Annotated in this window: 54 protein-coding genes and 1 pseudogene (1 of these 55 cut by a window edge); 35 read left to right on the top strand and 20 right to left on the bottom strand. The window is 74.7% G+C overall.

Annotated features, from left to right (window positions below; all coding sequences use genetic code 11):
- The 3 genes in view from ABTX81_RS34690 to hutU are tightly spaced (at most 17 nt apart) and all read right to left on the bottom strand, a layout consistent with a single transcriptional unit that may run on beyond the window.
- Window positions 1–462, bottom strand: partial view of a formimidoylglutamate deiminase gene (locus tag ABTX81_RS34690; RefSeq protein WP_350553975.1) — the 5' end (the start) only. It extends 915 nt beyond the left edge of the window; only the first 462 of its 1,377 coding nucleotides appear in the window; the start codon lies at window positions 460–462; its stop codon lies off the left edge, out of view.
- Window positions 453–1,655, bottom strand: a complete 1,203-nt coding sequence (locus ABTX81_RS34685; RefSeq protein WP_350553999.1) for an allantoate amidohydrolase — start codon at window positions 1,653–1,655, stop codon at window positions 453–455. Before ABTX81_RS34685 ends, ABTX81_RS34690 begins: the two co-directional genes overlap by 10 nt.
- A gap of 17 nt (window positions 1,656–1,672) precedes the next feature.
- The gene (gene hutU, locus ABTX81_RS34680; protein ID WP_350553997.1) at window positions 1,673–3,328 is read right to left on the bottom strand and encodes a urocanate hydratase; all 1,656 of its coding nucleotides are present in this window, start codon (window positions 3,326–3,328) and stop codon (window positions 1,673–1,675) included.
- Between the two features lie 197 nt (window positions 3,329–3,525).
- On the opposite strand from hutU, the gene ABTX81_RS34675 reads away from it, so the two are divergent.
- Window positions 3,526–5,445 (top strand): ricin-type beta-trefoil lectin domain protein, encoded by a 1,920-nt coding sequence (locus tag ABTX81_RS34675; RefSeq protein ID WP_350553973.1) that lies wholly within the window; start codon window positions 3,526–3,528, stop codon window positions 5,443–5,445.
- 128 nt (window positions 5,446–5,573) lie between these two features.
- On the top strand, window positions 5,574–6,146 hold the full coding sequence (locus ABTX81_RS34670; protein ID WP_350553971.1) for a Uma2 family endonuclease: 573 nt from the start codon (window positions 5,574–5,576) through the stop codon (window positions 6,144–6,146).
- 6 nt (window positions 6,147–6,152) lie between these two features.
- Here ABTX81_RS34670 and ABTX81_RS34665 read toward each other — a convergent pair whose 3' ends face one another.
- The gene (locus tag ABTX81_RS34665; RefSeq protein WP_350553970.1) at window positions 6,153–6,500 is read right to left on the bottom strand and encodes a hypothetical protein; all 348 of its coding nucleotides are present in this window, start codon (window positions 6,498–6,500) and stop codon (window positions 6,153–6,155) included.
- A gap of 108 nt (window positions 6,501–6,608) precedes the next feature.
- Here ABTX81_RS34665 and ABTX81_RS34660 point away from each other — a divergent pair, with 108 nt between their 5' ends.
- A complete protein-coding gene (locus ABTX81_RS34660) occupies window positions 6,609–7,088 on the top strand; it encodes an SRPBCC family protein (RefSeq protein ID WP_350553968.1) in 480 nt (159 codons plus the stop codon).
- A gap of 16 nt (window positions 7,089–7,104) precedes the next feature.
- On the opposite strand, the gene ABTX81_RS34655 is transcribed toward ABTX81_RS34660, so the two are convergent.
- Window positions 7,105–7,974, bottom strand: a complete 870-nt coding sequence (locus ABTX81_RS34655) for a MurR/RpiR family transcriptional regulator (protein WP_350553966.1) — start codon at window positions 7,972–7,974, stop codon at window positions 7,105–7,107.
- Window positions 7,975–8,194: 220 nt separating this feature from the next.
- Between ABTX81_RS34655 and ABTX81_RS34650 the strand changes: the two genes are divergently transcribed.
- The gene (locus tag ABTX81_RS34650; protein WP_350553964.1) at window positions 8,195–8,629 is read left to right on the top strand and encodes a hypothetical protein; all 435 of its coding nucleotides are present in this window, start codon (window positions 8,195–8,197) and stop codon (window positions 8,627–8,629) included.
- A 46-nt stretch (window positions 8,630–8,675) separates the two neighbouring features.
- Here the strand turns inward: ABTX81_RS34650 and hutH are convergent, their stop codons facing one another.
- Window positions 8,676–10,253: a histidine ammonia-lyase gene (gene hutH, locus ABTX81_RS34645; protein ID WP_350553962.1), complete on the bottom strand. Its 1,578-nt coding sequence runs from the start codon at window positions 10,251–10,253 to the stop codon at window positions 8,676–8,678.
- A gap of 179 nt (window positions 10,254–10,432) precedes the next feature.
- Here hutH and fdhD point away from each other — a divergent pair, with 179 nt between their 5' ends.
- Window positions 10,433–11,254: a formate dehydrogenase accessory sulfurtransferase FdhD gene (gene fdhD, locus ABTX81_RS34640; protein ID WP_350553960.1), complete on the top strand. Its 822-nt coding sequence runs from the start codon at window positions 10,433–10,435 to the stop codon at window positions 11,252–11,254.
- A 2-nt stretch (window positions 11,255–11,256) separates the two neighbouring features.
- On the opposite strand, the gene ABTX81_RS34635 is transcribed toward fdhD, so the two are convergent.
- Window positions 11,257–12,459 (bottom strand): macrolide family glycosyltransferase, encoded by a 1,203-nt coding sequence (locus ABTX81_RS34635; RefSeq protein ID WP_350553958.1) that lies wholly within the window; start codon window positions 12,457–12,459, stop codon window positions 11,257–11,259.
- A gap of 129 nt (window positions 12,460–12,588) precedes the next feature.
- On the opposite strand from ABTX81_RS34635, the gene ABTX81_RS34630 reads away from it, so the two are divergent.
- A complete protein-coding gene (locus ABTX81_RS34630) occupies window positions 12,589–13,197 on the top strand; it encodes a TetR/AcrR family transcriptional regulator (protein ID WP_350553956.1) in 609 nt (202 codons plus the stop codon).
- A gap of 14 nt (window positions 13,198–13,211) precedes the next feature.
- Here ABTX81_RS34630 and ABTX81_RS34625 read toward each other — a convergent pair whose 3' ends face one another.
- The 4 genes and pseudogenes from ABTX81_RS34625 to ABTX81_RS34610 all read right to left on the bottom strand — a co-directional run bounded on the left by ABTX81_RS34625 (window position 13,212) and on the right by ABTX81_RS34610 (window position 18,092).
- On the bottom strand, window positions 13,212–13,550 hold the full coding sequence (locus tag ABTX81_RS34625; RefSeq protein WP_350553954.1) for a hypothetical protein: 339 nt from the start codon (window positions 13,548–13,550) through the stop codon (window positions 13,212–13,214).
- 723 nt (window positions 13,551–14,273) lie between these two features.
- Window positions 14,274–15,431: pseudogene (locus ABTX81_RS34620) on the bottom strand (GGDEF domain-containing protein); the annotation flags it as partial.
- Window positions 15,432–15,811: 380 nt separating this feature from the next.
- Entirely contained in the window at window positions 15,812–16,972 is a 1,161-nt protein-coding gene (locus ABTX81_RS34615) for an adenylate/guanylate cyclase domain-containing protein (RefSeq protein WP_350553952.1), read from the bottom strand.
- A 220-nt stretch (window positions 16,973–17,192) separates the two neighbouring features.
- A complete protein-coding gene (locus ABTX81_RS34610) occupies window positions 17,193–18,092 on the bottom strand; it encodes a biotin--[acetyl-CoA-carboxylase] ligase (RefSeq protein WP_350553950.1) in 900 nt (299 codons plus the stop codon).
- 241 nt (window positions 18,093–18,333) lie between these two features.
- Here ABTX81_RS34610 and ABTX81_RS34605 point away from each other — a divergent pair, with 241 nt between their 5' ends.
- The 7 genes from ABTX81_RS34605 (at window position 18,334) to ABTX81_RS34575 (ending at window position 24,036) form a co-directional block, all read left to right on the top strand.
- The gene (locus ABTX81_RS34605) at window positions 18,334–19,923 is read left to right on the top strand and encodes an acyl-CoA carboxylase subunit beta (RefSeq protein WP_350553948.1); all 1,590 of its coding nucleotides are present in this window, start codon (window positions 18,334–18,336) and stop codon (window positions 19,921–19,923) included.
- A 35-nt stretch (window positions 19,924–19,958) separates the two neighbouring features.
- Window positions 19,959–20,180, top strand: coding sequence for an acyl-CoA carboxylase epsilon subunit (locus ABTX81_RS34600; protein ID WP_350553946.1), 222 nt, complete (start codon window positions 19,959–19,961; stop codon window positions 20,178–20,180).
- A gap of 119 nt (window positions 20,181–20,299) precedes the next feature.
- Complete coding sequence (gene mmpB / locus ABTX81_RS34595; RefSeq protein WP_350553944.1) at window positions 20,300–20,425, top strand: morphogenic membrane protein MmpB; 126 nt, start codon at window positions 20,300–20,302, stop codon at window positions 20,423–20,425.
- Between the two features lie 45 nt (window positions 20,426–20,470).
- A complete protein-coding gene (locus tag ABTX81_RS34590) occupies window positions 20,471–21,070 on the top strand; it encodes a nucleoside triphosphate pyrophosphatase (RefSeq protein ID WP_350553942.1) in 600 nt (199 codons plus the stop codon).
- Between the two features lie 173 nt (window positions 21,071–21,243).
- Complete coding sequence (locus ABTX81_RS34585; protein WP_350553940.1) at window positions 21,244–22,020, top strand: hypothetical protein; 777 nt, start codon at window positions 21,244–21,246, stop codon at window positions 22,018–22,020.
- Window positions 22,021–22,045: 25 nt separating this feature from the next.
- Window positions 22,046–22,189 carry a hypothetical protein gene (locus tag ABTX81_RS34580; RefSeq protein WP_350553938.1) on the top strand — a complete coding sequence of 48 codons (144 nt, stop codon included), beginning with the start codon at window positions 22,046–22,048 and terminating at the stop codon, window positions 22,187–22,189.
- A 74-nt stretch (window positions 22,190–22,263) separates the two neighbouring features.
- Window positions 22,264–24,036, top strand: coding sequence for an acetyl/propionyl/methylcrotonyl-CoA carboxylase subunit alpha (locus ABTX81_RS34575; protein ID WP_350553936.1), 1,773 nt, complete (start codon window positions 22,264–22,266; stop codon window positions 24,034–24,036).
- Window positions 24,037–24,183: 147 nt separating this feature from the next.
- Here ABTX81_RS34575 and ABTX81_RS34570 read toward each other — a convergent pair whose 3' ends face one another.
- Together ABTX81_RS34570 and ABTX81_RS34565 are read right to left on the bottom strand one after the other, a co-directional pair.
- Window positions 24,184–25,155, bottom strand: a complete 972-nt coding sequence (locus tag ABTX81_RS34570) for a DeoR/GlpR family DNA-binding transcription regulator (protein ID WP_502892925.1) — start codon at window positions 25,153–25,155, stop codon at window positions 24,184–24,186.
- A gap of 236 nt (window positions 25,156–25,391) precedes the next feature.
- On the bottom strand, window positions 25,392–26,846 hold the full coding sequence (locus ABTX81_RS34565; RefSeq protein WP_350553932.1) for an NAD(P)H-quinone dehydrogenase: 1,455 nt from the start codon (window positions 26,844–26,846) through the stop codon (window positions 25,392–25,394).
- 78 nt (window positions 26,847–26,924) lie between these two features.
- On the opposite strand from ABTX81_RS34565, the gene ABTX81_RS34560 reads away from it, so the two are divergent.
- Window positions 26,925–27,362 (top strand): gamma-glutamylcyclotransferase family protein, encoded by a 438-nt coding sequence (locus ABTX81_RS34560; protein ID WP_344331090.1) that lies wholly within the window; start codon window positions 26,925–26,927, stop codon window positions 27,360–27,362.
- Between the two features lie 3 nt (window positions 27,363–27,365).
- Here the strand turns inward: ABTX81_RS34560 and ABTX81_RS34555 are convergent, their stop codons facing one another.
- Window positions 27,366–28,343 carry a hypothetical protein gene (locus ABTX81_RS34555; RefSeq protein WP_350553930.1) on the bottom strand — a complete coding sequence of 326 codons (978 nt, stop codon included), beginning with the start codon at window positions 28,341–28,343 and terminating at the stop codon, window positions 27,366–27,368.
- Between the two features lie 227 nt (window positions 28,344–28,570).
- Here ABTX81_RS34555 and ABTX81_RS34550 point away from each other — a divergent pair, with 227 nt between their 5' ends.
- From ABTX81_RS34550 to ABTX81_RS34520, 7 genes are all read left to right on the top strand, one after another.
- A complete protein-coding gene (locus ABTX81_RS34550) occupies window positions 28,571–30,979 on the top strand; it encodes a HAMP domain-containing protein (RefSeq protein WP_350553928.1) in 2,409 nt (802 codons plus the stop codon).
- A 9-nt stretch (window positions 30,980–30,988) separates the two neighbouring features.
- Window positions 30,989–32,362, top strand: coding sequence for a poly-gamma-glutamate synthase PgsB (gene pgsB / locus ABTX81_RS34545; RefSeq protein WP_350553926.1), 1,374 nt, complete (start codon window positions 30,989–30,991; stop codon window positions 32,360–32,362).
- Window positions 32,359–32,841, top strand: coding sequence for a poly-gamma-glutamate biosynthesis protein PgsC/CapC (locus ABTX81_RS34540; protein WP_350553924.1), 483 nt, complete (start codon window positions 32,359–32,361; stop codon window positions 32,839–32,841). The genes pgsB and ABTX81_RS34540 overlap by 4 nt, the downstream gene beginning before the upstream one ends.
- A 47-nt stretch (window positions 32,842–32,888) precedes the next feature.
- Window positions 32,889–33,977 (top strand): NlpC/P60 family protein, encoded by a 1,089-nt coding sequence (locus tag ABTX81_RS34535; RefSeq protein WP_350553922.1) that lies wholly within the window; start codon window positions 32,889–32,891, stop codon window positions 33,975–33,977.
- Between the two features lie 111 nt (window positions 33,978–34,088).
- Window positions 34,089–34,910 carry a purine-nucleoside phosphorylase gene (locus tag ABTX81_RS34530; protein ID WP_350553920.1) on the top strand — a complete coding sequence of 274 codons (822 nt, stop codon included), beginning with the start codon at window positions 34,089–34,091 and terminating at the stop codon, window positions 34,908–34,910.
- A 275-nt stretch (window positions 34,911–35,185) separates the two neighbouring features.
- Window positions 35,186–36,910 carry a phospho-sugar mutase gene (locus ABTX81_RS34525; RefSeq protein WP_350553918.1) on the top strand — a complete coding sequence of 575 codons (1,725 nt, stop codon included), beginning with the start codon at window positions 35,186–35,188 and terminating at the stop codon, window positions 36,908–36,910.
- Window positions 36,911–37,022: 112 nt separating this feature from the next.
- Window positions 37,023–37,523 carry a hypothetical protein gene (locus ABTX81_RS34520; RefSeq protein WP_350553917.1) on the top strand — a complete coding sequence of 167 codons (501 nt, stop codon included), beginning with the start codon at window positions 37,023–37,025 and terminating at the stop codon, window positions 37,521–37,523.
- Between the two features lie 35 nt (window positions 37,524–37,558).
- On the opposite strand, the gene ABTX81_RS34515 is transcribed toward ABTX81_RS34520, so the two are convergent.
- The gene (locus tag ABTX81_RS34515) at window positions 37,559–38,245 is read right to left on the bottom strand and encodes a PH domain-containing protein (protein ID WP_350553915.1); all 687 of its coding nucleotides are present in this window, start codon (window positions 38,243–38,245) and stop codon (window positions 37,559–37,561) included.
- Between the two features lie 145 nt (window positions 38,246–38,390).
- Here ABTX81_RS34515 and deoC point away from each other — a divergent pair, with 145 nt between their 5' ends.
- From deoC to ABTX81_RS34490, 5 genes are all read left to right on the top strand, one after another.
- Window positions 38,391–39,377, top strand: a complete 987-nt coding sequence (gene deoC / locus ABTX81_RS34510) for a deoxyribose-phosphate aldolase (protein ID WP_350553913.1) — start codon at window positions 38,391–38,393, stop codon at window positions 39,375–39,377.
- A 5-nt stretch (window positions 39,378–39,382) separates the two neighbouring features.
- Window positions 39,383–40,882, top strand: coding sequence for an aldehyde dehydrogenase family protein (locus tag ABTX81_RS34505; RefSeq protein WP_350553911.1), 1,500 nt, complete (start codon window positions 39,383–39,385; stop codon window positions 40,880–40,882).
- A complete protein-coding gene (locus tag ABTX81_RS34500) occupies window positions 40,875–41,777 on the top strand; it encodes an aldehyde dehydrogenase family protein (protein ID WP_350553909.1) in 903 nt (300 codons plus the stop codon). Before ABTX81_RS34505 ends, ABTX81_RS34500 begins: the two co-directional genes overlap by 8 nt.
- A gap of 248 nt (window positions 41,778–42,025) precedes the next feature.
- Window positions 42,026–42,427 (top strand): hypothetical protein, encoded by a 402-nt coding sequence (locus tag ABTX81_RS34495; protein ID WP_350553907.1) that lies wholly within the window; start codon window positions 42,026–42,028, stop codon window positions 42,425–42,427.
- Window positions 42,428–42,483: 56 nt separating this feature from the next.
- A complete protein-coding gene (locus ABTX81_RS34490; RefSeq protein WP_350553905.1) occupies window positions 42,484–43,122 on the top strand; it encodes an ATP-binding protein in 639 nt (212 codons plus the stop codon).
- 216 nt (window positions 43,123–43,338) lie between these two features.
- Here the strand turns inward: ABTX81_RS34490 and ABTX81_RS34485 are convergent, their stop codons facing one another.
- A complete protein-coding gene (locus tag ABTX81_RS34485) occupies window positions 43,339–44,301 on the bottom strand; it encodes a SigE family RNA polymerase sigma factor (protein WP_350553903.1) in 963 nt (320 codons plus the stop codon).
- 271 nt (window positions 44,302–44,572) lie between these two features.
- Between ABTX81_RS34485 and ABTX81_RS34480 the strand changes: the two genes are divergently transcribed.
- The 4 genes from ABTX81_RS34480 to ABTX81_RS34465 all read left to right on the top strand — a co-directional run bounded on the left by ABTX81_RS34480 (window position 44,573) and on the right by ABTX81_RS34465 (window position 48,020).
- On the top strand, window positions 44,573–45,250 hold the full coding sequence (locus ABTX81_RS34480) for a response regulator (protein WP_350553901.1): 678 nt from the start codon (window positions 44,573–44,575) through the stop codon (window positions 45,248–45,250).
- Window positions 45,251–45,319: 69 nt separating this feature from the next.
- Window positions 45,320–46,834, top strand: coding sequence for an ATP-binding protein (locus ABTX81_RS34475; RefSeq protein ID WP_350553899.1), 1,515 nt, complete (start codon window positions 45,320–45,322; stop codon window positions 46,832–46,834).
- A complete protein-coding gene (locus ABTX81_RS34470; protein ID WP_350553898.1) occupies window positions 46,831–47,247 on the top strand; it encodes a hypothetical protein in 417 nt (138 codons plus the stop codon). The genes ABTX81_RS34475 and ABTX81_RS34470 overlap by 4 nt, the downstream gene beginning before the upstream one ends.
- Before the next feature lie 212 nt (window positions 47,248–47,459).
- A complete protein-coding gene (locus ABTX81_RS34465) occupies window positions 47,460–48,020 on the top strand; it encodes a VanZ family protein (protein ID WP_350553896.1) in 561 nt (186 codons plus the stop codon).
- Window positions 48,021–48,051: 31 nt separating this feature from the next.
- Here the strand turns inward: ABTX81_RS34465 and ABTX81_RS34460 are convergent, their stop codons facing one another.
- The 3 genes from ABTX81_RS34460 to ABTX81_RS34450 all read right to left on the bottom strand — a co-directional run bounded on the left by ABTX81_RS34460 (window position 48,052) and on the right by ABTX81_RS34450 (window position 50,854).
- Window positions 48,052–48,393 (bottom strand): hypothetical protein, encoded by a 342-nt coding sequence (locus ABTX81_RS34460; RefSeq protein WP_350553894.1) that lies wholly within the window; start codon window positions 48,391–48,393, stop codon window positions 48,052–48,054.
- 6 nt (window positions 48,394–48,399) lie between these two features.
- Window positions 48,400–49,044, bottom strand: coding sequence for a PhzF family phenazine biosynthesis protein (locus ABTX81_RS34455; RefSeq protein WP_350553892.1), 645 nt, complete (start codon window positions 49,042–49,044; stop codon window positions 48,400–48,402).
- 157 nt (window positions 49,045–49,201) lie between these two features.
- A complete protein-coding gene (locus ABTX81_RS34450; RefSeq protein ID WP_350553890.1) occupies window positions 49,202–50,854 on the bottom strand; it encodes a hypothetical protein in 1,653 nt (550 codons plus the stop codon).
- 323 nt (window positions 50,855–51,177) lie between these two features.
- Between ABTX81_RS34450 and ABTX81_RS34445 the strand changes: the two genes are divergently transcribed.
- Window positions 51,178–51,612, top strand: coding sequence for a hypothetical protein (locus ABTX81_RS34445; protein WP_350553888.1), 435 nt, complete (start codon window positions 51,178–51,180; stop codon window positions 51,610–51,612).
- A gap of 80 nt (window positions 51,613–51,692) precedes the next feature.
- On the opposite strand, the gene aspS is transcribed toward ABTX81_RS34445, so the two are convergent.
- The gene (aspS, locus tag ABTX81_RS34440) at window positions 51,693–53,000 is read right to left on the bottom strand and encodes an aspartate--tRNA(Asn) ligase (RefSeq protein WP_350553886.1); all 1,308 of its coding nucleotides are present in this window, start codon (window positions 52,998–53,000) and stop codon (window positions 51,693–51,695) included.
- A gap of 328 nt (window positions 53,001–53,328) precedes the next feature.
- Between aspS and ABTX81_RS34435 the strand changes: the two genes are divergently transcribed.
- The 4 genes from ABTX81_RS34435 (at window position 53,329) to ABTX81_RS34420 (ending at window position 55,489) form a co-directional block, all read left to right on the top strand.
- On the top strand, window positions 53,329–54,216 hold the full coding sequence (locus tag ABTX81_RS34435; protein ID WP_350553884.1) for an FAD-dependent oxidoreductase: 888 nt from the start codon (window positions 53,329–53,331) through the stop codon (window positions 54,214–54,216).
- A 95-nt stretch (window positions 54,217–54,311) separates the two neighbouring features.
- Window positions 54,312–54,503 (top strand): DUF6879 family protein, encoded by a 192-nt coding sequence (locus ABTX81_RS34430; RefSeq protein ID WP_350553882.1) that lies wholly within the window; start codon window positions 54,312–54,314, stop codon window positions 54,501–54,503.
- Window positions 54,504–55,046, top strand: a complete 543-nt coding sequence (locus tag ABTX81_RS34425; protein ID WP_350553880.1) for a helix-turn-helix domain-containing protein — start codon at window positions 54,504–54,506, stop codon at window positions 55,044–55,046.
- Window positions 55,025–55,489, top strand: coding sequence for a methyltransferase domain-containing protein (locus ABTX81_RS34420; protein WP_350553878.1), 465 nt, complete (start codon window positions 55,025–55,027; stop codon window positions 55,487–55,489). Before ABTX81_RS34425 ends, ABTX81_RS34420 begins: the two co-directional genes overlap by 22 nt.
- Window positions 55,490–55,591 lie beyond the last annotated feature (102 nt).

Here is a 55,591-nt window from a genome sequence, read left to right as displayed (position 1 = left end):
CAGCGCCTCGCCCATCGCGTTGGGGTCGTCGTAGCGGACGCCGCCGGGCGCGTGGTGCAGGTAGTGGAACTCGCCGACGGCGGTGATCCCGGCGAGCGCCATCTCCGCGTAGACGGCGGTGGCGAGCGCCAGATAGCGGTCCGGGTCGAGCGCGCCGGCGAACCGGTACATGGTGTCGCGCCAGGTCCAGAAGGTGCCGGAACCGACCTGGACGTGCCCGCGCAGCGCCCGGTGGAAGGCGTGCGAGTGCGCGTTGGCCTGGCCCGGCACCAGCAGGCCCTCCAGCCGGACGGCGCCGGGCGGGCAGGGCCCGCTGTCCGGCTGCACCTTGGCGATCTTGCCGCCGGCGCCGGTGTTGATCAGGACGTCCTGCTCGACCACCGGCCCGTTGACGTGCGGCAGCCAGGCGTACTGCGCCCAGAAGGTCGTCGTTTGCGCGCCTGCGGCACGGCCTACTGACACGCCAGGTCCTCCAGTACGTCGGCGAGGGCGGCGACGCCGGCCAGGCAGTCGGCCGTCTCGGCGTGTTCGGCCGGGGAGTGCGAGACGCCGCTCGGGTTCCGTACGAACAGCATGGCGGTCGGCACGGCCGATGCCAGGATTCCGGCGTCGTGTCCCGCGCCGGTGGGCAGCACGGGGGCGCTGCCGAGGCCCCCCTTCGCGCCGATGACCCGCGCGAGGCGGTCGCGCAGCGGGCCGTCGAAGTCCACCACCGGGGTGTAGGACTCGCGGGTCAGCTCGACCCGGACGCCGTCGCGCTCGCCGCGCTCGGCGGCGGTCCGCCCGATCTCCTCGACCAGCGCGGTGAGGGTGGCCTCGTCGGCCGCCCGGGAGTCCAGCCAGCCGCGGACCAGGGAGGCGATCGCGTTGGTGCCGTTGGGCTCGACGGCGACCTTGCCGAAGGTGGCCAGCGCGCCCGCGAGCCGCGCCTTCTTGCGGGCGGCGAGCACGGTGGTGGCGTAGGTCAGCATCGGGTCGCGGCGGTCCTCGATCCGGGTGGTGCCGGCGTGGTTGGCCTCGCCGCGGAAGTCGAACCGCCAGCGGCCGTGCGGCCAGATCGCCGAGGCGACGCCGACCGGCTGGTCCTCGGCGAGGTGGCGGCCCTGTTCGACGTGGAGTTCCACGAAGGCGCCGATCCGGGCCAGCCGCTCGTCGTCGGCGCCGATCGCGGTCGGGTCCTGGCCGGCCCGCTCCATCGCGTCGGGCAGCCGGACGCCGTCGGCGTCGCGCAGCTCGTACGCGGCCTCCCGGCTCAGCACCCCGGCGGTCAGGCGGGAGCCGATGCAGGCCACACCGAACCGGGCGCCCTCCTCGTCGCCGAAGTTGACGATCGCCAGCGGTCGGCCGAACTGTGCGCCGCGGGCGCGCAGTTCGTCCAGGGCCGCGAAGGAGGACACCACCCCGAGCGGGCCGTCGAAGGCGCCGCCGTCGGGGACGGAGTCCAGGTGCGAGCCGGTGACGACGGCGCCGCCCGCGGCCGGATCGCCCAGCCACGCCCACTGGTTGCCGTTGCGGTCCAGCTCGTAGCCGAGGCCCCGGTCGCGGGCCTGCTGCTCGAACCAGGCGCGGCACTCCGCGTCGGCGGCGTTCCAGGCGAACCGGCGGTAGCCGCCGGACGCGGCGGAGCGGCCCACGGGGAGCAGCTCCGCCCACATCTCCTCGAAGGACGACGTCACAGCTCACCCATCGGGACGCGCACGCCGCGCTCGTCCGCCACCTCGACGGCCCGGTCGTAGCCGGCGTCGACGTGCCGGATGACGCCCATGCCGGGGTCGTTGGTGAGCACCCGGCGGATCTTCTCGCCGGCCAGCGCGGTGCCGTCGGCGACGGTGACCTGCCCGGCGTGGATCGAGCGGCCGATGCCGACGCCGCCGCCGTGGTGGATGGAGACCCAGGAGGCGCCGGAGGCGACGTTGACCATGGCGTTCAGCAGCGGCCAGTCGGCGATCGCGTCGGAGCCGTCCAGCATCGCCTCGGTCTCCCGGTAGGGGGAGGCGACCGAGCCGCAGTCCAGGTGGTCGCGGCCGATGACGATCGGCGCGGACAGCTCGCCGGAGGCGACCATGTCGTTGAAGCGCTCGCCGGCCTTGTCGCGCTCGCCGTAGCCGAGCCAGCAGATCCGCGCGGGCAGACCCTGGAAGTGCACCTTCTCCTGGGCCATCCGGATCCAGCGGGCCAGCGACTCGTTCTCCGGGAAGAGGTCGAGCACGGCCTTGTCGGTCTTGTGGATGTCCTGCGGGTCACCGGACAGCGCGGCCCAGCGGAACGGGCCCTTGCCCTCGCAGAACAGCGGGCGGATGTAGGCGGGGACGAAGCCGGGGAACGCGAAGGCGCGGTCGTAGCCGGCCAGTTGGGCCTCGCCGCGGATCGAGTTGCCGTAGTCGAACACCTCGGCGCCGCGGTCCTGGAAGCCGACCATCGCCTCGACGTGCCGGGCCATCGACTCGCGGGCGCGCTGGGTGAACTCGGCGGGCTTCTCGGCGGCGTAGGAGGCCATGTCGTCGAAGGCGACGCCGACCGGGAGGTAGGCCAGCGGGTCGTGGGCGCTGGTCTGGTCGGTGACGATGTCGATCGGCGCGTCCATCGCGAGCAGCTGCGGGACCAGCTCGGCGGCGTTGCCGAGCACGCCGATGGAGAGCGGCTGCCGCTTGTCGCGGGCGGCGGTGGCGAGCTCCAGCGCGTGGGCGAGGTCCTTGGCCTCGACGTCCAGGTAGCGGTGCTCGATCCGGCGGGCGATCCGGGAGGGGTCGCAGTCGATGCAGATCGCCACGCCGCCGTTCATGGTGACGGCCAGCGGCTGGGCGCCGCCCATGCCGCCGAGGCCGGCGGTGAGGGTGATGGTGCCCTCCAGCGTGCCCTCGAACCGCTTGTTGGCGACGGCCGCGAAGGTCTCGTAGGTGCCCTGGAGGATGCCCTGGGTGCCGATGTAGATCCAGGAGCCGGCGGTCATCTGCCCGTACATGGTGAGCCCGAGGCTCTCCAGGCGGCGGAACTCCTCCCAGTTGGCCCAGTCGCCGACCAGGTTGGAGTTGGCGATCAGCACGCGCGGCGCCCACTCGTGGGTCTGCATGACGCCGACCGGCCGACCGGACTGCACCAGCATGGTCTCGTCCTGCTTCAGCCCCTGGAGCGTGCGCACCATGGCGTCGAAGGACCGCCAGTCGCGCGCCGCCTTGCCGGTGCCCCCGTAGACGACCAGCTTCGACGGGTGCTCGGCCACCTCGGGGTCGAGGTTGTTCATCAGCATCCGCAGGGCCGCCTCCTGCTGCCACCCCTGCGTCGTCAGCCCCGTCCCCCGCGCCGCCCGTACCTCTCGCGGCCCGCTCACCTGCTGCACCATGTCCCGGCCTCCTTGCGGATGAATTCATTCAGGCTCGACTCGGCTGAATATATCCAAACATTCACTCCCCGACCAGGGGTCTCCCACCACTGATCGGAAAGTGGTTGACGCCACTGCGGCCGATCGTCAGACTGCACACGAACCAACGGGACCATCCCGTCCGGTCGATCCTTGGGGGGACAGCCATGACCTCGACTCCGCCGCGCCCGGCCGGAGCCCGACGAAACCACTCGATCCGCCGAACGGCCGCCCGCGGCAGCGTCATCGCGCTCGCCGCCGGCCTGCTCGCCGGCGCCCCGCTCGCCCATGCCGCCGACCCCGCCCCGGTGGAGACCCCCACCGGCACCCGCGTCACCCCGGTCGCACCGGGGTTCCTCTACCCCGGGAGCCAGACCGACGGCTGCGGCGTCACCGACTACAGCCTCTGGGGCTGGCTGCCCGGTGGCACCAGCAGCCTCACCGCCACGCTGAACGGCTCCTCCGCCTCGCTCGGCGCCGAGTTCCACGTCCGCGACACCGCGGCGCCGAACACCGACGTGCTCACCGGCCGGGTGGACGGGCTGGCCCCCGGCGCACGGGCCGAGTTCGCCCTCGACCGGACCAAGCTCGTCGAGGGCCACGCCTACACCTGGAACGTGGTCGGCACGGACGCCGACGGCAACCGCTCCGCGGCCACGACCGACTGCCGCTTCCGGGTCGACCACCGGGCCCCCCGGTTCACTCGACTGTCGCTGGACGACGTCCCGCACGCGGCCGGCCCGAACCGCCTCACCTCCGTGGTCACCGACTACGACCCCAAGGAGCGCCTCTACACCTCCGGCCACGCCTGCCTGGAGTACCGCATCGACGAGGCGGGCCCGTGGACCAGCGCGAACTGCGGCGCCCTGGGCGGCCTGACCATGAGCACGGAGATCGCCTTCCCCCGGACCGGACCGACCACCCTCCACGTACGCGATGTGGACCAGGCCGGCAACTACTCCGCCGAAGCCGCCGTCCCGACCTTCGTCTACCCCGGCCCACGCGTCATCGGGGACCTGGCGAACCCCGAACACCACTGGCAGCTCGGCGGCGACGACCTCGGCGCCGACACCGCCGGCACCGCCCCGCTCACGGCCGGCCCCGGCGTCGGCCGGGTTGCCGGCAACGCCACGCTTCCCGCCCCCGGCGGGCAGACCGTCACCGGCCCCGCCGAGGTCGCCGGCCTGAACGGCACCGGCTCGCTCGCCTCCGACCGGCCGCTGATCGACACCCGGGAGAGCTTCACCGTCACCGCCTGGGCCAAGCCCACCGCCGACGGCGGCGTCGTGCTGAGCCAGGAGGGCGCGCGGTCGAGCGCCTTCGTGCTCTGGGCCGACCCGGGCGACGGCCGCTGGCACGCCGCGCTGGGCCGGCAGGACGACGACTCCTGGTCCTACGACCAGGTGACGTCCTACCGGGACGGCCGGGGCGGCTTCACCCCCAGTGCCTGGCAGCAGCTGACCGTGGCCTACGACGCCCGGACCGGGCTGCTCTCGCTGCAGGTCGACAACCAGGTGGCCGCCACCGGCCGGCACGCCGCCGGCGACTCGTTCCAGGCCACCGGCGCCTTCCAGCTGGGGCAGTACCGTTACCAGGGTGCGCCGAACGCACGGTTCAAGGGCGAGCTCAGCGACGTCGCCCTGCTCCACCGAGCGGCCGCCGTCCCCGCGCAGTCGGGCACCATGTACAAGCTCGCGCTCGACGGGTCCACGTGCCTGGCCGCCGGGGGCGGCGTCTACCAGGACGGCGCCTCGCTCCAGGCCGAGCCCTGCGGACAGTCCGCCGGCCAGCGGCTCTCCAGCCACCGCGCCGACGGGACCGTCCGATGGGGCCTCAGCCTGTGCGTCGACGCCTATGGGAACGGCACCGCCAACGGCACCGCCACCACGTTCTGGAGCTGCAACGGCGGCGCCAACCAGATCTGGCTGCCGCAGGCCGACGGTTCGCTGGTCAACCCGCGGTCCGGCCGCTGCCTCGACCTCCCCAACGGCAACACCGCCACCGGCACCCGCTTCGTCCTGTGGGACTGCAACGGCGGCGCCAACCAGCGGTTCGGCTTCGACCCCGACCCGAAGACCCTCGTCTGACCCTCCCCCGCCCGCACCCCCAGGGCCCCGCCGCACCCCGCGGCGGGGCCCCGCCGCGTCCGCCCGCGCTAGGCTGAACCCGGCGGACACCAGCCACTCGGCCCAGGCGCCGACGAACGGAGGACGCGATGACGGCCATCACCGTGCGGCCCGGGAGACTCCGCGACGCCGCCGAGGAGATCGAACGGAGCACCGGCCTCCGAGTACAGATCATCGGAGGAACCCTGGTGATGTCTCCCACTCCCCGCGGCAAGCACGCGGGCACGGTACGGCTGCTCCGCCGACAGCTCGAACCCGCCCTCCCCGACCTCCTCGGTGCGTACGAGGTGTCGTCGATCTACATGCCGGGCAATGAGGAGGACTACGTCACCCCCGACCTGGTCGTTCTCCCCGTCGACTGGGACCGCGACGACGAGTGGCTGGCCGATCCCCGGGAAGTCGCCTTCGCCATGGAAGTGATCTCCAACTCCGAAGGAGTCAGGGCCGTCGCCACCAAGACCGACTGGTACGCGACGGCCGGCGTGGCCGTCCTGCTCGCCGTCGACCCGCGTGAGGGCGTCTGGACGCTCTACACCCATCCGCGCGACAACGCCTACCAGGGCGTGCTGCACGGCAAGTACGGCGAGGCGATCCCGCTCACCGCACCGCTGCCCGCCGAGCTGCAGACCTCCGGTCTTCCGCTGTACGCGCCCAGGCGCTGACGTCCCTCAGGCCGCGGCGTCGTCGTCCCAGTCGATGCCGATCTCGGCGAGCCAGCGGCGGTCGGCGGCGTCGGGGACGGCGGCGGACGGGGTTCCGGGGGACGTGGGGCGGCGGGGCTGACGGGGGATCTCCTGGACGGGGCCGAGGCCGTAGCGTTCGGCGGCCGCGGCGGCACGGGCGTCGGGTTCGATCACGCCGACGTGGACGACGGTCTCGTCGCCCGGGTCGAGGACGGTGAGTTCGGGGTCGGGCAGACGGCGCAGGGTGACGCGGCGTCCGCAGGTCGGGCAGGACCACTCGTCGGCTCCGGAGGCGAGCCGGCCGACGAACTTCATCTCGTGGATCACGCGCATGGCGGCACCCCCTGACTGGAGTGATGCCCGCCCTGGGCGGATCGCCAACCTGCGGGTACGGTCGGCGGGACCGGCGCTACGGGCCGGAGACCGACGGGGAGGAGCGGTATGGACCGCGAGTGGGGTGTCGAGGAGAGCGTCGGCGTGGCGGCGGAGCCCGCGGTGGTCTACCGCGCCGTCAGCGAGGTGCGGCGGATGGGTGAGTGGAGCCCCGAGTGCCGGGCGGTGTGGGCCCGGCGCGGGCCGCTGCGGGCCGGTGAGCGGTTCGTCGGCTTCAACCGCCGCGGGCTCTACGTCTGGTTCACCACCTGCCGGGTGACGACGGCCGAGCCGGGGCGCGAATTCGCCTTCCGGGTCGACTCGTTCGGGCTGCCGATCGCCGAGTGGGGCTACCGCTTCGAGCCGGACGGGGACGGCGGCACGACCCTCACCGAGTACTGGCGGGACCTGCGGACCGGGCGGAGCGCGCCGTTCGCCGAGCTGCTCGGCAAGGTGTTCACCGGGATCCCCCCGCAGCGGCGGGCGGCGGCCAACCGGGCCGGCATGCGGGCGACCCTGGAACGGATCCGGCGCGCGCTCACGGCCTGACCGGCCGGCCGGACCGCTACTCCAGGAACAGGCCGCGGGCCGCCGCCGACTGCTCGATGGCCTCCAACCGCGCCTCGGCCCCCGGGAGTTCGTCGCACATGCGCTGCAGCAGGATCCGGCCGAGCATCATCGGCGCGCAGGCCGTGTCGAAGACCAGGCCGGTGCCGACGGCGGCCGGCAGCATGAGGTCGGAGAGCTTGGCGACCGGCGCGAAGACGCTGTCGGCCACGGTGATGACGGTCAGTCCGCAGTCGCGGGCCACGGCCAGGGCGTCCATCAGCTCGCGCGGGTAGCGCGGCAGGGCGAAGCAGAGCAGCACGCTCGCGCCCGCCGCGGCGGCCTGTTCGAGGCGGTCGGCGAGCATGCTGCCGCCCTCGTCGAGCAGCCGGATGTCCGGGTGCACCTTGGCGGCGAAGTACGCGAATCCGCGCGCCTGCGCGGAGGCGGCGCGCAGGCCGAGGACGGGCAGCGGGCGGGAGGCGGCGAGCAGGCGGGCGGCACGGGTGATGGGCTCGGGGTCGGCGAGCAGTTCGGCGAGGTGGCGCAGGTGCTCGATCTCGGCGAGGACGGCCTGCTGGTGCTCGTTGCGGACGGCGTCGGCCGGGGTCTCGGGGGCGACGGGCTCGCCGGCGCCGAGTTCGCGCAGCTGCTTGCGCAGCGCCGGATAGCCGTCGTAGCCGAGGGCCACCGCGAAGCGGGTCACCGACGGCTGGCTGACGCCGGCGAGTTCGGCCACCTCGACACTGGAGAGGAACGGCGCCTCGGTGGCGTGCCGCACCAGCGAGTGCGCGATCCGCCGCTGGGTGGGGGTGAGCCGGTGGCCCTCGAAGAGCTGGAGCAGCCGGGCGGAGGGACCGACCGTGCCGGCGTCGTCGGTGGCGGTCATGGCGGTACCTCCGGATGCGAGCTGTTCGGATGACTGTGCAGCAGCGGGCGGCCACTGGCAAAGACGTCTCGTACGACGGGACGCCGGGTGAGACGTCCGGTTTGCGGCCCGGAGCGGGCCGCGGGCGGTCTCGGGGGTGACCCTGAAATCCCCCTGAGACCGGCCCGAAACGCGCCGAACGGGTGGACCCGCCCGGCCCGGCGGGAGCAGTCTGGTGTTCATGGACACTCGCCAGGACAGTCTGCGGCGCGATCTCGAGGCCACGGTGCAGGCCCGCAAGGAGCTCGGCAAGGAGTACGAGTCGGAGCTCCTCGACTCCTTCCTCTCCCGGCTCGACGCCCGGCTGGACGCCCGGGTGGAACGCCGGGTCAGCGAGCGGCTCGGGCCGGCCGACGGGTACGGCCACCCGGACGGGGCCGGCCGGCCCTACGGCCGGCCGGGGTACGGGCGCCGGTCGCACCGCTCCGGCATCCGGCTGCCGATCGTCTCCATGGTGCTGGGCATCCCGCTGTCCGCCATCTCCGGCTCCGTCGCCGGGTTCTGGGGCCTGCTGGTCTGCTGGGGCGGCATCGTCGGCGTCAATGTCTCGGCCTCGCTGGCCGAGCGCGTCGAGGAGAAGCGCCGCCCGGCGGAGCCGCGGAGCGACTGGGACTGAGGGCCGGGCCACCGGCCCCACCCGCTCCGCGCGGTCCGTCCGGCCGTCAGGCCAGCGGCCCGGTGACCTGCTCGACCGCCCGCACCAGCTCGCCGGAGGCGACCAGCGCGGCCGCGGCCTCCAGGTCCGGTGACAGGAAGCGGTCGCGACCGGCGCCGCCCACCCCGGCGGCGCGGGCGGCGGCCATCGCCGCGGCGGTGGCCGGGGCCGGCTCGCCGCTGGCGCCGGCCTGCTCGCGGATCTCCAGGGCCCGTGCGGCGGCGGTGAGTTCGACGGCGAGGATGCGGCCGAGGTTCTCCACCACCTGGCGCAGCTTGCGGGCGGCGGACCAGCCCATCGAGACGTGGTCCTCCTGCATGGCCGAGGAGGGGATCGAGTCGACCGAGGCCGGCACGGCGAGCCGCTTGTTCTCGCTGACCAGCGCCGCCTGGGTGTACTGGGCGATCATCAGACCGGAGTCCACGCCCGGGTCGTCGGCCAGGAAGGCCGGCAGGCCGTGCGAGCGGGCCTTGTCCAGCAGCCGGTCGGTGCGGCGCTCGGCGATCGAGCCGAGGTCGGCGGCGGCGATGGCGAGGAAGTCCAGCACGTAGGCGACCGGGGCGCCGTGGAAGTTGCCGTTGGACTCGACCCGGCCGTCCGGCAGCACCACCGGGTTGTCGACCGAGGCCGCCAGCTCGCGGGAGGCGACCAGCTGGGCGTGCGCGAGGGTGTCGCGGCCGGCGCCGGCCACCTGCGGGGCGCAGCGGATCGAGTAGGCGTCCTGGACGCGCGGGGCGTCGTCCTGGTGGTGGCCGGTCAGGCCGGAGCCCTTGAGCACGGCCAGCATGTTGGCGGCGGAGAGCGCCTGCCCGGGGTGCGGGCGGATCGGGGCGTGCAGCTCGGGGGCGAGCACCTTGTCGGTGCCGAGCAGCGCCTCCAGGGTCATCGCGGCGGTGATGTCGGCGGTGGTGAACAGGCGCCGCAGGTCGGCGATGGCCATCACGAGCATGCCGAGCATGCCGTCGGTGCCGTTGATGAGGGCGAGGCCCTCCTTCTCCAGCAGTTCGACGGGCTCGATGCCGGCGGCGGCGAGCAGGTCGCCGGCGGGCTTCTCGACGCCGTCGGGGCCGGTCGCCACGCCCTCGCCCATGAGGACGAGCGCGCAGTGCGAGAGCGGCGCGAGGTCGCCGGAGCAGCCGAGCGAGCCGAACTCGCGGACCACCGGGGTGATGCCGGCGTTGAGGATCGCGGCCATGGTCTCGGCGACCAGCGGGCGCACGCCGGTGCGGCCGCTGGCGAGGGTCTTCATCCGCAGGAACATCAGCGCGCGGACCACCTCGCGCTCGACCGCGGGGCCCATCCCGGCGGCGTGCGAGCGCACCAGCGAACGCTGCAGCTGGGCGCGCAGCTCGGGGCTGATGTGCCGGACGGCGAGGGCGCCGAAGCCGGTGGAGACGCCGTAGACGGGGCGCGGCTCGGCCGCCAGGGCGTCGATCCGGGCGCGCGAGGCCGCCATCTCGGCGAGCGCGTCGGGTCCGATCTCGACCCGGGCGTTCCCCCGGGCGACGGCCAGCACGTCCTCGGCGCTGACATCGGCCTTGCCGACCTGGACGAGCGGCGCGTGGGGGGCCGCAGCACTGTGCATATCCATATGCATCATCTCAGCAGGTGAATGAAGATATGACAACCACCCTGGCGTGGTTGAACGCCGACCACCGCACCGGCCGGTCACCTGGATTTTCGAATACCCGGCCCGGTGGCGCACGCTGTGGGGAGGCGGACGGCGGGGCGCCGGGCGCGGTGGACGGAGAGGCGGACAGGGCGATGACGCGGGCGACGGCACGACGGCGGGTGCTCCGGCTGCGCGGGGACGGGCGCAGTACCCGGCCGGACGCGCTGGCCGCCGAGGAGCCGCTGGAGATCCGGCTCGGCGGCGAACCGCTCACCGTCACCATGCGCACCCCCGGCCAGGACTTCGACCTGGTGGCCGGCTTCCTGGTCGGCGAGGGCATCGTCCACACCGCCGAGGACCTCGCGGCACTGCGCTACTGCGCCGGCACCGACGAGTCCGGCGCCAACACCTACAACGTGGTCGACGCGACGCCGCGCGGCGTCCGGCCGCTGCCGCTCTCCGCGCACCGCACCCTGCTCACCACCAGCGCCTGCGGCCTGTGCGGGCGGGACACCGTGGACGCCGTGCGCACCCACGTGCGCCACCCGGTCGGCGAGGACCCGCTGACCGTCCCGCCCGCGCTGCTGTACGGGCTGCCGGACCGGCTGCGCGCCGCCCAGCGGACCTTCGACTCCACCGGCGGCCTGCACGCCGCCGGCCTGTTCGACGGCCGCAGCGGCGAACTGCTCTGCGCCCGCGAGGACGTCGGGCGGCACAACGCGGTGGACAAGGTGGTCGGCTGGGCGCTGCGCGAGGGCCGGCTGCCGTTGACCGGGCATGTGCTGCTGGTCAGCGGCCGGGCCTCGTTCGAGCTGACCCAGAAGGCGGCGCTGGCCGGCGTGCCGCTGCTGGCCGCCGTCTCGGCGCCGTCCTCGCTCGCCGTGGACCTCGCCGAGGAACTGGGCCTGACCCTGGTCGGCTTCCTGCGCGGCGAGGGCGCCAACGTCTACACCCGCCCCGACCGGATCGCCTGAGCTCACCCCAGCTCCGCCTCGACGAGGTCCGCCGCGCGCGCCGTGCCGCCCTCGGCCCGGGCCTCGGCGCGCAGCCCGGCGAGGCGGGCGGCCACCGCCGGGTCGCCGGTCAGCTCCAGCAGCGCGGCCCGCAACGCGGCGGCCGTCGCGTCCTCGGTGTCCAGGCGCCGGGCCACCCCGAGCCCGACCAGCGAGTCCGCGTTGGCGAACTGGTCGACGGCCTGCGGCACCGCGATCATCGGCACGCCGTGGAACAGGCCCTCGCTCGCACCGCCGGTGCCGGCGTGGGTGACGAAGGCGTCGGCCTGCGCCAGCACGTCGAACTGCGGCACCCAGCGGTGCACCTCGACGTTGGCCGGCACCTCGCCCAGCGCGGCGAGGTCGGTGTGCCGGCCGATCTGCAGCACGACGTGCCAGCCGGGCAGGCCGCCGAAGGCCTCCAGGCACTGCCGGTAGAAGGCGGGCCGGTCGGTGAAGGCCGAGCCGAGCGAGACCAGCAGCACCTTCCCGGCATCGGCGGGCCGCTGCCAGTGCCCCTGGTGCGAGCGGTCGCCGAAGCACTGGCCGACGAAGGTGATCCGCTCGGGGTCGACCCGGTCAGCGTTGGGCTGCAGGGCCCGCGGGATCAGCGCGAGCGCGCGGTCGGGGCGGTTCTTGAACCGCTCGACGTCCTGCTCGACGTCCCGGACGACGGCGCCGGTCGCGGCCAGCCAGTCGCCGAACCGCCGGTAGTGCTCGGGGCCGCCGGGGCCGGTGCGCAGCGTCTCGAAGAACCCGGCCATGTCCTGCTCGATGCCCTCCCAGCCGACCATGGTGGGCGAGAGCTGGAGCACCGGCACGCCGTGGCCCTCGGCCACCGCCCGCGCGGCGTAGGCGCCGATGTCGTAGAGCACGAGGTCGGGCCGGTCCTCGGCGAACAGCTTGCCGAGCACCGGGGTCATCGCGAGCGCGTCGTCGAGGAAGAGGTCCTGGACGGCGACCGGATCCTCCGGCCAGTCCGCGGGGGCGTCGCCGAGCGGCAGCGCCGTCGGGTACGGGACGAGCGCGGCACCCGTGGCGGCGACGGTCGCGGCGAAGGACGGGTCGTTGACGTAGCTGACCCGGTGGCCCCGGGCGACGAGCTCGGCGATCAGGGCGAGGCTCGGGTTGACGTGGCCGTGGGCGGGGATCGAGGCCATGACGATGTGGGCGGAGCGGCGGGTCATCCGGATGGTCCCTTCTGCGGCAGGAGCGAGACGAGACGGTTCGTCTCGCTGATGCCCCCAAGGATGCACCGTCCAGGGCGCACCGTCAAGACGATACGGATCGTCTCGTCAGCTCGTAGGATGGTGCCCATGGCCAGAGCGCAGAACGCCCCCGACCCCAGCCGCCGCAGCGAGCAGAGCCGCACCGCGATCCTCACCGCCGCCGGCGAACTCGTCGCCGAGATCGGCTTCGGCAAGCTCACCATCGAGAAGATCGCCGCCCGCGCCGGCGTCGGCAAGCAGACCATCTACCGCTGGTGGCCCTCGAAGGGCGCCGTCGTCTTCGACGCCTTCCTCGCCGCCAACGAGAGCCCCTCCGGCAGCCTCGCCCTCCCCGACACCGGTGACCTCGGCGAGGACCTGCGGACCGTCCTGCGGCTGACCGCCCTCGAACTCGCCGACCCCGCCTTCGACCGGACCGGACGCGCCCTGACCGCCGAGGTCCTCACCGACCCCGACCTGCTGCGCGAGTACCGCGAACGGCTGCTGGACCCGCTGCTGGAGGTCACCCGCGACCGCCTGCGGGCCGCCCGGGAGGCCGGGCGGCTGCGGGCGGACGCGGATCTCGACCTCGCCGTCGAACTGCTCTACGGCCCGCTGTACTACCGCTGGCTGCACGGGCTCGGCCCGCTCGACGCCGGCTACGCGGACCGGGTGGTGGCGGCGCTGCTCGGCGCGCTCGGCACCAGCGGCGGCTGAGCCCGCGCCCCGGCTCAGGACCGGTTGCGGCGGCGCAGCACCAGCACCACGGCGATGACCACGGCGATCACCAGCAGCACCACGACGGCGCCGATGATCAGGCCGATGAACTTGGCGAGGCCCTTCTTCTTCTTTTTCTTCTTCTTGTCCTTGTCCTTGGCCAGCTGCGTGGTGCCGTGCCGGTCCGCCGCCGCACTCGCCACACCCTCCGTGCCCGCCGCCGCCCGCGACGCGGCCCCGGCCACCGGAGCCACCGAGGCCGCTGACGCCACCGGGGCCGCCGAAGCCGCCGGGGCGGCGGCCAGCGCGGTGCCGCCGAACGCGAGCACCGCGGAGAGAACCAGACCCGTCAACCGAGCACGCACAGGAATCAACCCCCGGAATCCGATCCGGCGGCACCCCGACGGCCCGCCGACCGCCGGCACCCTCCCACGCGCGCCCCTCCGCGCCCAGCCCCGCGACCGGACCGCGACCGGCTCGGAACAGACCGGTCACACTCCGGTGGCCCGTCAGCCCTCCGGCGGCGAGGCGGAACCGGCCAGGGCCACCGCGACCAGGGCGCGCAGCGCGGAGGCCACCTGGCCGAGCGGCAGGGTGGCGTCGTCGGCGAAGAGCTCCAGCAGCCAGCCGCCCGCCGCGTTCTGGCCGCCGGCCGCGACCATGCCCCGGTAGCCGGAGACCACCAGCATCGCCTCCTCGGCCGGATCGTTGCCCGCCGCGCCCGCGCGCAGCGCGAAGGCGCCGCCGCGCACCGCCCGCCGCGTCATCGGGTAGTGGCGCAGGTCGAAGACGGCGTCCGGGGCCTCGATCTGGGCCCGCTGGGTCTCCGCCCGGGTGCTGCTCGGCCCGCTGGTCATCCGGTAGACGGCGTGCCGGGCGGTGCGCATCAGCTGCGAGCCGGGCGGCACGTAGGAGATCCACCAGCCGACCGCGTCCAGCAGCCGGGCGGAGGTCTCGGCCACGATCGCGAGCTTGCCCATGGTGTCGGCCGGGTGCACCGCCCGCACCGCGCCCTGCTGGTCCAGCGCGGCGAGCACCGCCGTGAGCAGCTGCCCCGGGTCGGCGCTGTGCGCGGCGCCGCGGAACCGCCGCCGGTCCCCCGCCCCGGCCCGGCCGCCGGGGCGGAACCGGCCGTCGCCGCGGTGCGGCGGGTCGGCGGCGTCGGCGAGCAGCACCGTCGGGTCCGGGGAGAAGCCGGGCCCGTGGCTGCGGCCGGCCACCACCGGATGGGCGGCCCGGGCGGCCTTGGCCCGGTACTGGGCGGCGTCGGCGAGCCGGAACAGCCGGTCGGGGGTGGTGACGGGGCCGATCGAGTCACCGGTGGAGGCGACCCCGCAGGCCACGCCCTCGCCCTCGGCCAGGGCCAGCGCCCGCGCGCACAGCTCCTCGGCGGCGGCCACCACCTCGTCCGCCTTCTGCCCCTCGACGAGCAGGCAGAACTCGTCGCCGCCGAGCCGGGCGGCGAGGCTGCCGGGGAGCTTGGCGGCGGCCAGCGACAGCTGGTGGGCGAACCGTTCCAGCAGCCGGTCGCCGACCTCGTGGCCGAGCTGGTCGTTGACCCGCTTGAGGCCGTTGACGTCGCAGACCACCAGGGAGACCACGGTGTTGTCCCGGTTGTGCGCGGCCAGCGCGCTCTCCAGCCGGGCGTCCACCGCACGCCGGTTGGCGAGGCCGGTGAGCGGGTCGGAGAAGGCGAGCTTGCGCAGGTCGGCGAGGCGTTCGGTCTGGGCGAGGCCGGCCGAGATCTGGGCGGCCAGCAGGGTGGCGTAGTCGGCGTCGGCGTCGGTGAAGCCGGGCATCCCGGCGGTGCGGGCCAGGTAGAGCTCGCCCCAGGCCTGCCCGTGCAGCACGATCGGCGCGACCACGCAGCAGGCCCGGCCGCGCCGGCGCAGCGCGGCGGCGCGCTCCTGGCAGTACGCGCCGGCGGTGGGGTGCGCGTGCCCGGCGTGCGGCTGACTGTTGTCGGCGGTCTGCACCCAGGCGCGCGGCAGCCGCCCGGTGGTCCAGCGCTCCTCCAGGTACGTGACGATCTCGGGGAAGTCGGCCACCGGGTAGGACTCGTCCTCGGGCAGCTCCTCCTCGCCCGGGGCCAGTTCGCCGTGGTTGACCAGGACCCGCAGCCGGCCGGACTCGCGGTCCCAGACCGAGACGGCGGCCATCGTCGCGCCGAGTGCCCCGGTGGCCCGGGCGGCGGCGGCCCGGACGGCCTCCAGCGGGGTGAGCGCGCCGGCCATGTCCTGGGCGAGTTCGACCACGGCCTTCAGCCGTGCGTCGGTGGCCGGACCGCCCCCGGGGGCCGCCCCGGGCTCGGGGACGGCGGGCGCCGGCTGCCCGGTCCGGCCGCGGTCCGTCATGATCGCCTCACTGCTCACCGGCTCGCCTCGCTCCCTGTGCTCGGTCCTGCTGGTGGTCCGCCCGGACGCCCGCGCCCACGACCGCTCCCGCCCGTCCGGCAGCGCCGCCCCCGCGACCGATCGCACCGAGGCGCCTGCACCAAGACTATGGCGATTTCGTTCGGTTATGCCCCGTTTGCGGCTTCGCACCCGCACGGCCCCGTGACGGTCCGCCGTCCGGCGTGTCGCGGTGTGTCACCACCTACCCGGATCGCCGGGTGCTACGCGGTGCGCGGCCGCCGGGAGAGCAGCCACGGCTCGACCAGCCCGAGCCCGCGCACCGGACGGCGCCACATCGGCTGCAGGTTGAACCGGTGGGCCCCGTCCGGCCCGGGGGCCGACGGGCCGGAGGGACCGGACGGCGGCAGCCCGGCCGCCGCCGACAGCGCCCCGGCCAGCCCCGGGCCGTCCAGGTCGGGCGGCGCGACGCTGCCGTTCTGCTCCAGCGCGGCCGCGAACTCGCCGTCGACCAGCACCGCGTCCTTGGGCGCGATCGAGGTGAGCCGGCTGGCCAGGTTGACCGTCGTGCCGAACACGTCGCCCATCCGGGAGGTAACCGTGCCGAAGGCCATGCCGACCCGCAGCGCGGGGATGGTGTCGTCCTCGGCCAGCGCCTCGATCAGGCCGAGCGCGATCCCGGCGGCGGTCACCGGGTCCTCCGAGACGAAGAGGATCTCGTCGCCGAGCGTCTTGATCACCCGGCCGCCCTGGCCGACGATCAGGTCGGAGCAGGTGTTCTCGAAGGTCTCGACCAGCTCGCCGAGCTCCTCCTCCTCCAGCCGCCGCGACAGCCGGGTGAAGCCGACCAGGTCGGCGAAGCCGACGGCGAGCCGGCCGCTGGTGATCTCGTTGTCCTCGGCGGCCTGCACCACCCGGCCGGTGACGGCGGCCAGCTGGCGCCGCCAGACGTACACCAGGAACTGCTCCAGTTCCGGCAGCAGCAGCTCGACCAGCGGGTACGCGACGTCGGCGCGGGTCAGACCGGGTTCGACGGACTGGGTGAGGTTCTCCAGGAAGGTGTCCATCTGCCAGCCCGCCAGCCGGGCGGTGGTCTGGCCGGTGGAGCGGGCCACCTGGATCGCCATCGACTCGCTCAGCAGGCCCGACTCGACCAGACCCGCCAGCCGCCGCAGCGCGATCACGTCGCCGTCGGTCAGCGCCCGGGACTGCCCGATGTCCGGGAAGCCCATCGCCCGCCAGAAGCGGGTGGCCAGCTCCATCGGGACGTCGGCGGCGCGGGCGGCCTGGTACGGGGTGTAGCGGCGCGGCGCGTCCAGGATCAGGCGTTCGAGGTCGAGGGCGACGGTCTGGTCGTCGGAGCCCGCCGGGCCGCCATTGCCGCCGGCGCCGTTGCCGCCGCCGCTGCTGCCGTCCTCTGCCACCGGTCCGTCCCCGTGCGGTCGCCGCACTCGCCTCGTGTCCTGCCAGTCCGGGCGCGCCCGCCACCCGGCGGGCAGTGGCGCGCCTCACACTGCTGCCAGGTGGAATGTTCGCACGGAATCGCGCGATCCGGGGCATCCGCCCGGGTCAAGGGGAGGTAAGGGGACGCACGGAGCGCCCGCCCGGCGCACGGCGCCCGTCCCCGCCCGGCGCACGGCCCGGCTACTGCGCGGCGCGCGGCTCCGGGCGCACATGGACGACGTCCCCCGCGCCGACCGCCCGCCGGCCGCCGTCCGGGGTACGGACCACCAGCCGGCCGTCCCCGTCCACCGCGACCGCCTCGCCGCGCAGCTCGCGGTCGCCGGGCAGCAGCACCTTCACCGGCCGCCCCAGGGTGGTGCAGCGCGCCGCGTAGGCGCGCAGCAGACCGCTGGTGTGCGGGTCGCCGGCGGCGGCCGTCCACTCCCCGTACAGCTCGGCGAACTCGCGCAGCAGGGCGCGCAGCAGGGTGGACCGGTCGGTGACGGCGGCGCCGGCCAGGGCGAGCGAGGCCGCGGTGGGGACGGGCAGTTCGGCGGCGCGCAGCGAGACGTTGAGCCCGAGGCCGGCGACCACCGCGCCGCCGCCCAGCTCGGTGAGGATGCCGCCGAGCTTGCGCTCCGTGCCGTCGACCTCCACCTGGAGGTCGTTGGGCCACTTCAGGCCGACCTCGACCTCGGCGACCCGGCTCAGCGTGCTCGCGGCGGCGACGCCGACCAGGATCGGCAGCCAGCCGTAGCGTTCGACGGGTACCTCGTCCGGACGAAGCAGGACGGAGAGGAAGAGACCGGAGCGGGCGGGGGCGCTCCACTGCCGTTCGAGCCGGCCGCGGCCGGAGTTCTGGGCCTCGGCGACCAGCACCGCGCCCTGCGGGGCGCCCTCGCGGGCGCGGGCGGCGAGGTCGGTGTTGGTGGAGCCGGTCTCCTCGACGACGTCGAGCGAGGTCCAGAGCCCGCCGGGGCGCAGCAGGTCCCGGCGCAGCGCGGCGGCGTCCAGCGGCGGGCGGTCCAGGTCGGTCCACGGCGACGGCCCGGCGTGGCCGAGGCCGCGCAGTCCACTGCGGCGGGGGGTGTCGGAGGTCATGCGGCTCACCCTAGAACGGCTCCGAGGCCGTAGGCCGCCCCATCGTCCCCCACAACCGGCGTCGACCACACTGTGTCGCTGGCCATAACGGTCGGACATTACGTCCGGCGCTCGGGGCTGGCTACGCTACCCAACGGTAGTTCGTTGTGCCGCCCTGCACCCCTCGTCCGCGCCGGCCCCCACCCGGCCCGCGCGCCCCCGAAAACAGGTCGCGGCCCAGGATGCAGGGAGAGCCACCGGAATGACCGAGGCGCCGTACGACCCGCACACCACCGCCGGCAAGCTCGCCGACCTCCGGCGCAGGATCGACGAGGCGGTGCACTCCGGCTCCGCCAAGGCGGTCGAGAAGCAGCACGCCAAGGGCAAGCTGACGGCCCGCGAGCGGGTGGCGGAGCTGCTGGACGAGGACTCCTTCGTCGAGTTCGACGAGTTCGCCCGGCACCGCTCCACCAACTTCGGCCAGGAGCGGAACCGGCCGTACGGCGACGGCGTGGTCACCGGCTACGGCACCGTCGACGGCCGTCAGGTCGCGGTGTTCGCCCAGGACTTCACCGTCTTCGGCGGCTCGCTGGGCGAGGTGTTCGGCGAGAAGATCGTCAAGGTGATGGACTTCGCGCTGAAGACCGGCTGCCCGGTCATCGGCATCAACGACTCCGGCGGCGCCCGGATCCAGGAGGGCGTGGTCTCGCTCGGCCTGTACGGCGAGATCTTCCGCCGCAATGTGCACGCCTCCGGGGTGGTCCCGCAGATCTCCCTGATCATGGGCCCCTGCGCGGGCGGCGCGGTCTACTCCCCCGCGATCACCGACTTCGTGGTGATGGCCGACCGGACCTCGCACATGTTCATCACCGGCCCCGACGTGATCAAGACCGTCACCGGCGAGGACGTCGGCATGGAGGAGCTGGGCGGCGCGCGCACCCACAACACCAAGTCCGGCAACGCGCACTACCTGGCCACGGACGAGAAGGAGGCGGTCGAGTACGTCAAGAGCCTGCTCTCCTACCTGCCGTCCAACAACCTCTCCGACCCGCCGTCCGTCCCGGAGGAGGCGGACCTGTCCGTCACCGGTCGGGACCTCGGACTCGACACCCTGGTGCCGGACTCGGCGAACCAGCCGTACGACATGCACAAGGTCATCGAGCACGTGCTCGACGACGGCGAGTTCCTGGAGACCCAGCCGCTGTACGCGGGCAACATCATCACCGGCTTCGGGCGGGTCGAGGGCCACTCGGTCGGCATCGTCGGCAACCAGCCGATGGACCTCGCGGGCTGCCTGGACATCGCCGCCAGCGAGAAGGCCGCGCGGTTCATCCGCACCTGCGACTCGTTCAACATCCCGGTGATCACCTTCGTCGACGTGCCCGGCTTCCTGCCCGGCACCGAGCAGGAGTGGGACGGCATCATCCGGCGGGGCGCCAAGCTGATCTACGCCTACGCCGAGGCGACCGTGCCGCTGATCACCGTGATCACCCGCAAGGCCTTCGGCGGCGCGTACGACGTCATGGGCTCCAAGCACCTGGGCGCCGACCTCAACCTGGCCTGGCCGACCGCGCAGATCGCCGTGATGGGCGCGCAGGGCGCGGTCAACATCCTGCACCGGCGGGAGATCGCCGAGGCGGAGGCGGCCGGGAACGCCGACGAGCGGCGGGCCGAGCTGATCGCCTCCTACGAGGACACCCTGCTCAACCCGTACCTGGCCGCCGAGCGCGGATACGTGGACGCCGTCATCGCGCCGAGCGAGACCCGCCGGCACATCGTGCGCGGGCTGCGGGCGCTGCGCGGCAAGCGCGAGACGCTGCCGCCGAAGAAGCACGGCAACATCCCGCTGTAGTCGCCGCAAGCAGGAGGACCGCGAGAGGATTGAGCATGGCCCCGATCCACGTGCTGCACGGGCAGCCGACCCCCGAGGAGCTGGCCACCGTCCTGGCGGTGGTCCAGGCCCGGGCCGCCGCCGCGCAGGCCGCCGCCGAGGCCGCCCGCCGCGCCGGCGCCGGCCCGGACTCCGCCTGGAACGACCGCGCCCGCCGCCTGCGCGCCGCCCCGCGCCCGGGCGCCGGCACCTGGCGCACCTCCGGCTGGCCCGGATAGGCGGGCGGGCTTCCGCCGGTCCGGACCGTTCGGCCCGGACCGGCGGAAGCCCGGATCGCCCCGAAAGCTGAGTACGGGTACTCAGGCGCCCCGGCGACCCGCCGGAGCACCCTGGAACGATGCTCTGGTCAGACCCTCGCGACGAGCCCTCCCCGGAAGCCCGCCGGATGCAGAAGAAGCTGCACCGGGCCGGCCATGTGCTCGCCGTCCTCGCCCTGTTGATCGCTGTTCTCCTGATGATCTGACGATCACCGGACGGCCGACCCGGGCCTCCCTCTACCCTGGTGGGCATGACCGACCGCCGCACCCTTGTCCTCGCCTCCGCCTCCCCCGCCCGCCTCGGGCTGCTGCGCCAGGCGGGCTTCGACCCGCGCGTGGTGGTCAGCGGCGTCGACGAGGACGCGATCACCGCCGCCACCCCCGGCGAACTCGCCCTCGTCCTCGCCGAGGCCAAGGCCGAGGCCGTCGCCGCCGGCCTCACCGACGGCGAGCTGGTCGTCGGCTGCGACTCCGTCCTGGAGCTGGACGGCCTGGCCCTCGGCAAGCCCGCCGACGAGACCGAGGCGCTGGCCCGCTGGCAGTCCATGCGCGGGCGGGCCGGCGTGCTGCGCACCGGCCACTGCGTGATCGACACCGCCAACGGCCGCAGGGCCTCCGCCACCGCCTCCACCACCGTGCGCTTCGGCACCCCGGACGACGCCGAGGTCGCCGCCTACATCGCCACCGGCGAGCCGCTGCACGTGGCCGGCGCGTTCACCCTGGACGGCCGCTCGGGCCCGTTCATCGAGGGCGTGGACGGCGACCCGGGCAACGTCATCGGCCTCTCCCTGCCGCTGCTGCGCACGCTGCTCGCCGAGCTGGACGTCCGGATCACCGACCTCTGGACCTGACCGGCCGCACCGGCGGCCGTCGTGGGTGACCGCCTCGCCGACGACCGTCGCCGGTGCGCCAAACACCGGCACAATTGTGGCCAACCACCCCGTGGCCGACGTCATCTGATGCACGCTGGAAGGGCGTCCGGACGGCATCGGCGCTCCGGGGCGACGGGGGAGGTGGCGAGCGGATGACCGACAGTCTGCTCAACGTACTGCTGGGCCTGCTGGCCAGCGCGATCAGCGCCGCACTCGGCTGGCTCGGCCAGAGCCTGCGCCGAAGACGCCGGCTGGAACGGGCCAGGGCCTTCCTCGGCCTGCCCGCCGGCAGCGAGTGCCTGATCGTGGTCAACCGCAGCATCGGCACCGGCGCGCACCCCCGGACGATCACCCGGCGCGACGCCTACGCGCTGATGGAACTGGCCGCCCTGGTCAAGGAGTGCGGCGCGCACGCCGACCTGGTGGCGCACGACGCCGCGCCGCGCGGCCTCGGCACCAGGACCGAGCTCTGCTTCGGCGGCCCGGTCTCCAACGAGCGGATGGCCGCCCACCTGGCCTGGGGCCTGCCCGGGGTGGCGGTCTCCGGCGACCACGCCGTCCTGGACAACACCATCACCGTCGGCGGCCGCTCCTACGCCGCCGACGACGAGGCCGGCGAGTACGTGCTGCTGGCCCGGCTGGCCACCCCCGGGGGCGGCCGCCCGGTCTTCCTGATCTCCGGGCAGACCGGCATCGCCAACCACGCCGGGGTCCGCCACCTGGTCACCCACCACCGCCGGCTGGCCCGCCGGTACGGCACGGACGGCACCTTCGCGCTGCTGCTCAAGGTGGTCAATCCGGCCGCCTACGGCCCCGACGTCGTCGAGCAGGTCGCCGACGTCACCGACCGCGCCCTGGAGCGCCCCCCGGCCCCGCCGGGCGCCCCCGGGACGGCCGCCCCGGCCCCCGCTGCCGCCGCCACCGCTTGAGCCCGGCTCGCGGAACGCTCGGGGTGTGGCCAAGCCCACCGCCGCGCCACGCCGCGCCGTCACCGAGCGCAAGCGCCGGGCCGCCGCCGGCGCACCGGCCACCACCTGCGAGGACTCCCGTCGGGCCGCCCACCACCCGTCCGGACGCATCACCCTCCGTGTGGGATAGTTCACAACCTGGGGCTACTCGCCGGTACCGCCCAGGAATCCATAAACTCAACGAGGTTCAAGAAGGGAGCCACAGTGCGCAAGGTGCTCATCGCCAACCGCGGGGAAATCGCCGTCCGCGTCGCCCGGGCCTGCTCGGACGCCGGTATCGCCAGCGTCGCCGTCTACGCCGAGCCGGACCGGGATGCGCTGCACGTCCGCGCGGCCGACGAGGCTTACGCGCTGGGCGGCGACACCCCCGGCACCAGCTACCTGGACATCGCCAAGGTCCTCCAGGCCGCCGCCGACTCGGGCGCGGACGCCGTCCACCCCGGCTACGGCTTCCTGTCGGAGAACGCCGACTTCGCCCAGGCCGTCATCGACGCGGGTCTCACCTGGATCGGCCCGCCGCCGCAGGCCATCCGCGACCTCGGTGACAAGGTCACCGCCCGGCACGTGGCGCAGCGCGCCGGTGCCCCGCTGGTGGCCGGTACGCCGGACCCGGTCTCGGGTGCCGACGAGGTCGTCGCGTTCGCCGGCGAGCACGGCCTGCCGGTCGCCATCAAGGCGGCGTTCGGCGGCGGCGGCCGCGGCCTGAAGGTCGCCCGGACGCTGGAGGAGATCCCGGAGCTGTACGAGTCCGCGGTGCGCGAGGCGGTCGCCGCCTTCGGGCGCGGCGAGTGCTTCGTCGAGCGCTACCTGGACAACCCGCGGCACGTGGAGACCCAGTGCCTGGCCGACAAGCACGGCAACGTGGTGGTCGTCTCCACCCGTGACTGCTCGCTGCAGCGCCGGCACCAGAAGCTGGTCGAGGAGGCGCCCGCGCCGTTCCTGACCCCGGAGCAGAACGCCGAGCTGTACCGGGCGTCGAAGGCCATCCTCAAGGAGGCCGGCTACGAGGGCGCCGGGACCTGCGAGTTCCTGGTGGCGCTGGACGGCACGATCTCCTTCCTGGAGGTCAACACCCGTCTGCAGGTGGAGCACCCGGTCACCGAGGAGGTCACCGGGATCGACCTGGTCCGCGAGATGTTCCGGATCGCGGACGGCGAGGAGCTCGGGTACGACGACCCGGAGGTGCGCGGCCACTCGTTCGAGTTCCGCATCAACGGCGAGGACCCGGGCCGCAACTTCCTGCCGGCGCCGGGCACGGTGACGCTGTTCGCGCCGCCGTCCGGCCCGGGTGTGCGGCTGGACTCGGGCGTGGAGACCGGTTCGGTGATCGGTCCGGCCTGGGACTCGCTGCTGGCGAAGCTGGTCGTCTCCGGCCGGGACCGCAAGCAGGCGCTGGAGCGGGCGAAGCGCGCGCTGGCGGAGTTCAAGGTCGAGGGCATGGCGACCGCCATCCCGTTCCACCGGGCGGTCGTCACCGACCCGGCGTTCGCGCCGGAGGTGCACGGCGGTGACGGGCCGTTCAAGGTCTTCACCCGGTGGATCGAGACCGAGTTCGACAACACCATCCCCGCGTTCGCCGGTGCGGCCGGCGAGGGCGAGGAGGCCGAGGGCCGGGAGACCGTGGTCGTCGAGGTCGGCGGCAAGCGGATCGAGGTCTCGCTGCCGTCCTCGCTGGGCGTCTCCAGCGCTCCGGCGGCCGGTGCGGGGGCCGCGAAGGCCAAGCGCCGGGTGGGTGCGAAGAAGGCCGGCGCGGCGGTCAGCGGTGACACGCTGGCGTCGCCGATGCAGGGCACCATCGTGAAGGTCGCGGTCGAGGAGGGCCAGGTCGTCGCGGAGGGCGAGCTGATCGTCGTCCTGGAGGCGATGAAGATGGAGCAGCCGCTGAACGCGCACAAGGCGGGCACCGTCGTCGGCCTCAAGGCCGAGGTGGGGGCGAGCGTCTCCAGCGGTGCGGCGCTCTGCGAGATCAAGGACTGACGCGCCTCCCGCGTCTTCCGCCGCCGGTCCGTACACCTTCGGGTGTGCGGACCGGTCGTGTTTTCGGCGGTGGAGCGGGCGGAGCGGGTGGAACAGGTGGAGCGGCGGTACGGGGGTGCGACGGCCGGAGGGGCGGCCGGGAGGGGCTCAGCGGCCGCGCTGGAGGCCGAGTTCGGCGAGCCTGGCCGGCAGCGGCCCGCCCGGGCCCGCCGGTCCGCCGGGGCCGTGCACGCCGGGCCGGCGCTGGCCGGGCAGCGGGGCGCCGCCGCCGGGGGGCGGCGGCACGGGGCGGCGGGCCATCGGTCCGGGCTGGGTCTGGTGGACGGGGCCGCTGCCGGTGCCGTGCACCGGGGCGTCGCCGGACGACGGGGCACCGAGCGGCGCGAGGTCGATCTGCACGCCGCAGTCGGCGAGCGCGTCGAGTTCGCGGGCGGTGGTGTCGTCGGCGGTGGCGTGCTCGTCGGTGACGAGGCGGGTGATGGTCTCGGTGGGGACGGTCTGGAACATGCTGTCCGCGCCGAGCTTGGTGTGGTCGGCGAGGATGATCACCTCGGTGGCCGACTGCACCAGTGCCCGGTCCACGCTCGCGGAGAGCATGTTCGTGGTCGACAGGCCGCGCTCGGCGGTCAGTCCGCTGCCCGAGACGAAGGCCTTGGTGACCCGCAGCCCGTGCAGGGACTGCTCGGCGCCGCTGCCGACCAAGGCGTAGTTGGAGCCGCGCAGGGTGCCGCCGGTCATCACCACCTCCACCCGGTTGGCATGCGCGAGCGCCTGGGCGACCAGCAGCGAGTTGGTCACCACGGTCAGCCCGGGCACCCGGGCCAGGCGGCGGGCGAGTTCCTGGGTGGTGGTGCCGGCGCCGACCACCACGGCGTCGCCCTCCTCCACCAGGCCGGCGGCGAGATCGGCGATGGCGCTCTTCTCGGCGGCGGACAGGTGGGTCTTCTGCGGGTAGCCGGGTTCGCGGCTGAAGCCGCCGGGGAGCACCGCGCCGCCGTGCCGGCGGTCGAGGAGCCCTTCTGCCTCCAGGGCCCGTACGTCGCGGCGCACGGTCACTTCGGAGGTCTGGACGACGCGGGCCAACTCGCGGAGCGAGACCGCTCCGTTGGCGCGCACCATTTCGAGGATCAACTGGCGACGTTCTGCTGCAAACACAGAACCGACGGTAACCTGCGTGACCGTCTGCTTTCAGGCGTTTGCTGCTAGTAGCGGGAATTGCTCACGCCGGAGCGGCGCGTGACCGTACAATGCGCGCCGTCGGTGATCGGGGACTGCGCCCGCCGTCCGAGTGACGGCCGGGGACGCGCGAAGGGCGGCCGCCGAACGGCGACCGCCCCCAACTGAGCGCCCTGGGCTCAGGATTCGCCCTCGGCGCGCTTGCGGATGTGGAGCTGGCGGGCGGCCTCGGCGGTGGAGCCGGAGACCGACGGGTAGACGGTGAAGGCGCTGGCCACCTGTTCGACCGTCAGATTGGCGTCCACCGCGAGCGAGATCGAGTGGATGAGCTCGCTGGCGCGCGGGGCGACGACCACGCCGCCGACCACGATGCCGGTGCCGGGGCGGCAGAACAGCTTCACGAAGCCGTCGCGGATGCCCTGCATCTTGGCCCGCGGGTTGCCGCGCAGCGGGAGCTTGACCTCGACCGCGTCCATCTTGCCGCACTTCACGTCGGCGGCGGTGTAGCCGACGGTGGCGATCTCGGGGTCGGTGAAGACGTTGGAGGCCACGGTCTTGAGGTTCAGCGGCTGCACCGCGTCACCGAGCGCGTGGTACATGGCGATCCGGCCCTGCATGGCCGCCACCGAGGCGAGCATGAAGACGCCGGTGCAGTCGCCGGCCGCGTAGACGCCGGGGGCGCTGGTGCGGGAGACCCGGTCGACCTGGATCTGGCCCCAGTCGTTGAGCTTGACCCCGGCCTCCTCCAGGCCCATCTCGGCGGTGTTCGGGATGGAGCCGACCGCCATCAGGCAGTGGGTGCCCTCGATCACCGTGCCGTCGGAGAGGGTGACCTCGACCGTGTCGCCGATCCGCTTCACCGTCTCGGCGCGCGAGCGGCTCATCACGTTCATGCCGCGGCGGCGGAAGACCTCCTCCAGCACCTCGGCGGCGTCCGGGTCCTCGCCCGGCAGCACCCGGTCGCGCGAGGAGACCAGGGTGACCTTGGAGCCCAGCGCCTGGTAGGCGCCGGCGAACTCGGCGCCGGTGACGCCGGATCCGACCACGATCAGCTCGCGCGGCAGCTCCTCCAGGTCGTAGACCTGGGTCCAGGTGAGGATCCGCTCGCCGTCGGGCTGGGCGTCGGGCAGCTCGCGCGGGTGGGCGCCGGTGGCGATCAGCACGGCGTCGGCGCGCAGCGACTGGACGCTGCCGTCGGGCGCGTCCACCAGCACCTCGCGGGAGCCGTCCACGGCCTGGCCGCCGGTGCCGAGCCGGCCGCGGCCGCGCAGCACGGTGACGCCGGCGCGGGTGACGGACTGGGTGATGTCGTGGGACTGCGCGATGGCCAGGCGCTTCACACGGCGGTTGACCTTGCCGAGGTCGACGCCGACCACCCGGGCCGGGGTGTCGATGTGGGGGGTGTCGTCGGCGACGATGATGCCGAGTTCCTCGTACGAGCTGTCGAAGGTCGTCATCACCTCCGCCGTCGCGATCAGCGTCTTCGACGGCACGCAGTCCGTGAGCACCGCCGATCCGCCCAGGCCGTCGCGGTCGACGACGGTCACCTCCGCGCCGAGCTGGGCCGCGACGAGCGCCGCCTCGTAGCCGCCGGGTCCGCCACCGATGATCACGATCCGAGTCACGTCAACCATTGTCCCGCACGCCGGGAGCACTGCCACGCCGGGGTCGGGGCTTCTGTCGGATCGGCCGGTGAACGTAGGCTTCCCCCCATGCCCCTTTACGCCGCGTATGCCACGAACCTCGATGCCCGGCAGATGACCCGCCGCGCCCCGCACTCGCCGCTGCGCGGCACCGGGTGGCTGTCCGGCTGGCGGCTCACCTTCGGCGGCGAACACCTCGGCTGGGAGGGCTCGCTGGCCACCGTGGTGGAGGACGAGAAGGACCAGGTCTTCGTCTCGCTGTACGACGTGGCGCCGATGGACGAGGAGGGGCTGGACCGCTGGGAGGGCGTCCAGCTCGGCATCTACCGCAAGATCAAGCTGCGGGCGCAGACCCTGGACGGCGACGTGCCGGTCTGGACGTACGTGCTGAACGACTACGAGGGCGGCCTGCCCGCGGCCCGCTACCTGGGCCTGATCGCGGACGCGGCGGAGAGCGCCGGCGCCCCCGACGACTACGTCCTGGACCTGCGCCGCCGCCCCTGCTGATCCCTACGGCCCGCCGCTGACCGCCCCGGCCAGGGCCGCGACGACCCGTGCGCGGCGGGCCGGGTCGGTGCGCAGCGGGTTGGCGAGTTCGACGTGGACCCAGGGCACCCCGAGGCCGGCGGCGAAGCGCCCCTGGACATTGGTGGTGCCCTCCAGCCGCCCGCACGTCTCCCGCCAGGCCCGGCAGACCGCGAGTCCGGCGGCGGCGAGCCCGTCGGCGGTCCGTTCGGCGATCCCGCCGGCCGTCCCGGCGCCGCTGGAGACCACGGCGTCGGTGCCCGGGAGGCTGTCCTCGGCGAAGCCGTGCAGCTGGACGCCGGGCAGGCCGCGGGCGGCGAGCGCCTCGACGACGGCGGCGAAGACGGTGTCGTCGCGGTGGGCGACGTCCGCCGATCCGTCGGTGCCCGCCCGCCGGTGGGCGCCGGCGAGGACGAGCACGCCGCCGGGCGCCGCGCGGAAGAGTTCGGCGCCGAGGGCCTCGGTGCGGCTGTCGGAGACCGGGTGCGGCACCTGGGCGGACCAGCCGGCCGGAGTGGAGAGGTCCAGGTAGATCCGGCCCCAGCCGCGCGGGTCGGTGCCGGAGGCGTCGGCGATCTCGGCGGTGCGGCGGCCGCTGACGGCCTCGGTGAACTCGGTGAGCCGGTAGCCGACGGCGGCCAGCAGCCGCCCGGCCCGGTCGGGCCGGCCGTCGACGGCCGACCGGACCCCGTCGGCGACGGCCCGGCGCTGGGCGGGGTCGGGGGCGGTGTAGCCGCCCACGGTGACGGCGGCGGTGTAGGCGTCGATCCGGTCGGCGAGGTCCACCGGGCGCGGAGCGGCCGCGGAGGCGGCGGAGGCGGCGGAGGCGGCGGCGGGACCGGCCCCCGACGGGTGCCGCGCGGGACCGCGGGCGGCGAGGGCCAGTCCGCCGGCCAGGGCGGCCAGGACGACCAGCGCCGCGACCGGCCGGCGCATCGAGCGTCGTACCTCGCGTTTCTCCACGAGGGAAGAAACTACCGCCCGCAACAGGCGCTCCATGATCCAAACCGATCGTGATCGAAGCTTCCCCGATCCGAAATCTTTACGAGACAGGATATCCGGAACCCCTTCGTACGCTTTTGAGGTTTCGGCCGGGCGCATCCCGGATCGCGGTGGGGCTCCAGGGGTGGGTGGCGCACTGCCGCCCGACGCACCGGACCCGACCCGACTCCCCCGACGAGGCACCACCCGTGAGCACGGCCCCCACCCCGCCGCGACAGCACCGCTATCGCCGCCGGGCCGACATGCCGCTGCTCGGGGGCATCCGCCCGCCGATCGCGCTGCTGCTCGTCCTGCTCCTGGCCGTCGCCGCGATCACCGCGCTGGCCGTCGGCGGCCTGCGGGTGGACGACACCCCTCAGGCGGTCCGCGAGTCCCACCAGTACGCCGCCGAGGACACCGCCCTGTCACTGCGGGCGGGCCTGCGGGAGAACACCACCGACCTGCTGCGCTCCGCCGCCCGCTACGACCGGGCGCCCGCCGAGCCCGCCGAGGTGCTCACCGCGCTCGGCCGGGCGTACCGCAAGTGGCGCGGCACCGTGATCGTCCGCCCGGACACCGGCCGGCTGCTCGCCGCCCGCGGCGAGACCGTCCCGCTGGCCGGCCTCGACCTCGGCCGGATCACCGACACCGCGCCCGCGCCGCTGCTCGTCCCCTCCGCCGGCGGCACCCGGCTGCTGACCTTCGCGCTGGTCGACACGGCGCACGACGGCCGGGCCCTGCTGGTCGCCTCCGACAACCTGCGGCTGCCGGCCCTCGCCACCCGCGACGGCCAGACCATCCAGGTCCTCGACACCACCGGCACCGTGCTCGACGCCACCGGCGCCGACCTTCCCGACGAGGCCGCCCGGCAGCTGGTCGCCACCGCCCGGGGCCGGGTCACCGGGCCCACCGCCGACCCCGCCGCGGCCCCCGGCGAGACCGTCTCCGGCAGCCTGGCCGGCGGCGCCGACCCCCGGGGCATGCGCCGGGTGGCCGGCTACGCCGCCGTCGCCGGCGCCGACCCGCGCGACCCGGCCACCGCGCTCGGGCTCACCGTCGTCTCCACCGGCACCGTCGACGGCAAGGCCGCCGGCCTGCGCCACCCGGCCCTCGGCCTGGGCGCCGCCGGGGCCCTGCTGGCTCTCGCGCTGCTGCTCGCCTGGTTCCTGCGCCGAACCCTGCAGCGCCCGCTGCTGCGGCTCTTCCTGGAGGCCCGCCGGCTCACCCGGGGCGAGCTGGACCGGCCGGTGCGCGGCCCGCGGCGCGGCGAGGCCGGCCGGATCGGCCGCGCCCTGGAGGAGCTGCGCCGCCAACTCCTCGACCCGGCCCGCCCGCCGACCGCGCCCGCGCCCGGGCGCCGCCGGCCGGGCGCCGCGCTGCCGCTCGGCCTCGCCGCCGCCGTGGTGCTCGGCTGGTCCGCCCCGCTGCTGCTGCTCGGCGGCAACGACGGCGAGGTCCGCGTCCCCACCCAGGTGGTGGCCGGCCAGCGGGACCGCACCGACAACGCCGCCGACCGGCTGCGCCAGGCCCTCAACGAGGGCTACGCCGACCTGCGGGCGCTCGCCCCCGGACTCGCCACCGCCTCGGTCGGCGGCGCCCAGACGCTGCTGCGCACCGCCCTCGCCCGGCACGAGCGCTACCGCGCGCTGTACGTGCTCGGCGCCGGCGGCGAGGTGCTCGCCCGGGCCGGCGAGGAGCCGCACCGCACCGGCCCCGGGGCGCTCGGTCCCGGCGGGGTGCTGCTGCTCAACAGCTCCGGCAAGGAGCCCCGGATCGCCGCCAGGACCCCGCTCGCCGTGCCCGCGGCCGAGGCCTCCGACGCCACCGAGGCCGCCGACGGCTCCGCGGGCGAGGCGGGCGGGGCACCGGCCGCCGGACCGGTCCTGGTCGGCGAGTTCCGCACCGACTTCCTCGGCGGCCTGCTCGACCGGCCCGGCCTCGGCCGGGTCTGGCTGCTCGACGACCGCCACCGGGTGCTCGCCGCCAACGAGGCCTACGCCTCCTTCGGCGAACTCCCCGAGGGCCGCGCCCGGACCGTCCTGGCCGCCGCCACCGGGACGTCCGGCACCGGCACGTCCACCACCGGTACCTCCGGCACCGCGCCCGGGCGCGCCGCCGCCGACGTCGTGCGCACCGGCGGCGACCCGGTGCTGCTCGCCGCCGCCCCGCTCGGCGGCCGCGGCGCCGTCGCCCGGCTCGGCTGGTCCGTCGTCACCGTCCACCCGGTGTCCTGGCTGCACCTCGACCAGAACCGGGCCGACCGGCGCGCCGTGCTGGCCGGCATGCTCGGCCTGGCCGCCGCCGCGCTCTGCCTCGGCTGGCTGTACGTCGCGGTCGGCGTGCCGCTGCGCCGGCTCACCGCGAGCGCCGAGGCCCTGGCCGCCGGGGACCGGCGCACCGTGCTCTACCCCGTCCACCACGACGAGGTCGGCGCCGTCGCCCGCAGCCTGGAGCTGATCCGCCAGGACCTGGAGCGCGCCGACCGCGAACGCGCCGGGTGGGAGCGCGCCGACCGCGAACGGGCCGGGTGGGAGCGCGCCGACCGCGAACGGGCCGGCCGCGAACAGGCCGGCCGCGAGCGCGCCGCGCACCACGCCCCCGCCGCCACCGCTCCCTGAGAGGGACCCGTGCTCTTCCTCTACTTCGTGCTGCTGGTGTGCTGCGCCGTCCTGCTGGTGGCCGGCATCGTCGAACAGCGCCGGCACTTCGCCGCCCTGGACCAGATCCCCACCCGGGTGCTGGTCAACGGCATCCGCGGCAAGAGCTCGATCACCCGGCTGTGCGCGGGCGCGCTGCGCGGCGGCGGCCTGGTCACCGTCGCCAAGACCACCGGCACCGCCGCCCGGTTCATCCACCCGGACGCCACCGAGGAGCCGGTCTACCGCAAGTTCGGCATCGCCAACGTGGTCGAGCAGATCGGCATCGTCCGGCGCGCCGCCACCTACCGCCCGCACGCGCTGGTGATCGAGTGCATGGCCGTCATGCCGGCGCTCCAGGAGGTCAACCAGACCAAGCTGATCCGCTCCACCATCGGCGTGCTGTGCAACGTCCGCGAGGACCACCTCGCCGAGATGGGCCCCACGCTGGACGACGTCGCCCGCTCGCTGTCGCGCTCGATGCCGGTCGGCGGCGTCTGCGTGACCGCCGAGCGGGAGCGCGCGCACATCCTGCGCGAGGAGGCGGCCAGGCGGGACTGCGAACTGATCGAGGTCGACCCGGAGTCGGTCAGCGACGAGGAGCTGCGCGGCTTCAGCTGGTTCACCTTCAAGGAGAACGTGGCCATCGCGCTGGCCGTCGCCGAACTCCTCGGCGTGGACCGGCAGACGGCGCTGCGCGGCATGTGGGCGGCGCCGCCGGACCCGGGCGTGCTCTCGGTCGAGCGCTACCGGACGCCGGACGGCAAGCGGCTGCGGTTCGCCAACGTCTTCGCCGCCAACGACCCCGAGTCGACGCTGATGAACGTCCGCCAACTGGAGGACCTGGGCGCGATCCACCGCCCGCTGCACGTGGTGGTCAACTGCCGCCCGGACCGGGTCGAGCGCAACGGCCAGATGGGCCAGATCGTGCCGGACCTCGACCCGGACACGGTCTTCCTGATCGGCCACCCCACCAAGAGCGCCCGGGACGCCGTCCCGGCCGGCTGGTCCGGGCGGGTGGTCGACCTCGGCGGCGACCGGCGGGACCCGGCGCGGCTCACCGCCGAGCTGCTGGACGCGCTCGGGCCCGACTCCTCGCTGGTCGCGATCGGCAACATCCACGGGCAGGGCGAACTGTTCCTGGAGGAGCTGGCCCGGCTCGCCCCGGACGACGAACCCGAGGACGGACCGGCGTACGAAGCCGTGTACGAGCCCGTGTACGTCCCCGAACCGCTGCCCGACGCCTGGTACGAGCCGGCCGCCCCCGGCGCCGCGTACCGGCCGTACGACTCCTACAGCCCGTACGACTCCTACGGCCCGTACGACCCGCACCCCCACCACCGCCACGACGGAGACCAGCCGTGATCCCCACCGAGCTCACCCCCGAGATCGCCGCCATCGGCATCGCGCTCGGACTGGTCTTCTCGCTGGTCTGCTACCTGACCACCAACCTCTCCCCCGGCGGCATGATCACCCCCGGCTGGCTGGCCCTCACCCTGGTCGAGGACCTCCAGCGGGTCGCCATCGTGGTCGGCGTCACCGTGCTCACCTACCTGGCCACCCGGGTGGTGCAGAAGCTGGTGATCCTCTACGGCAAGCGGCTGTTCGCCACCGTGGTGCTGATCGGCGTGCTGCTCCAGGCCACCGTGATGCTGGTCCTCCAGCGCGAGCTGCCCACCCTGTACGCCAACCAGACGCTGGGCTTCATCGTGCCGGGTCTGATCGCCTACCAGCTGGTCCGCCAGCCCCGGGCGGCCACCCTGACGGCGACCACGACCGTCACCCTCGCCAATTACGTGGTGCTCACCGCCGGCGTGCTGCTCGGCGCCCTGCCCGGTACCTGATCCCGGCACCCGAACCCCGGCACCCGATCCCCGGAGCGCGAACCGCCATGCCCGTCACCCGGAAGTCCCTGCTCAGCGGGGGCCTCGCCGCCGTCCTGCTGGCCACCAGCGGCTACCTCACCGTCCAGCTGCGCGAGCGCGACCCTCGGCCCGTCCCGGCCGGCGGCACCGCACCGCTGCTCACCGCCCCCGCCGCGCCCGCCGCCGTGGGCACCGCCGCGGCGGCGGCCGGACCGCGCTACGAGCGACTCGCCGGCCCCGACCGCACGGTGGTGCGCGACGCGCGCGGCGGCGTCCTCGCCACCCTGACCGACGGCGCCCGCACCGCCGTGCTGACCGGCCCCAGCCGCACCTTCACCGAGCCGGGCACCACCAGCGCCGTGCTGACCGGCGACAGCTGGGTGCGGCTGATGCCGCAGCCCTGGAAGGCCGGGGCCCAGGACGAGGCCTGGTTCCGCACCTGGTTCGGCCGCTACCTCGGCTCCACCGAGGACGACGTGCTCGCCGTGGCCACCCAGTACCTGGCGGGCGCCCCGGAGGGCAGGGACGGCAAGGGCGTCCGGGTCAGGGGCGACGCCTCGTTCGGCCCGCTCAACCCGGACGGCTCGAGCGGCAATGACCTGCGCCTGGAGCAGACCGACTTCCTCGACTACCTCGGGGTGCCGTACACCTTCGCCGACAAGGTCACCAAGCGCCCGGACCGGACCCGCTACGGCGCCTTCGACTGCTCCGGCTTCGTACGGATGGTGTACGGCTACCGGTCCGGCTACCCGCTGCTGTCCAAGGACGCGCCCGGCCCCGGCCTGCCCCGCACCGCCAACGGCCTGGCCCGCACCGGGCCGGGCGTACCGGTGCTGCCGCTGGCCACCGCGCCCGGTTCGGACACCACCGTGCGGCCCGCCTCGACCGACCCGCTGCTCCCCGGCGACCTGGTCTTCTTCGAGATCGACGCCCGCACCGGCGCCCGGCTCGACCACACCGGCATCTACCTGGGCCTGGACACCGACGGCCACCCCCGCTACATCTCCAGCCGCGAGGAGGCGGACGGCCCGACCTTCGGCGACAAGGGCGGCACCGCCCGGCTGGACGACAACGGGCTGTACGCCAAGGGCCTGCGCAGCGCCAAGCGGCTCTGACCGGACGCGCCGACGGGCGGAACTGCGGGTTCGGGCCATCCGGGTAACGATCCGGCACGTCGTACCAGGATTTTCTACGCGCGTAGCCGTTTCCCGTCTATCCTCGGACACGTGAACGCATCTCCTCAGTCGGTCGTCTCCGCCGACCCCTACGCCGCCGCCCAGGCCGCCGCCGAGCGCCTGCGCGAGCTGACCGGTGCCGAGCGCCACGACGTCGCCCTGGTGATGGGCTCCGGCTGGGTGCCGGCCGCCGACGCCCTGGGCGAGACCGTGGCGGAGTTCCCGGTCACCGAACTGCCGGGCTTCCCCGCCCCCGCCGTGGCCGGCCACGCCGGCACGATCCGCTCGGTGAAGATCGGCGAGAAGCGCGCCCTGATCTTCCTCGGCCGCAACCACTACTACGAGGGCCACGGCGTCGCCACCGTCGTCCACGGTGTGCGCACCGCCGCCGCGGCCGGCTGCGGGATCATCGTGCTGACCAACGGCTGCGGCGGCCTGCGCCCGACCTGGGTGCCCGGGCAGCCGGTCCTGATCAGCGACCACATCAACCTGACCGCGGACTCCCCGATCGTCGGCGCGAACTTCGTGGACCTCACCGACCTCTACTCCAAGCGGCTGCGCGAGCTGTGCCGCGAGGTCGACCCGACCCTGGACGAGGCCGTCTACGTCCAGTTCCGCGGCCCGCACTACGAGACCCCGGCCGAGGTCAACATGGCCCGGGTGATCGGCGGCGAGCTGGTCGGCATGTCCACCACCCTGGAGGCCATCGCGGCCCGCGAGGCCGGCGCCGAGGTGCTGGGCATCTCCCTGGTCACCAACCTGGCCGCCGGCATGACCGGCGAGCCGCTCAACCACGCCGAGGTGCTGGAGGCCGGCAAGGCCTCCGCCGAGCGCATGGGCGCGCTGCTGGCCGAGGTCCTGGAGCGGATCTGACGCCGGCGCGGGTGCGGACGGCATGAGCGACGGGGCCCCGGGCGGGTGTGATCCGGTGATCACACCCGCCCGCGGGCCCCGTCCGCGTCCACCGGCCCGACACGCCCCGCCCGGCCGGACGCCGCGCCGCGCCGCCGGCGCGCCGTAGGTTTCGTCCCGACCCGACCGTCCCGACCACCCCCGCGCGCCCGTCTCCCCCGGCCCGTCCCACCGGGCCAGGGCCGGGGCACCCTCCCCGGCCGACCACCGACGCACTTCCCGATGGAGCTGCAGCCATGACGCAGGCAACCACCACCGACCTCCTCGCCCGGGCCCGCACCTGGCTCGCCGAGGACCCGGACCCGCAGACCCGCGAGGAGCTCGCCGCGCTGCTCGCCGCCGCCGAGGCCCCCGAGGCCGACGCCACGGCCAAGCTCGCCTGGGCCGACCTGGCCGACCGCTTCGCCGGCCGCCTGCAGTTCGGCACCGCCGGCCTGCGCGGCGAACTCGGTGCCGGGCCGATGCGGATGAACCGCGCCGTGGTGATCCGGGCCGCCGCCGGCCTGGTCTCCTACGTCAGGCAGCAGGGCCTCGGCGACCTCGTGGTCATCGGGTACGACGCCCGTCACAAGTCCTACGACTTCGCCCGCGACACCGCCGCCGTGGTGGTCGGCGCCGGCCTGCGCGCCGCGCTGTTCCCGCGCCCGCTGCCGACCCCGGTGCTCGCCTTCGCCGTCCGCCACCTCGGCGCGGCCGCCGGTGTGACCGTCACCGCCAGCCACAACCCGCCGCAGGACAACGGCTACAAGGTCTACCTGGGCGACGGCTCGCAGATCGTCCCTCCGGCCGACGCCGGCATCGCCGCCGAGATCGACGCGATCGGCTCGCTCCACGAGGTCCCGCTCGCCACGAGCGGCTGGGAGACCGTGGACGAGTCGGTGGTCGAGGCCTACCTGGACCGCGCCGCGTCCATCGTCGACCCGCACAGCGCCCGCGACCTCGCCGTCGTCTACACCCCGATGCACGGCGTCGGCCGCGACACCTTCCTCGCCGCCCTGGACCGGGCCGGCTTCCCCGCGCCGACCGTGGTCGCCGAGCAGGCCGAGCCGGACCCGGACTTCCCGACCGTCGCCTTCCCCAACCCGGAGGAGCCGGGGGCGATGGACCTCGCCTTCCGCACCGCCGCCTCGGTCGGCCCGGACATCGTCATCGCCAACGACCCGGACGCCGACCGCTGCGCGGTGGCCGTCCCCGCCAACGGCGACGCCGCCGGCGGCGGGCAGGGCGCGAACGGCTGGCGGATGCTGCGCGGCGACGAGGTCGGCGCGCTGCTCGGCGCCGCGCTGGTCGCCAAGAAGGCCGCCGGCACCTTCGCCACCACCATCGTCTCCTCCACCCTGCTCGGCCGGATCGCCGAGGCCGCCGGGCTCGGCTACGCGCAGACCCTCACCGGCTTCAAGTGGATCTCCCGCGCCGAGGGCCTGCGCTACGGCTACGAGGAGGCGCTCGGCTACTGCGTCGACCCGCAGGGCGTGCGCGACAAGGACGGCATCACCGCCGCCCTGCTGGTCGCCGAGCTGGCCGCCACCCTCAAGCGCTCCGGCCGCACCCTGACCGACCTGCTCGACGACCTGGCGCTGGAGCACGGCCTGCACGCCACCGACCAGCTCTCCGTCCGGGTCGAGGACCTCTCGCTGATCGCCGACGCCATGCGCACCCTGCGCGAGCAGCCGCCCACCGCGCTGGCCGGCCTCACCGTGACCCGCGCCGACGACCTCACCGCCGGCTCCGCCGACCTGCCGCCCACCGACGGCCTGCGCTACTACCTGGCCGGCGACGCCGTCCGCTCGGCCCGTATCGTGGTCCGCCCCTCCGGCACCGAGCCCAAGCTCAAGTGCTACCTGGAGGTCGTCCTCCCGGTCGGCACCGCCGCCGGCCTCGCCGACGCCCGCACCCGCGCCGCCGACCTGCTCGCGGCGATCAAGCACGACCTGGCCGCGGCCGCCGGCATCACCGCCTGACGGTTCCCCTGCTTCGGCGATCGAGCGTCTCCCGGCCGGCCCGGGAGGCGCTCGATCCGTCCGTGGCGAGCGCCCGCCGCGCCTACAGTGGCCGGTGAAGGGGGGAGCCGGGATGAACGGAGCGCGGCCCACGGCCCGACGGCTGACGGGTGGCCTGCCGGCACTGTGCGCGGTCCTCACCGCGGTGGCGGTCGGCTGGACGGTGGACCGGGGCGCGCGGATGACCGGCCTGCGCGAGACCGACACCGACCGCGCCGAGCGGCCGGCCGGCCTCCACCACCGCCGGCACCCCGGCAAGGGCCGGTACTACGTGCCCGAGGCGGCCGTCCTGACCGGTCCGCGCGGCGGACCCCGCGTGGCCTACCTCCACTACCGGATCGTCGGCGGACCGGACAGCAACCTCGACGACTTCGTCCGCGTCTACGACCTGCCGGACCCCGGCGCCCCCGCGCCGCTGCCGCCGGACCTGGTGGAGGCACTGCCGGGCGAGGAGCCGACGCCGGGCGCACCGCTGCCCGAGCCCCCGGGCGGGCGGGAGCGGCAGATCTTCGCCCTGGACGCGACCACCGGCCACCCCGGCGCCGCCGACGTCTACGTCCGCGCCGCCGGCTGACCACCGGGGCCGGCCGGCGGGTCGGACACGCCTGGCTAGGAGGCGATGACGGCGATCAGCGCCACCAGGCCCGCCAGGGTCGGGGCGATGATCCACCAGCACCAGCGGACCTCGATCGGGCCGGCCGCCTCGGGGCGGGAGGCGTTGCGCTCGGCCATCTCCTGGAGGATGCCGACCACCTGGTCGGACCAGGCCCTGGTGGGGTCCGCCGAGCCCTGCACACCGGGGCCGGCCGGAGCGTTGCCCTGGCCGAACATCAGGCCCAGCCGGGAGGTGTGCTGCGGCCGGCCGGCGCGGTCCTGGGCACGGGCCGCGCGCTTGCGCTGGCGCAGCGACACCGGCACCGCCCACACCTGGAACTTCCTGCCCTCGGCGAGCAACTCCACCGAGTACCCGGCCCGCAGCGCGTCGACGGCGGCCCAGGGGGCGGTGATGGTGCGCAGCGGGTTCCGCACCACCAGGCGCCGCTCGTTGGCGCGCACGGCGGGACGCAGGGTGTAGGCGATCACGGGGAGGGCGAAGACCGGGACGGCGGCCAGCGACACCCACGGCGTCTTGCCGGTGCCGTTGAGCGCCGCGTCCCCGATCAGCCAGGCCGCGACGGCCAGCAACAGCACCCCGGAGATGACGCCGGGAACGGAGCGGTACACGCGGTCGGCGTACACGGGCTCCCCATCGGAGCCGGCCGGGCCCTGGTGGGGCCGGCCGTCGGAATCGGTCATGCCGACGATTCTGCCCCATGCCCCCCGGGATCCACAGGGGTGGCGATCACGGGGGCGGCGATCACACCTCCAGGTCTCGGTCCGGCATCGATGCGGTGCCGCTCTAGCGGTTGACTACGCGCGTAGATATGCTGGTGTGGTGACTATGTCCACTCTTGCAGCCAACGCCCAAGGCGTCGCGGGCAGCGGTCTCCAGGACGTCGCGGCGTCCGAGGCCTCGCTCCGCCGCTTCCTGCACGGCCTGCCCGGTGTCGACCAGGTCGGCCTGGAGGCGCGTGCCGCCACGCTCGGTACCCGCTCGATCAAGACCACGGCCAAGGCGTACGCCATCGACCTGGCCATCTCGATGATCGACCTGACCACGCTGGAGGGCGCGGACACGGTCGGCAAGGTGCGCGCGCTGTGCACCAAGGGCAGGACCCCCGATCCGACCGACCCGACCACCCCCCGCGTCGCCGCGATCTGTGTCTACCCGGACATGGTCGCCACCGCGAAGGCGGCGCTGCGGGGCACCGGCATCCAGGTCGCCTCCGTCGCCACCGCCTTCCCGGCCGGCCGCGCCGCGCTGCCGGTCAAGCTCGCCGACACCGCCGACGCGGTCGCCGCCGGCGCCGACGAGATCGACATGGTCATCGACCGGGGGGCCTTCCTCTCCGGCCGCTACCTGGACGTCTTCAACGAGATCGTCGCCGTCAAGGAGGCCTGCCGCCGCCCCGACGGCAGCTACGCCCACCTCAAGGTGATCTTCGAGACCGGCGAGCTGCAGACGTACGACAACGTGCGCCGGGTCTCCTGGCTGGCGATGCTGGCCGGCGCCGACTTCATCAAGACCTCCACCGGCAAGGTCGCCGTCAACGCGACCCCGCCGGTCACCCTGCTGATGCTGGAGGCGGTCCGCGACTTCCGCGCGGCCACCGGCGTCCAGGTCGGCGTGAAGCCCGCCGGCGGGATCCGCACCACCAAGGACGCGATGAAGTACCTGGTGATGGTCAACGAGACCCTCGGCGACGACTGGCTGAGCCCGCACTGGTTCCGCTTCGGCGCCTCCAGCCTGCTCAACGACCTGCTGATGCAGCGCCAGAAGCTGACCACCGGACGGTACTCCGGCCCCGACTACGTGACGGTGGACTGATCACCATGGCCAAGAAGAAGAACACCGAGGAGCCCGTGGCCCAGAAGCCGGCGGGCGGCCTCTTCGCGTACGCCCCGGCGCCCGAGTCGCCCGCCGCGGCCGGCGACATCGCCAGCTCCTACGGCCACTTCATCGGCGGTGAGTTCGTCGACTCCTCGGGCAGCGAGGCGCTGAAGACGGTCAACCCGGCCACCGAGCAGGTGCTCGCCGAGTTCGCCCAGGGCACCGAGGAGGACGTCGACCGCGCCGTCGCCGCCGCCCGCAAGGCCTTCGCCGACTGGTCGGCGCTGCCCGGCAGCGAGCGCGCCAAGTACCTGTTCCGGATCGCCCGGATCATCCAGGAGCGCAGCCGCGAGCTGGCGGTGCTGGAGTCGATCGACAACGGCAAGCCGATCCGCGAGACCCGCGACGTCGACCTGCCGCTGGTCGCCGCGCACTTCTTCTACTACGCGGGCTGGGCCGACAAGCTGGACTACGCCGGCTTCGGCCCGAACCCGAAGCCGCTGGGCGTGGCCGGCCAGGTCATCCCGTGGAACTTCCCGCTGCTGATGCTGGCGTGGAAGATCGCCCCGGCGCTGGCCACCGGCAACACGGTGGTGCTGAAGCCGGCCGAGACCACCCCGCTGACCGCGCTGCGCTTCGCCGAGATCTGCCGCCAGGCCGGTCTGCCGAAGGGCGTCGTCAACATCGTCACCGGCGACGGCCGCACCGGTGCCGCGCTCACCGCGCACCCGGACGTCAACAAGGTCGCCTTCACCGGCTCCACCCCGGTCGGCCGGGCGATCGCCAAGCAGGTGGCCGGCACCCGCAAGAAGCTGTCGCTGGAGCTGGGCGGCAAGGCCGCCAACATCGTCTTCGACGACGCGCCGATCGACCAGGCCGTCGAGGGCATCGTCGACGGCATCTTCTTCAACCAGGGCCACGTCTGCTGCGCGGGTTCGCGCCTGCTGGTCCAGGAGTCCGTCCAGGACGAGCTGCTGGCGGCGCTGAAGCGCCGGATGGGCACCCTGCGGGTCGGCGACCCGCTGGACAAGAACACCGACATCGGCGCGATCAACTCCGCCGAGCAGCTGGCCCGGATCACCGCGCTGACCGACGCCGGCGAGGCCGAGGGCGCCGAGCGCTGGTCGCCCGCCTGCGAGCTGCCGGGCACCGGCTTCTGGTTCCGGCCGACCGTCTTCACCGGCGTCAGCCAGGCCCACCGGATCGCCCAGGAGGAGATCTTCGGCCCGGTGCTGTCGGTGCTGACCTTCCGCACCCCCGCCGAGGCGGTCGAGAAGGCCAACAACACCCCCTACGGCCTCTCCGCCGGCATCTGGACGGAGAAGGGCTCGCGCATCCTCTGGATGGCCAACAGGCTCAAGGCCGGCGTGGTCTGGGCCAACACCTTCAACAAGTTCGACCCGACCTCGCCGTTCGGCGGTTACAAGGAGTCGGGCTACGGCCGCGAGGGTGGCCGGCACGGTCTGGAGCCCTACCTGAATGTCGAGGCCCGTGATGTCTGATGTCGTGAGCCGTCTTGATGTCCTCAAGACCTACAAGCTGTACGTCGGCGGGAAGTTCCCGCGCTCCGAGAGCGGGCGGGTGTACGAGGTGACGGACGCGAAGGGCGAGTGGCTGGCCAACGCCCCGCTCGGGACCCGCAAGGACGCCCGCGACGCGGTCGTGGCCGCCCGCGCGGCGGTCAAGGGCTGGGCCGGCACCACCGCGTACAACCGCGGCCAGGTGCTGTACCGGGTCGCCGAGATGCTGCAGGGCCGGCGCGAGCAGTTCGCCGCCGAGGTGGCGCTCTCCGAGGGCGTCGGCCCGAAGAAGGCCGCCGCCCTGGTGGACGCGGCGATCGACCGCTGGGTCTGGTACGCCGGCTGGACCGACAAGGTGGCCCAGATCGCGGGCGGCGCCAACCCGGTCGCCGGCCCGTACTTCAACCTCTCCACCCCGGAGCCGACCGGCGTGGTCGGGATCGTCGCCCCGCAGGCCGGGTACGGGCACTCGCTGCTCGGCCTGGTGTCGGTGATCGCCCCGGCCATCGCCACCGGCAACACCGTGGTGGTGGCGGCCGCGGCCGACGCGCCGCTGCCGGCGCTGTCGCTGGGCGAGGTGCTGGCCACCTCGGACGTCCCGGGCGGCGTGGTCAACCTGCTGTCCGGCCGGACCGCCGACATCGCGCCGACCCTGGCCTCGCACCAGGACGTCAACGCCGTGGACCTCACCGGCGCGATCGCCGCCGACGGTCCCGGCGCGGCGGGCGCGCTGGAGACGCTCGCCGCGGATACCCTGAAGAGGGTGATCCGCCCGGAGCTGGACCCGTTCGCCCAGGACTGGACCAATGCTCCCGGAACGGACCGGCTACTCTCGTTCCTGGAGACCAAGACGGTTTGGCACCCGATGGGTATCTGACCACTGGGTTTCCCGTGGCGGCCACGCTCCGTGGCCGCGAGTTGACGGACAACTCCACAGACTGGCCGTCCCCCGTGCCCTCTCCCCCCCAGGGCCCGGACGGTCACAGGACGGACCCGCGCCTCTCCCCCCCTGGCGCGGGTCCGTCGACTTTCGTCGCCGCGACCGCCCGCCTTTCGGCGCTGCCGCCGGCCTCCGCCGCCCGGCCAGACTGGCCGGACACCGCGCACCGAGGGGGGACGACGTCCATGGGAGAGCTGGCCGGCGAGCTGATGGCACTGTTCGCGGACGGGTTCTGGCGCACCCTGCGACTGGCCCGCGCCCGGCGCCGGCTGGCCGCCGGGCGGCCGGTGCGGATCCCCTGCTCGGCGCGCGCCGCCGGGCCCGGCCCGCGCGGCGACTACGTCGGCGGGCGGCTGTGGCTCGCCCCCGGCGCCCCGGCCGCCGCCTTCACCGCGCGCGGTCGCGCCCGGCTCGAACTGGCCGCGGGCGGCACCTTCCACGACCCCGAGCCGGACACCTGGTACGACCAGGACTGGGCCGCCACCGCCTACCTGGCACCCGGCACCGAGCACGCCGTCCACCTCCAGGTCGACAGCCGCTGCCTGCCGCTGCTGCACGCCGTGCTGAGCGGCCCCAGGACGCCGTAGAACGTGCGATCCGGCCGGTTTCGGCATCGGGCCCCGATGCGTCAGACTGGTGTCCCGTGAGTGACTCCCCGCTGAACCCTGTGCCGATAGCCCGCGCCCGGGTGGTCCTGCTCTCCGGGCCCTCCGGATCGGGGAAGTCCTCGCTCGCCGAGCGCAGCGGCCTGCCGGTGCTCCAGCTCGACGACTTCTACAAGGACGGCGACGACCCGAGCCTGCCGCTGCTGCCGGACGGCTCGGTGGACTGGGACTCGCCGCTGGCCTGGCACCGCGAGCAGGCCGTCGCGGCCATCCGCGCCCTGTGCGCCACCGGCCGGACCGAGGTGCCGGTGTACTCGATCCCGGACAACGGCCGGGTCTCCACCCGGGCGCTGGAACTCGGCGGGGCCGGCGCGTTCATCGCCGAGGGCATCTTCGCCGCCGAGATCACCGCCGACTGCGCCGCCGAGGAACTGCTCGGCGACGCCCTGTGCCTGCGCAACGGCGCGCTGACGACCGCCTGGTGGCGGCTGCGCCGGGACGTCCGCGAGGGCCGCAAGTCGCTGCCGGTGCTGCTGCGGCGCGGCTGGCGGCTGATGCGGGCCGAGCGCGGCATCGTCGGCCGGCAGGTCGCGCTGGGCGCGTACCCGTGCTCGGGGCCGGAGGCCGTGCGGCGGATCCGCGCGGCGGCCGCGGCCGGGGAGCTGTCCACCGTCTGACCGGACGCGCGCGAGAACGCGGAACGGCGGGCCGGTGCGTCTCCCCCGCACCGGCCCGCCGCCTTCCCCGGACGTCCGCGGCTCCCCTCCCGGTGCCGCCGCTCCCCCGAGCCGGCGCCACCCGTGACCGCGTCCGTCCTGCTACCCGTCCCCCGACGGGAGCCCCGTCCGGCCCCACCCCCACGGCGGACCGGAACGTCTTCATCGTGTCGCGGGCTACGCGACCAGCTCGCCGAACGCCCGCAGGGTGTCGCCCGAGGTGTTCAGCTGCTCGTCGTCGCGCAGCCGGCGCAGCGCGCGCCAGATGCTGCTCTTGACGGTGCCGACGCTGATGCCGAGCACGTCGGCGATCTCCGGGTCGGTCTTGCCCTCGTAGTAGCGCAGCACCAGCATGGTGCGCTGGTTCTCCGGCAGCTTGGCCAGCGCCTGCCAGAGCACGGCGCGCAGCTCGGTGCCGCCCATCGCGTCGGTGTCGCCGACCGTCTCCGGCAGCTCCTCGGTCGGGTACTCGTTGACCTTGCGGCGCCGCCAGGCGGAGATGTGCAGGTTGGTCATGGTGCGGCGGAGGTAACCCCCGACCGCGGCCTTGTCGGTGATCCGGCCCCAGGCGCGGTAGGTGCTGAAGAGCGCGCTCTGCAGCAGGTCCTCGGCCTCGTAGCGGTCGCCGGTCAGGTGGTAGGCGGTGGCGTACAGGGAGGCGCGGCGCTCGCGCACGTACGCGGTGAACTCCGTGATGTGGTCCTCGGCGGCCGCGGGCCGCTCCGGCTCCGTGGCGGGCGCCGCCGCGGGGCTCAGCCGCAGCAGCGTCGCACCGGCGGCCTCGCGGCCGGCCGACTCCCCCGAGTCGGCCTTCCGCAGGCCGGTCCCCCCGATGCCCCGGTTCCCCCCCAGGGCGTCCTTGCCCTCGACGCGGACGGGGAGGATACCCCGCAGCGTCAAGGTACTGGCGGAGTCGGCCGCGTTCCCCCGGCGGCCGATCCCGTACAGCTCCCCCGTCCTGCCGCCGCCGCTCACCCGGCGGGCGACAGTGTTTCCACCGGTGCTGTGCGCGCACCCCCGTGCGATCACGGCACCGGAGGTCTCCTCGGTCCCGGCCGCCGGCCGGGTCCTGAACGCGGTGGCCGATGAACGCGCGGTGCGGACAGCCGGGTTGGTCCGGGTCTGAAGCGTGGCGTTCATCGTGCGCCCCCTTGGTCGGTTCGAGCGGTTCCGTTGCCGCCGCCTCGGCGGGCCGATTGGCCCGCTGTGCTGCGGCGACATCGAAAATCCTGCCCGCCGGTTGTGATGGCGCTGTCCGTCGACTGTCACAGGGCTGTCACAGGGCCGGGTCTTTCGTCCCGTTCACCCTTCCCCGGTTGACGGACGCCGGTCACGGGCGTTCCGGTTCCCGCGCGGGCCCGGGCGGGCGGTGGGGGGTGATTACCCGCTCCGGGTGAGCCAGAATGAGGCCGTGCCTTTCCTCCTTCTGATCGAGGACGACGACGCCATCCGCACCGGCCTCGAACTCGCCCTCACCCGCCAGGGCCACCGTGTGGCCACCGCCGCCTCCGGCGAGGACGGTCTGAGGCTCTTCAAGGAGCAGCGGCCCGACCTCATCGTGCTGGACGTGATGCTGCCCGGCATCGACGGCTTCGAGGTGTGCCGCCGCATCCGCCGCACCGACCAGCTGCCGATCATCCTGCTGACCGCCCGCTCCGACGACATCGACGTGGTGGTGGGCCTGGAGTCGGGCGCGGACGACTACGTCGTCAAGCCGGTGCAGCCGCGGGTGCTGGACGCCCGGATCCGGGCCGTGCTGCGGCGCGGGGAGCGGGAGAGCTCGGACTCCTCGGTCTACGGCAGCGTGGTGATCGACCGGGCGGCGATGACGGTCACCAAGGACGGCGCCGACCTCCAGCTGACCCCGACCGAGCTGCGGCTGCTGCTGGAGCTCAGCCGGCGGCCCGGGCAGGCGCTGTCGCGCCAGCAGTTGCTGCGGCTGGTCTGGGAGCACGACTACCTGGGCGACTCCCGGCTGGTGGACGCCTGCGTCCAGCGGCTGCGGGCCAAGGTCGAGGACGTGCCCTCGGCGCCGACGCTGATCCGCACGGTGCGCGGCGTCGGCTACCGGCTGGACCCCCCGGCGTGACCGCCGTCCCCCGTCCGGCGCCGGCGATATCCCGCCGCGCGCGCTGACCTTCCGCAACGACAGGCTCCCGTGACCAACCATCAGACGACGGCCCGGTTCTCCTCCGGCCCGTGGCGACGGCTGCGCTCGCTGCGCGTACGGCTGATCGCGGTGTTCGCCGCGGTCGCGCTGCTCACCGCCGTCTCGGCCTCCGGCATCGCGTACTGGCTGAACCGCGACGCGGTGCTCAAGCGCGCGCAGGACACCGCGCTCAACGACTTCCGGGTCTCGCTCAGCCGCAATGTGTCGGACCTGCCGCTGAGCGCGACCTGCGAGGACCTGAACACGCTGGCGAGCACCGTCGCCAGCTCCGGGCTCAGCTACGACGTGGTGGTGACGGACCCGGCGCTGCCGGACTGCATCGCCTCCTCCAGTCCCGCGCAGTACACGCTCGCCAACGTGCCGACCCCGCTGCAGACCGCGGTCGGCAAGCCGCGCGAGGTCACCGAGTCCAACCCGTACACCTACCACCTGTACTGGCAGCGGCAGAACCTGGACGGCCGGCCGTTCGTGATCGGCGGCACCAAGGTGGTGCCGACCGGCCCGACCGCGTACATGTTCAAGTCGCTGGAGAACGAGCGGGCCGACCTGAACACGCTCGGCTGGTCGCTGGCGATCGCCACGCTGCTGGCGCTGATCGGCTCGGCGCTGCTGGCGCAGGCGGCCTCGGCGACGGTGCTGCGGCCGGTGCGGCGGCTCGGCGACGCGGCGCGCCGGCTCGGCGAGGGGCACCTTGACACCCGGCTCGAGGTCGAGGGCTCGGACGAACTCGCCGATCTGGCGCGGACCTTCAACCGGACCGCGGAGTCGCTGCACGAGCAGGTCGAGGAGCTGAGCGCGCGCGAGGCGCAGAGCCGGCGGTTCGTCGCCGACATGTCGCACGAGCTGCGCACCCCGCTGACCGCGATGACCGCCGTGACCGACATCCTGGAGGACGAGGCGGAGTCGCTGGACCCGATGATCGAGCCGGCGGTGCGGCTGGTGGTCAGCGAGACCCGCCGGCTGTCCGACCTGGTGGAGAACCTGATGGAGGTGACCCGCTTCGACGCCGGCACGGCCAAGCTGGTCGCCGACGAGGTGGACATCGCGGACCTGATCATGTCCTGCATCGACGGCCGGGCCTGGTACGACGCGGTCGAGGTGGACGCGCCGCGCGGGGTGCGGGCGGTGGTCGACCCGCGCCGGCTGGACGTCGTCTTCGCCAACCTCATCGGCAACGCGCTCAAGCACGGCGGCTCGCCGGTGCGGGTGCGGGTGCGCGAGGAGGGGGACAGCGTGGTCGTCGAGGTGTCGGACAGCGGTCCGGGCATCCCCGAGGACGTGCTGCCGCACGTCTTCGACCGGTTCTACAAGGCCGACAAGGGGCGGGCGCGCTCGGAGGGCAGCGGCCTCGGCCTGTCCATCGCGATGGCCAACGCGCAGATCCACGGGGGGACCATCACCGCCGCGAACGGCGAGGCCGGCGCGGTGTTCACGCTGACCCTGCCGCGGACGCCACCGCCTCCGCCGCCGGCCGACACCGCCTCCGAGGAGCATGCCCAGTGAGCCGAGTCCGCCCGAACCGTACCGGTGGCCGGCGCCCGTGGGCGGCCGCCGCGCTGCTGGGGCTGGCCGCGCTGGCGGCCGGCTGCGGCATCCGGCCGACCGCCGTCCCGGTGGACGCGGGCGCGCCGGCCAGCCGGACCGCCTGCCCGACGGTGGCGCGGATACCCACCGCACCGGGCATGCCCTCCCCGGCCGCCGGCACGGGCGCGGGCGCGGCCCCGCAGTCCCCGGCGCACGCCGCCGCCGCGCGCGCCGGCTCGGCGTCCGCGCCGGCGGCGGCGTCGCCGTCGGTGTCACCGGTGCCGCCGTCCGCGTCGCCGTCGCCCGTCGTGGTGTCGCCGACGCCGCCGGCGGACAACGTGTTCGGCGCGCTGCCGTCGCCGACCGCCTCCAGCACGGCGCCCTGCCGGTAGGGCGGTCTCCGCCGCCGCGCGGGAGCCGCCGGGTTCACCGGGCGGCTCCCGCGCGCTCCTCGCCTCCTCGCCTTCGCGCCTTCTCGCCTTCTCGCCGGACACCCGGCGCGCGGCGCGAAGTTCACACCGGGCATGGAACCGTCACGCCGCCGGTGCACGTCCTACCCCCCGTGCAGCGAGATGGCACCAGGCCACGCGAGGAGCGGGCCGGCGTGCGGACCGAGACCGGACGGGCGACGGCCGTCCAGCGTTCCCAGCGTCCACTCCGGGTGGTGGGCCTGCTCGGGCTCACCCTCCATCTGCTGCTGGTGGGTTGGTTGGTGCTGAGACCACTGCCGGTGGCCTGGGTCTACGACGCCAACCTGACGCCACTGGCCTCGCTCCGCTCCTCCAGCGCGGGCCAGGTGCTCGGCGAAGTACTGCTGCTCACCCCGCTCGGCATCTTCCTCCCGCTCGCCGGCGGCCGCCTGACCACCCGGTGGCTCCCGTCCTTCCTGCGCACCACCGGCGCCTCGGCCCTGCTGGCCACCGCGCTGGAGTTCCTCTCCTCCTGGGCCCCGGGCCATGTGCTCAACGTGGACCACATCCTGCTCGCCGTCGTCGGCGTCGCGGCCACCCACCTCGCGCTGGTCCCCGCCGGCCGCACCTTCCTCCTGCGCCGCGCCACCGCACCCCGGCCGCCTGCGGCCGGTGCAGCGCCGGCAGCGGCTCCGGCGGCCGCCGCGCCCAAGTCCGCCGTCTTCGCCGAACCGGTCTCCTCGCACGGGCGTTGAGCGCGTCCCCGACGACCGGCCGGAAGCCGATCTACGGGTACCACACCATGGACGGCGGCTGATCGCCGCTCGCCGGACAGTAGGGCCAGCCGGCCTCGGCACACGGTGCGGCGTCGATCCATGCGCCCTCCTCGGGGACGGAACGGCCGCACGCGCGGCACGACACCGTCACCTCCGCCCCGGCCGCACGCAGCCGGTCCGCCCTCGTGCGGACGTCTTCCAGGCCGTACCCCTGCAGGACGAGCGGGACCGCGTCCAGCAGGCACTCGGCCTGCCAGAGGCTCACCGGCTCGATCATCCGCAGCGCGCGGTAGACGTCGATGCGGCGCTCACCGACGCGGAGCACCGTGGCTTCGAACCCGGGGTCCTCCACGGCCCCTCACCCCGCCCGGCGGACCCGGCCGCCGACCTCGATCAGGCCGTCGGCCGCGATCCCCGTGACGAGCTGCGAGCCGCGCCCCTGGGTGATCGCCAGGCCACGGCCGAGTTCAGCGGTCAGCAGGATCGCCGCCGCGCCGGTGGCCTCGTCCTCGTCGATGCCGTCGTCCCGGCCGGGGAAGGCCCGGACGCGGACGGTGCCCGCCGGCTCGTCCTGCCAGGCCCAGGCATAGATCCACTCCCCCGGCGGCGGCACCGCCAGGCCGTCCACCTCGGCCGGCGTCGGGTGACGGCGCAGTGTGCGCGGCGGGGCCCAGGCGGCGGGCGCCGCGATCCGGGTGAACGCCCCGTCGCGCCGGACACCGACCACGCCGGCCGGGGTGACCAGCCGGTCCACGCCGAGCAGCCAGGCGGCGCCGACGCACGGGTGGCCGGCGAAGGGCAGGCGCAGACCGGGGGTGTAGATGTCGATGACGCCGCGCTCCGGGTCGTCGACGAACACCGTCTCGCTGAAGCCGAGTTCCCGGGCGATCGCCTGCCGCTCGCGCTCACCGGGAACGGCGGCACCGTCCCGGACGACGCCCAGCGCGTTGCCGTGCCTGCCGCCCGGACCGCAGAAGACGCGCAGCACCTCGTGGTCGGTCATCCGTCACTCGCCCTCCGCCTGCTGACCCCGCCACCGCGACCGCGCCACGGGGCACACCCCGCCGCGGTCCCGGGCCCGGCCTCCAAGATGCCTGGGCCCCGAGCCCGGACGGGTCTCCTGCCACCGACGCGCCCCGGCCGCAGCACCGCGGGGTCGTTCAGACCTGGCCCGCGACCCCGTCGGGGCCAGCTACCGGGCCTCGGGGCGGCATCGGGGCGGGGTTCGGGGCCGGGCGCGGGCCGGGGGGCCTCGCCGTCGGGGCGCCGGCGGGCCGGGGTGGGCGGGTGGCCAGGGCCGGGCGGGTCTTCTGGCGGCGGTGGGCCACCACCAGTGTGCCGATGCCCATCGCGATCGAGGTGGCTCCGGTGATCGCCATCGGGGTGTTGGTCGAGGAGCCGCCGGTGGAGGCGAGGTCGACCGGCGGCGCCGGAGCCGCCACGGTCACGGTGACGGCCGGTGCCGGGGCGGCGGCGGGCTCGCCCGTCGGCGTCGGGATGGTCTGCGCCGCCGGGACGGCCGCCACCGTGCCGGAGGCCTCCGGCGTCGGGGTGACCGCCGCGAGGCCGACCGCCGGACCGCCATTGCCGGACGCGCTCGGCGCGCCGGCCGACGGCTCGGCCGTGGCGGCCTGGGCGCCGCCGTCCGCGGCGGGCGTGCTCGGGGCGGCGGTCGGCGTGGCCGGTGCGGCGGCGGCCACGGTGACGTCGACCGACGAACTCGCGGCCGGCACCCCGGCGCCGCCCCCGCCGAGGGGCAGGCTGCTGCCGGCGAACTGCACCGACACGACGCCCGCCGCGACGTCCGGGCCGAACGCCAGCCGCACGTTGAGCGTCCGGGACTCGCCGTCGCGCAGCCGGACCTGGGAGGCGTCCTTGTCCGGCGCGCGCAGCACGAGGGTGAGCGTCCCGGGTGCGGTCCGGCCGTCGTCGGCGGTGGCCGCCAGCCACTGGCCGTCGGGGGTCTGGAAGTCCAGCCCGGCGGCCGCGGCGGCGGGCAGGGCCGCGCCCCGGAGGGTGAGTTCGGGCAGGAAGGCGACGTCCCTGCCGCTGCGGTTGGTGAGCGTCAGCCGGAACGGCCTGGCCTCGCCGCCGGCGGTGAAGGAGGCGGGCACCGCGTCCAGGCCGAGGTACGGCACGCCGGGCGCGGGGGCGGGCGTCGGCGCGACGGTCGGACCGGCCGCGACGAGGGTGAACTCCTGGTGCGGGGTGTTCGCCTCGGAGATCCGGCTCTCCGGCGGCAGGGTCGGGTCGGAGACCACCGCCCGGAAGCCGGCGGTGGCCCGGCCGGCGGGCGCGTCGGCGGAGACGGCGAGCCGCAGCCGGTACGTCACGGAGGCGCCGGCGGGCAGGCTCAGCCGGGTGGCGAAGGTGTCGAGGTTCCAGGTGGCGCCGGCCGTGGCACCCGGGCTGAGCGCGGCGGGCTTCCAGGCGCCGCCGCCGGGGGCCTGGTAGTCCAGCTTGAGCTGGGTCTCGCGGACACCGGAGTCGGCGTTGGCGACGGTGAAGCCGGTGGTGACGTCGACCGCGTGGTCGGCGGAGTTGCGCAGGGTGGCGGTGAACTCGGCGGCCAGGCCGCTGGCGGTGAGGGCGGCGGGGAAGCCGGCGAGGGTGGCCGTCACCGGGCCGCGCTGGTCCTGGGGGGCGCCGCCGGGCCCCGGGGTGCCCTGGCCCTGGGCCTGCCGCACCGTCCCGGTGGCTCCGCCGGCGCGCGGCAGCGCGGCCGCGCCCGGGGCGGCCGCGGTCAGGGCCACGCCCGAGACCAGGGTGGCGGCGGCGGCGAGGGCGAGGGATCTGCGGTGCTGAGTACGCAAGGGGGACCTCACGGAAGGAAGGCGGGCGAACCCGGCGAACCCGGCAGCAGGCGGTTCGCCGAGGTGGGGGGCCGCTCCGGGACTCTCACCCGGGTCGCTGCTTCGCCCCCCAACCACCAGCGACGGGCGCATCATATCCGAACGCGCGGACGCTTCCTGAGCGGTTTTCAAGGGGTGAGAAGGAGGTTCGCCGGACGGATTCGGCGATGACACCGTGACGAAATCGTGAGGACGGATGTCGGCGGGCTCCAGTACTGTGCGCACTCGTCCCCGGCAGGCCGCCCCGTGCGCCCGCCCGTCCCCCGGAACAACAGGAACACCTCGTGAATCTCGACTTCGACGTCGAACCGCTCTTCTCCTGGTACGTCGTACTGCTCGCGATCAGCGGCATCGCGCTGCTGGTCATCGGCGCCGTCAACCTCGGTGGGCTGAAGATCGGCTGGCGCATCCTCAACGTGCTGGCCGGTCTGGGCTTCACCGGCTACGCGTACTACCTGGCGTTCGTCTTCGAGGGCGGCGAGTACACGCTGTTCTTCAAGGCGTTCATCCTGCCGGTGGTGCTGATAGCCAACGCGGTGAAGGCCCTGGTCTCGCGCTCCCAGGCGCCGGCCGCGCCGCCGGTCCCGGCCACCCAGTACCCGCAGGGCGGCCAGTACCCGCAGGCGTCGCCGTACCAGCCGCAGGCGGCCCAGGCCCCGCAGGCACCGCAGGCCGCTCCCCAGGCGACCCAGGCCCCGCAGGCGCCGCACCAGGGCTGAGCCCCCGTCCGCCGTCCGCCTCCTGGCGGTGCCCCCGACCGCTCGGTGGGCGCCGCCCGGAGGCGTCCGCGCGCCTCAGCTCACGGCGTCAACCGGTGCACGTCGCGAGGGAAGAGGGCGGTGCGGCGCACGTTCTCCTCCCCCGTCAGCCGCGCCGTCCAGCGCTCCAGGCCGAGCGCGAACCCGCCGTGCGGCGGCATGCCGTGGGCGAAGGCCCGCAGGTACCCCTCGTACGGCCCGGCCGGCTCGCCGCGGGCGGCGAGGGCCGCGAGGTAGTCCTCGTACCGGTGCAGCCGCTGGCCGCCGGTGACCAGTTCCAGTCCGCGGAAGAGCAGGTCGAAGCTGTTGGAGTACTCCGGCCGGCCCGGCTCGGGGTGGGTGTAGAACGGCCGCTTGCACATCGGGTACCCGGTCACGAACAGGAACGGGCTGCCGTGTTCGCGCTGCGCCCACTCGCCGAGCCACCGCTCGTGCGCCGGCGCGAGGTCCGGTTCGTCGGCACCCAGCATCCGCATCGCCTCGGCGAAGTGCAGCCGCGGGATCTCGGCCGGGACGACGGGCGGCTCGACGCCCAGGGTCGCGAGCGCGTCCCCGGCCCGTTCGGCGACCGCCTCGACCATCCCGGCGAGGGCGGCGCGCACCACCGCCATGACGTCCCGGTGGTCGGTGACGAAGCCGAGCTCGGCGTCCAGGCTGGTGTACTGGGCCAGGTGGCGCGCGGTGTCGTGGGGTTCGGCCCGGAACACCGGCCCGGTCTCGTAGACGCGCTCGAAGACCCCGACCATCGCCTGCTTGAAGAACTGCGGCGACTGCGCCAGGTACGCCTCGCGACCGAACCAGTCCAGGGCGAAGACGTTCGCGCCGGACTCGGTCGCCGAGGAGACCACCTTCGGCGTGTGGATCTCGGTGAAGCCGAGGCCGTCGAGCGCCGCCCGGAAGCCGTGCACGGAGGCCGCCGAGACCCGGTGCAGCGCCGCCAGCCGGGGGTGGCGCAGGGTGACGGGCGCGCCGTCGAGGACGACCGGCAGCGAGGCGGGGACGGCCGGGCGGAAGAGGTCGAACGGCGGGGCCGCGGCGGGGCGGGAGAGCACCTCCACGGCCGGGCCGGTCAGCTCGACGCCGCCGGGCGCCTGGGGGTTGGCCGTGACGGTGCCCCGCACGCGCAGCACCGTCTCCTCGGGCAGGTCGGCCGTCCCGGCGGGGGCCACCACCTGGGCGAGGCCCGAGCGGTCGCGCAGGACGAGGAAGGTCACGGACTTGAGCGCGCGGCGGCGGTGCAGCCAGCCGGCGAGTTCGACGGTTCCGCCGACATGGCCGGGCAGTTCGGCGGCCAGCACGCGGGCGGTGCGGGTGGTTTGGGTGGCTTGGGTGCTGCTCGGGTGGATCATCGCGGCCCTCCGGGGGGCGTCGTGGTGATCCCTTGGGAGTGCGGGCGAGAAGGGGACTCGCGGTGCCACCGCACTTTCGCCGCCGTCGCCGTGGCGGGCGGCGGCCTCGTTCGGCCCGGTGACGGGGGCCGGCCGGCGGGGCATTTCCTCCCCGCACTCGGGAGTGTCTTCCCTCCCGGACGCGAGGCCGCCTTCACAGCAGCCGGCGGCTCTCTCGGCTCGCGGGGCCTGGAGGTACTCGTCTCCTTCGACGTGTTGCGCCGAGGCTAGGACGCCACCGCCCGCACCGGCAACCGGAATTCCGCCCGGCGGCCGCTACGCTGCCGGGATGACCCCACCGTCCACCGCACCGTACGACCTGGTCATCATCGGCGGCGGCCCGGCCGGCTGCGCGGCGGCCGTGATGGCCGCGAGCGTCGGACTGCGCTCGGCGCTCGTCGAGCGGCGCGAACCGGGCGCCACCCTGCGACGCGTCCCGGCGGTGACCAACGTCCTCGGCTTCGCCACCGGCACCGCCTTCGCCGACGCCCTCGCGGCGGACGTACGGCGGGTCGCCGACTCCTGCGACGTCCTGCTCGGCACACCGGCGACGGACCTGCACGCCGACGACGAGGGCGTCACCGTCCGCCTCGCCTCGGGGGCCGCCGTCCGCGGCCGCTACGCGATCGCCGCCACCGGCGTCCGGGCGGCCCTCCCGGACGAGGCCGGCTGGCTCACCTCCGCCGTGGACGTCCCGCCGCCGCTCTGGGAGGCCGACGCCGCCCGCCTGACCGGCCGCCGCACCCTCGTCCTCGGCGCCGACCGCCCGCTCGGCACCCTGCTGCGCGCCCACCCGGACACCCCGCTCGACCTGGTCGTCCCCCACCCGCCCGCGGACGCCTACAAGGCCGACGAGGTCCGCGCCGACCCGCGCGTCACCCTCCTCCAGCTCGACACCCTCGCCCTCCACCCCACCCCCGAAGGCCGCATCTCCGCAGGAGAGTCGGGCACCTTCGCCCCCGACGCCGCCTTCCTCAACCTCGGCGTCCGCCCGGCCGCCCTCCCCGGCGACCTCACCCGCACCCCCGACGGCTACTGCCCGCCCGACCGCCAGCACCCCCGCATCCTCACGGCCGGAGACCTCCGCTCCCCCCGCGCCCAACGCATCATGACCGCCACCGGCTCCGGCGCCGAAGCCGCCCTCCACGCCTACTACGCGCTCCGCCTGAGTAGTTGACGGTGGAGCAGGAAGTCGGCGGATCCGACTTCCTGCTCCACCGGCCCGGCACTCTCAAGATCTTTAGGCGAGAACGGGAATAGCCGCCCATTCGGATGTCGGGCCTGCCCGACCAGGACTTCTGGCTGTTCGACGACCGCCGTGTGGTGCTGATGAACTACCGCCCCGACGGCACCCAGATCAACCGCCGGGTCCACGACGGCGATCCCGCCCCGTACGCAGCCTGGAAGGGACTGGCGATCGCCGAGTCCGTTCCCTTCGCGGAGTACCTGAAGGATCATGGGTGAGTGACCTTCGTCCCCGAGCAGCTTGATCGGTCGAAGGGTGACCTCGCCCGGCTGCTCCGCGACCTCCGGAAGCGGGCCGGTCTCAGCGGAGACCGGCTCGCCCGGCGTTGCGGCCTCTCCCAGAGCACCATCAGCAAGATCGAGACCGGGCGGAAGACGCCACGCCTCACCGAGGTCGAGTCCATTCTGCGCGCGCTCGGAGTTCCTGCCGAACCGGCCGAGGACATCATGTCCCTCGCCAGAATCGCGAACACCGAGTGGCAGGGAGTCCGCGCGTCCTTGCGGCGCGGACTGGTGAAACGGCAGACGGAACTGGCCGCACTGGAAGCATCGGCGTCCGAGTTCCGCTATTTCCTGCCCGCCATGCTGACGGGGCTGCTCGCCACTCCCGCGTACGTCCGGGCAAGTCTCGCGCACTCCCCTGGCGATGTCGCGCCGGTCAGTCCCCGAAGGAGTCGGACGGCCAGTGGACGCGTCCGGTCCCGCCGCCGGGACCGGACGAGGAGAAGAAGTAGGCACTCGTGGAGAGCTACGGAAAGGTGATCGCCGGGCTGGAGCCGGCGTGGCGGGGCGCGTTCGAGCGCACCCCGCGTCACGCCTTCGTGCCGGACACCGTCTGGCTGCCCGACAACGGCGAGTCGTCCGGCTACCGGCGGGTCGACCGGCACCGGGAGCCGGAGGCCTGGTGGGGCGCGGTGAACGCCGACGACTCCGTGGTCACGCAGTTCGACGACGGGGCGAGCGGCGGCCCCGGAGTGCCGACCTCCTCGGGCTCCATGCCGTCCCTGGTGGCCACCATGCTGCGGGAACTGGCCGTCGAGGACGGGCAGGCCGTGCTCGACGTGGGCACCGGAACCGGATGGACGAGCGCCCTGCTCGCCGCCCGCCTCGGCGGCGAGCAGGTCACCACGATCGAGGTCGGTCCGACTCTGGCCGGAGGGCGGGCAGCGCGCCTGGCTGGACGGGCCCGAGCGCGTGGTCGGTGACGTCAGGGTGATCGGTGTGGTGGCCGGGCGCGGACGACCCCCGGGTGGCCGAGATCCGCTCGGTGCTGGAGTCGGCCCGCAAACCGCGGCTCAAGGACCTGC

This window comes from Kitasatospora sp. NPDC097605 (genome assembly GCF_040302725.1).
Classification (GTDB): domain Bacteria; phylum Actinomycetota; class Actinomycetes; order Streptomycetales; family Streptomycetaceae; genus Kitasatospora.
The sequence above is the reverse complement of the archived record's forward strand: the minus strand, read 5'-3'. Positions and strand labels throughout refer to the sequence as shown.

Excerpts from the sequence above, each read along its gene's own strand:
- ABTX81_RS34685 (WP_350553999.1), bottom strand. The coding sequence starts at position 1,655 with ATGTGGGCGGAGCTGCTCCCCGTGGGCCGCTCCGCCGCGTCCGGCGGC.
- ABTX81_RS34675 (WP_350553973.1), top strand. The coding sequence starts at position 3,526 with ATGACCTCGACTCCGCCGCGCCCGGCCGGAGCCCGACGAAACCACTCG.
- ABTX81_RS34670 (WP_350553971.1), top strand. The coding sequence starts at position 5,574 with ATGACGGCCATCACCGTGCGGCCCGGGAGACTCCGCGACGCCGCCGAG.
- ABTX81_RS34665 (WP_350553970.1), bottom strand. The coding sequence starts at position 6,500 with ATGCGCGTGATCCACGAGATGAAGTTCGTCGGCCGGCTCGCCTCCGGA.
- ABTX81_RS34660 (WP_350553968.1), top strand. The coding sequence starts at position 6,609 with ATGGACCGCGAGTGGGGTGTCGAGGAGAGCGTCGGCGTGGCGGCGGAG.
- ABTX81_RS34655 (WP_350553966.1), bottom strand. The coding sequence starts at position 7,974 with ATGACCGCCACCGACGACGCCGGCACGGTCGGTCCCTCCGCCCGGCTG.
- ABTX81_RS34650 (WP_350553964.1), top strand. The coding sequence starts at position 8,195 with ATGGACACTCGCCAGGACAGTCTGCGGCGCGATCTCGAGGCCACGGTG.
- hutH (WP_350553962.1), bottom strand. The coding sequence starts at position 10,253 with ATGCACAGTGCTGCGGCCCCCCACGCGCCGCTCGTCCAGGTCGGCAAG.
- fdhD (WP_350553960.1), top strand. The coding sequence starts at position 10,433 with ATGACGCGGGCGACGGCACGACGGCGGGTGCTCCGGCTGCGCGGGGAC.
- ABTX81_RS34635 (WP_350553958.1), bottom strand. The coding sequence starts at position 12,459 with ATGACCCGCCGCTCCGCCCACATCGTCATGGCCTCGATCCCCGCCCAC.
- ABTX81_RS34630 (WP_350553956.1), top strand. The coding sequence starts at position 12,589 with ATGGCCAGAGCGCAGAACGCCCCCGACCCCAGCCGCCGCAGCGAGCAG.
- ABTX81_RS34610 (WP_350553950.1), bottom strand. The coding sequence starts at position 18,092 with ATGACCTCCGACACCCCCCGCCGCAGTGGACTGCGCGGCCTCGGCCAC.
- ABTX81_RS34605 (WP_350553948.1), top strand. The coding sequence starts at position 18,334 with ATGACCGAGGCGCCGTACGACCCGCACACCACCGCCGGCAAGCTCGCC.
- ABTX81_RS34600 (WP_350553946.1), top strand. The coding sequence starts at position 19,959 with ATGGCCCCGATCCACGTGCTGCACGGGCAGCCGACCCCCGAGGAGCTG.
- mmpB (WP_350553944.1), top strand. The coding sequence starts at position 20,300 with ATGCTCTGGTCAGACCCTCGCGACGAGCCCTCCCCGGAAGCCCGCCGG.
- ABTX81_RS34590 (WP_350553942.1), top strand. The coding sequence starts at position 20,471 with ATGACCGACCGCCGCACCCTTGTCCTCGCCTCCGCCTCCCCCGCCCGC.
- ABTX81_RS34585 (WP_350553940.1), top strand. The coding sequence starts at position 21,244 with ATGACCGACAGTCTGCTCAACGTACTGCTGGGCCTGCTGGCCAGCGCG.
- ABTX81_RS34570 (WP_502892925.1), bottom strand. The coding sequence starts at position 25,155 with ATGGTGCGCGCCAACGGAGCGGTCTCGCTCCGCGAGTTGGCCCGCGTC.
- ABTX81_RS34565 (WP_350553932.1), bottom strand. The coding sequence starts at position 26,846 with ATGGTTGACGTGACTCGGATCGTGATCATCGGTGGCGGACCCGGCGGC.
- ABTX81_RS34560 (WP_344331090.1), top strand. The coding sequence starts at position 26,925 with ATGCCCCTTTACGCCGCGTATGCCACGAACCTCGATGCCCGGCAGATG.
- ABTX81_RS34535 (WP_350553922.1), top strand. The coding sequence starts at position 32,889 with ATGCCCGTCACCCGGAAGTCCCTGCTCAGCGGGGGCCTCGCCGCCGTC.
- ABTX81_RS34525 (WP_350553918.1), top strand. The coding sequence starts at position 35,186 with ATGACGCAGGCAACCACCACCGACCTCCTCGCCCGGGCCCGCACCTGG.
- ABTX81_RS34520 (WP_350553917.1), top strand. The coding sequence starts at position 37,023 with ATGAACGGAGCGCGGCCCACGGCCCGACGGCTGACGGGTGGCCTGCCG.
- ABTX81_RS34515 (WP_350553915.1), bottom strand. The coding sequence starts at position 38,245 with ATGACCGATTCCGACGGCCGGCCCCACCAGGGCCCGGCCGGCTCCGAT.
- deoC (WP_350553913.1), top strand. The coding sequence starts at position 38,391 with ATGTCCACTCTTGCAGCCAACGCCCAAGGCGTCGCGGGCAGCGGTCTC.
- ABTX81_RS34505 (WP_350553911.1), top strand. The coding sequence starts at position 39,383 with ATGGCCAAGAAGAAGAACACCGAGGAGCCCGTGGCCCAGAAGCCGGCG.
- ABTX81_RS34500 (WP_350553909.1), top strand. The coding sequence starts at position 40,875 with ATGTCTGATGTCGTGAGCCGTCTTGATGTCCTCAAGACCTACAAGCTG.
- ABTX81_RS34495 (WP_350553907.1), top strand. The coding sequence starts at position 42,026 with ATGGGAGAGCTGGCCGGCGAGCTGATGGCACTGTTCGCGGACGGGTTC.
- ABTX81_RS34485 (WP_350553903.1), bottom strand. The coding sequence starts at position 44,301 with ATGAACGCCACGCTTCAGACCCGGACCAACCCGGCTGTCCGCACCGCG.
- ABTX81_RS34455 (WP_350553892.1), bottom strand. The coding sequence starts at position 49,044 with ATGACCGACCACGAGGTGCTGCGCGTCTTCTGCGGTCCGGGCGGCAGG.
- aspS (WP_350553886.1), bottom strand. The coding sequence starts at position 53,000 with ATGATCCACCCGAGCAGCACCCAAGCCACCCAAACCACCCGCACCGCC.
- ABTX81_RS34435 (WP_350553884.1), top strand. The coding sequence starts at position 53,329 with ATGACCCCACCGTCCACCGCACCGTACGACCTGGTCATCATCGGCGGC.
- ABTX81_RS34430 (WP_350553882.1), top strand. The coding sequence starts at position 54,312 with ATGTCGGGCCTGCCCGACCAGGACTTCTGGCTGTTCGACGACCGCCGT.